At 33.6% G+C, this 57,671-nt stretch carries 27 protein-coding genes and 1 tRNA gene (2 of these 28 only partly in view); 21 read left to right on the plus strand and 7 right to left on the minus strand.

All coding sequences use genetic code 11. The features are described 5' to 3' along the window. The 16 genes from NNH57_RS21710 to NNH57_RS21785 form a co-directional block, all read left to right on the plus strand. On the plus strand, positions 1-4,766 hold the 3' portion of the coding sequence (locus NNH57_RS21710) for a hypothetical protein (protein ID WP_132065991.1). It extends 1,240 nt beyond the left edge of the window; only the last 4,766 of its 6,006 coding nucleotides appear in the window; its start codon lies beyond the left edge, outside the window; its stop codon occupies positions 4,764-4,766. 187 nt (positions 4,767-4,953) lie between these two features. Next, a complete protein-coding gene (locus NNH57_RS21715; RefSeq protein WP_254504240.1) occupies positions 4,954-7,341 on the plus strand; it encodes a hypothetical protein in 2,388 nt (795 codons plus the stop codon). A 476-nt stretch (positions 7,342-7,817) separates the two neighbouring features. After that, a complete protein-coding gene (locus NNH57_RS21720) occupies positions 7,818-12,695 on the plus strand; it encodes a hypothetical protein (RefSeq protein ID WP_108809301.1) in 4,878 nt (1,625 codons plus the stop codon). Further along, positions 12,695-14,761, plus strand: coding sequence for a fibronectin type III domain-containing protein (locus tag NNH57_RS21725; protein WP_234423451.1), 2,067 nt, complete (start codon positions 12,695-12,697; stop codon positions 14,759-14,761). Before NNH57_RS21720 ends, NNH57_RS21725 begins: the two co-directional genes overlap by 1 nt. A 3-nt stretch (positions 14,762-14,764) precedes the next feature. Then, entirely contained in the window at positions 14,765-18,736 is a 3,972-nt protein-coding gene (locus tag NNH57_RS21730) for a T9SS type A sorting domain-containing protein (protein WP_108809302.1), read from the plus strand. Between the two features lie 33 nt (positions 18,737-18,769). Beyond that, on the plus strand, positions 18,770-20,125 hold the full coding sequence (locus tag NNH57_RS21735; protein WP_132066147.1) for a PKD domain-containing protein: 1,356 nt from the start codon (positions 18,770-18,772) through the stop codon (positions 20,123-20,125). An 81-nt stretch (positions 20,126-20,206) separates the two neighbouring features. Then, the gene (locus tag NNH57_RS21740; RefSeq protein ID WP_132066145.1) at positions 20,207-22,372 is read left to right on the plus strand and encodes a fibronectin type III domain-containing protein; all 2,166 of its coding nucleotides are present in this window, start codon (positions 20,207-20,209) and stop codon (positions 22,370-22,372) included. Positions 22,373-22,499: 127 nt separating this feature from the next. Continuing rightward, positions 22,500-29,042, plus strand: coding sequence for a hypothetical protein (locus NNH57_RS21745; RefSeq protein ID WP_108809304.1), 6,543 nt, complete (start codon positions 22,500-22,502; stop codon positions 29,040-29,042). 50 nt (positions 29,043-29,092) lie between these two features. Next, a complete protein-coding gene (locus tag NNH57_RS21750) occupies positions 29,093-32,650 on the plus strand; it encodes a hypothetical protein (RefSeq protein ID WP_108809305.1) in 3,558 nt (1,185 codons plus the stop codon). 87 nt (positions 32,651-32,737) lie between these two features. Then, a complete protein-coding gene (locus NNH57_RS21755; RefSeq protein ID WP_132066143.1) occupies positions 32,738-35,707 on the plus strand; it encodes a hypothetical protein in 2,970 nt (989 codons plus the stop codon). 15 nt (positions 35,708-35,722) lie between these two features. Further along, positions 35,723-38,968 carry a hypothetical protein gene (locus tag NNH57_RS21760; RefSeq protein WP_132066141.1) on the plus strand — a complete coding sequence of 1,082 codons (3,246 nt, stop codon included), beginning with the start codon at positions 35,723-35,725 and terminating at the stop codon, positions 38,966-38,968. Between the two features lie 159 nt (positions 38,969-39,127). After that, positions 39,128-42,304 carry a hypothetical protein gene (locus tag NNH57_RS21765; protein WP_108809308.1) on the plus strand — a complete coding sequence of 1,059 codons (3,177 nt, stop codon included), beginning with the start codon at positions 39,128-39,130 and terminating at the stop codon, positions 42,302-42,304. A gap of 34 nt (positions 42,305-42,338) precedes the next feature. Beyond that, complete coding sequence (locus tag NNH57_RS21770; protein ID WP_108809309.1) at positions 42,339-43,364, plus strand: hypothetical protein; 1,026 nt, start codon at positions 42,339-42,341, stop codon at positions 43,362-43,364. Between the two features lie 49 nt (positions 43,365-43,413). Continuing rightward, a complete protein-coding gene (locus NNH57_RS21775) occupies positions 43,414-45,885 on the plus strand; it encodes a TonB-dependent receptor (RefSeq protein WP_254504242.1) in 2,472 nt (823 codons plus the stop codon). Positions 45,886-46,034: 149 nt separating this feature from the next. Beyond that, entirely contained in the window at positions 46,035-46,499 is a 465-nt protein-coding gene (locus NNH57_RS21780; RefSeq protein WP_074406672.1) for a DUF3291 domain-containing protein, read from the plus strand. 54 nt (positions 46,500-46,553) lie between these two features. Beyond that, a complete protein-coding gene (locus tag NNH57_RS21785; protein ID WP_108808792.1) occupies positions 46,554-47,444 on the plus strand; it encodes an AraC family transcriptional regulator in 891 nt (296 codons plus the stop codon). A gap of 77 nt (positions 47,445-47,521) precedes the next feature. Here the strand turns inward: NNH57_RS21785 and NNH57_RS21790 are convergent, their stop codons facing one another. Continuing rightward, positions 47,522-48,094 carry a hypothetical protein gene (locus NNH57_RS21790; RefSeq protein WP_074406670.1) on the minus strand — a complete coding sequence of 191 codons (573 nt, stop codon included), beginning with the start codon at positions 48,092-48,094 and terminating at the stop codon, positions 47,522-47,524. Positions 48,095-48,148: 54 nt separating this feature from the next. Continuing rightward, positions 48,149-48,222, minus strand: a tRNA-Met gene (locus NNH57_RS21795). 199 nt (positions 48,223-48,421) lie between these two features. On the opposite strand from NNH57_RS21795, the gene NNH57_RS21800 reads away from it, so the two are divergent. Together NNH57_RS21800 and NNH57_RS21805 are read left to right on the plus strand one after the other, a co-directional pair. Next, positions 48,422-48,814 carry an START-like domain-containing protein gene (locus NNH57_RS21800; RefSeq protein WP_074406618.1) on the plus strand — a complete coding sequence of 131 codons (393 nt, stop codon included), beginning with the start codon at positions 48,422-48,424 and terminating at the stop codon, positions 48,812-48,814. A 62-nt stretch (positions 48,815-48,876) separates the two neighbouring features. Continuing rightward, entirely contained in the window at positions 48,877-49,725 is an 849-nt protein-coding gene (locus tag NNH57_RS21805; RefSeq protein ID WP_074406617.1) for an aminotransferase class IV, read from the plus strand. Here the strand turns inward: NNH57_RS21805 and NNH57_RS21810 are convergent. The 5 genes from NNH57_RS21810 to NNH57_RS21830 form a co-directional block, all read right to left on the minus strand. Continuing rightward, positions 49,722-50,282, minus strand: a complete 561-nt coding sequence (locus tag NNH57_RS21810) for a YqgE/AlgH family protein (protein WP_074406616.1) — start codon at positions 50,280-50,282, stop codon at positions 49,722-49,724. The two genes, NNH57_RS21805 and NNH57_RS21810, sit on opposite strands and share 4 nt — an antisense overlap. A 133-nt stretch (positions 50,283-50,415) precedes the next feature. Beyond that, on the minus strand, positions 50,416-50,688 hold the full coding sequence (locus tag NNH57_RS21815; RefSeq protein WP_024769076.1) for an HU family DNA-binding protein: 273 nt from the start codon (positions 50,686-50,688) through the stop codon (positions 50,416-50,418). A gap of 187 nt (positions 50,689-50,875) precedes the next feature. Further along, positions 50,876-51,823 carry a methionyl-tRNA formyltransferase gene (fmt, locus tag NNH57_RS21820; protein ID WP_074406615.1) on the minus strand — a complete coding sequence of 316 codons (948 nt, stop codon included), beginning with the start codon at positions 51,821-51,823 and terminating at the stop codon, positions 50,876-50,878. Continuing rightward, on the minus strand, positions 51,823-53,730 hold the full coding sequence (locus tag NNH57_RS21825) for a RecQ family ATP-dependent DNA helicase (RefSeq protein ID WP_108808793.1): 1,908 nt from the start codon (positions 53,728-53,730) through the stop codon (positions 51,823-51,825). The genes fmt and NNH57_RS21825 overlap by 1 nt, the downstream gene beginning before the upstream one ends. Position 53,731: 1 nt before the next feature. Beyond that, the gene (locus NNH57_RS21830; protein ID WP_108808794.1) at positions 53,732-54,289 is read right to left on the minus strand and encodes an AAA family ATPase; all 558 of its coding nucleotides are present in this window, start codon (positions 54,287-54,289) and stop codon (positions 53,732-53,734) included. A 335-nt stretch (positions 54,290-54,624) separates the two neighbouring features. On the opposite strand from NNH57_RS21830, the gene NNH57_RS21835 reads away from it, so the two are divergent. The 3 genes from NNH57_RS21835 to NNH57_RS21845 all read left to right on the plus strand — a co-directional run. Further along, positions 54,625-55,917, plus strand: coding sequence for a PepSY-associated TM helix domain-containing protein (locus NNH57_RS21835; protein WP_074406612.1), 1,293 nt, complete (start codon positions 54,625-54,627; stop codon positions 55,915-55,917). 280 nt (positions 55,918-56,197) lie between these two features. Further along, positions 56,198-56,659 (plus strand): (2Fe-2S)-binding protein, encoded by a 462-nt coding sequence (locus NNH57_RS21840; protein ID WP_108808795.1) that lies wholly within the window; start codon positions 56,198-56,200, stop codon positions 56,657-56,659. Positions 56,660-56,679: 20 nt separating this feature from the next. Further along, positions 56,680-57,671 carry the start of a xanthine dehydrogenase family protein molybdopterin-binding subunit gene (locus tag NNH57_RS21845; protein WP_108808796.1) on the plus strand. 1,174 nt of this gene lie beyond the right edge of the window, so the window shows 992 of its 2,166 coding nt (coding positions 1-992); the start codon lies at positions 56,680-56,682; the stop codon falls past the right edge of the window.

Genomic DNA, 57,671 nt, shown 5'->3' on the forward strand with positions numbered 1-57,671 from the left:
TAACGGTAAAAGAGGTCAAAGGGACTAATGGATCTTTTTCAGGATGGGGATATATTGTTGTTCCGTATTTACAGGATACCAAGCTAAAAGTAAGCTTTGATAATATTAGTATTAATACAGATTATCAACTTTTAGAGGGGATTGTAGTTACAGATTATGATGAAAACTGGGAAGGAATAGAATCTGTTAATGATGTGACAGAGGTTTTTGAAGGAGATAATGATCTAGAAGCGGTACAGCTCGATTATGATATAACGATTAATGATATTAGAGTAAATGATGATGGTACCATAACCGTTACAGATCCCGTTACAGGGGCAATTTCTAAGTACCCTGGTGGAGATGATGTGGTTATTATTGACAGTAATGGCGATGTATACCATGTTGACGAAGATGGCAATATTAGACAGGGAGAACCATTGGCAGATGGTGGTGGTATTGATTCAGAAAACACTCCTGGAGTTGATGAAAATGGGGATGTCTCTCAACTTTCTGCAGAGGGTATCAAAGTAGAGTTTATAGCCGATAACAGTTATGCTTATGGGGTTGATGCAATACCAAATGGACAGGAAAAACAATTAGGAAAGTATTACGATCAAATAAAGGATGCAAAAGGTAAGCCATATGCTATTATCAATAAGGCAGTAGGAAATGGAGCTTCAGATAAGATAAAAGGAAAAGTGATTATTACCGATAGTAACGTATCGATTAAAGATCTTGTTATTAAAACAGCTAATGGTGAAAATGTTAAGTATGAAGTATCGGGAAGTAATGAGATTACGTTAGAACTTAATGGATATTATGCATTTGAACATGAAAATATATACGCTACTATACAGTCTAAGGATAATACAAAACAACAAACTATAGCGGGTGTGTTTTCTCTTTGGCATTTATCCAAAAAAGATATTAATGTAACCATCATACCAGTTGATGGAGTGTCATTACCAAGTAAATCAGAGCTTTCATCAAAAATCAATGCAATCTTTGGTAAAGCATCGGTTAATATTGACTTTACAATTGCTAGTGATTTTAAGGTAGATAAATCTCTTTACGGGGGTGATACAGTACAGATGGGTGATAGTGGTTTCTTTACCAACTATACAGAAGATCAAAATGCTATTATTAAGGCGTATAAATCAAGCATAACTACTTCTCGTAAATCCTATTATCTTTTTGTGTTTGGCAACAATATACAACCTAGCCGAAGTGGTGTTGCTGGCTTTATGCCGATTAAACGACAATTTGGATTTATATTTAATGGTAACCTTTCAAAAGAAGAGGAAGGCAAGGGTAATTTAGCAGGAACCATCTCTCATGAACTCGGCCATGGTGTTTTTGGATTAGAACATCCATTCACACAGTTGAAAACATCAAAAGGAGCTACCGATTGGCTTATGGATTATGGTAATGGAGTAAAATTATCACATTTAGATTGGGCACAAATTCATAACCCTGATTTTAAATTATATCCATTTCAGGATGATGAAGAGGGAGAGTTGTTTTCGGGATTTGATGGAGATGATGAATCTTTACATAAAATATTTCAAATTATAAGATATGCGTATGAGAATTCGAAAGAGGTTAATACACTAGACCCTTTTAGTACCTCTGTTTTTGGAAAAAAAGATAAAGTAGTTTATGGAAGATGGAAAGGAGATGGTATCTACGTATACATAGGAAATGGGGTTATGAAAGGAACAACACTTCAGGATCCAATAAAACGTACAGGAAAACTAATAACCGATAAAGTCAAAGAAGAACGATTTGCACTTCTTTTTAATAATGTAGAAATATATATTCCTAGAAGAACTTCTGGAGCTGATGGTAATGGTTTGAAAAGGTTAAAGGAATATCTTTTTCCAAAAGCTAAAACCGATATAAGCGATGATCTATCTGTAGTTTTAGAAATAGAAGAGCATCTTACTGGAGGAGTGTATTATGAATTAAACTTTAAAACCAAAGACGAAGACCATATTTTTAAATTTGAACATCATGATGAGGTAGAAAAGTTTTCTAATGCATTAAAAATTGAAAGAGATAAAGAGTATGTCGTTTCTAATAAGTCAGAGTATTCTAAACAAATAATTAAGTACCTCAATGATAATTTTAACTCAGAGGCCTATGGAGATCCTGATTGCGATAATATAGATACATATTTTTCTGAAATACCTTCAGATTATTTAACAGTAGCTAATAATACGACAAATTTTAATTATGAGCATTTATGGAGGGTTTTAGATTGGTTATTAAATTGCTCTGTAAACGATACAGGAGTCTCTGAAGAAGACGCAGTAATAGCGGTGGTAGAAGCCTTGGGAAGAGCTGATGGAGATAAGTTTCTTAAAGAAATACGATCGAGAAAAATTAATGGCAATAGTGCTTTTAGAGAACTTTATGATGATATAGATAATTGGGGAGGTAAGGACAATTTTACTAAGATTATTAATATTCTATATAATATTTGGAAAAAATCAGAATTTGCATTAAAACCTGTCCATGATGTACCATATACAAGCGATAAAGACGGTGTTTTTTTTAGTAGTCCTTATGAAGTTGATTTTGTAGATGAAACCTCAATTAAATTAGTGAAAAATAGTTTAGATATTGAAGCAACAGTACAAAATGAAGAAATAACGTATAAGCAAGAAGACATTGGAATATATCATATTTATACTCCCATACGATTGACAAAATATGATAAAATAGCAAAGCCAGGTTTTAGTATAAAATCGGTAGCTGTTCCAATGTTTATTCTTAAGGCTATCGATGAGAACTATAGTACTAATAATATTGATCAAGGTGTCAATCTCGCATTTGAAGTTGCTTTAACATTTTCTGGTATAGGAAATATCACCAAGCTAAGGCATCTTAAACAACTTGGTAAACTAGATAATTTGGTTGATGGGTTGCAAGGAGTAGATGCCATGGTAGGGGCATTGAATTTGATTCTAAAATATTCTGATGCGTGCGGCAAAGATCCTACAGCCAATAAACCTCCAAATAACAAAGATGAAATGAATTATTGCCAAATGTTAAGTGTTTTTGGTGATGTGTTGGGGCTAGGAAACGCGGCTATAGATCTGGGAAAAAGAAGTACAGAAATAGCTGATCTTGCACGAAAAATGAATAAGAAATTAGATGAAGATCCTAATTTTATACATAAGATTACCACAGCAGATAGAAATAAACTATTAGAATATTTAAGAAAAATTGCGGGTGATATTGGTGATAATGTTGACTTGAAATTATTAACAGATATTTATAATGATGGTACATTAAAAACTGTTCTAAACAATTTTGAAAATGTAAAATTAGGAATTTCTACAGTTGAAACTTTATTGAAATACTCAGAAGGTTGTAAATCGAGTGAAACTTGTAAAGAGGTATTAACATATCTTGGCTATGTGCAAACAGCGATAAAAGCAAAAACACTAACAAATGTAGTACGAACACGATTAAAAGAATCGTCGGCGGGGTTATCAAATAAAATAAAAAATGATCCTGAAATATATAAAGACGCCCCAGATAAGAGAAAGAAACTAATTGAATCTGCTGAGATTTCAGAAGGAATTAGAATTCCAACGTTAAAAACTGTTTTATCTGATTTACCTGAGAATAAACATCAAAATATTAAACGACTGTATGACAATGCATCACCTGATAAAAAGGCGAGCCTTGAGAAATCATGGGTAATATTAGAACCTTTTAGGAATGTTCGTTTTGCAAATGATGGTAAAAACCTGGAGATTCTTGCTAAAACTCATAATCGCTTTGTTTATAATAAAAAAGAATCATTTGAAGGGTTAAAGGCTCTTATGGTAGAAGGATCTACTGCTAATAAACAAAAATTAATTGATGGGCTCGAAGAAGCAAATAAGATATTTGATTCTAAATTAGAGTTACCAATTAAGTTTTCTGGAATCAAAAAAGGGGATGTAATAATTACCACTATAATAAACGGAAAAAATCAAGAAATAGCTCGTATTGATAAAAATGGAATCCTTGTTAAGAAAAAATTTCTAGATGAAGCAGATGGAGCAGAAGTTGCAGGCAAATATAAAGAGTATGTAATTTTAAGAAAAGGAAATGAAATTGGGTTTGAGAGATCTAGTAATGTACCAAATAATGCAAAATACAATGCATCAGTTATTAATTCTTTAAAAAATGGATTTTCTGATGATATAGCTTCAATTGTAAATAAACATGGGATAAGTGTAGAAAATTTTCAAAAAATCTATCAGAAAATGAAATTTCATCAATTAAAACCTAAGGATCAGGATTTAATAATGAAGATTAGGAATTCTATACCCATGCCAGATGAAAATACAATACTACAAAAAGTTATCCCTAAAGATGATTTGAATAAATATTTAAAGATAGGAGGTTATACCAAAGTAGGAGGTTTTATTACGAGAGCAAAAGATGCTAAACATCTAAAAACTTATGAAGATATTTTCCATGGGATGAGACTTGATTATGAAGGTTCGAAATTTAATCTCTCGGATGGTTATTGCATAATTATAAGATACAAAGCAAAAAAACCAAACATAGCAATACCTATAGGTGCTGGACAACCATACCCTTATACAGGAAATGGACTCACATCTGGAAACAATGGTAGATTAGGAGTTCCTGAATTAAAATCCTCTTTAGAGACGCCGGATGATGGTGCTGGAATGTTTAAACAAGACTCAGAAGGAGTAGAAACATTAATAGCTGTTTTTAACGCAAGTGAAAATAGATTTATTAAAGTAGAAGAATGATAATATGAAGTGGGAGTGTATTGAAATTATGAAGGATATTAATAAGAACATAAAAGATGAAAAAAGTACTAGCAATAGTTAAGTGTACTTAATAAAGAGAGAAAAATAATCTTATTTATGTTATAAGAGAATTGTGGGGAAATTTAATATAAAATCATTTTTGAGTACACCAAGTAAAATAAAGTTTTTGAATAAGCTGTTATTCGTGTTTTTGGTATTCCCTTTTTTATCTATTGCACAAACATTGGATTATGAAACGATCACTCAGAGTAAGCCACTAAAAGTAAGTGGCCAGGTTTCTGCCAGTGGTGTGTATTACAGTTCGAATCAAAATAATAGCAGAGAACCCTTTACTTATTTTTTGCAAGGAGCACTTAATATCAATATTTATAGTTTTTCATTACCAATATCCTATAGTTTTTCTAATCAGGGAGATAATTTAGGTTATCAATTACCCTTTGATTTTAATCGTATTAGCTTGCATCCTAAATACAAATGGGTTACCGGTCATATTGGTAATATAAGTATGACTTTTTCTCCCTATACTTTAAGTGGTCATCAGTTTACAGGTGGTGGTATAGATCTTACTCCCCCAGGAGCCTTCAAAATCAGTGCTATGAGTGGTCGTTTACTAAAAGCTGTAGAGGATAATGAAGATGCCAGAACTATTCCTTCATATAGCCGTATGGGATATGGATTAAAAACGAGTTTTGAAAAAGAACGTTATAAAATAGGCGTTATAGGTTTTTATGCCAAAGATGATCAAAATTCTATTGATTCTATCCCCGAAGCCAAAGGCGTATTACCCCAGGAAAACCTGGTAGTAAGTATAGAAGGAGAGGTTAAATTAGGTAGAAGTTTTAGTCTTCAGGCCGAATATGCTGCTACGGCAATCACCAAAGATACCCGAGCCGAAGAGGTTGATAATACTGAAATCTCTCCGATTGCTACTATTTTTAATAACCGTGCATCTACAGAATATTATACGGCTATAAAAACCCGTTTGGGGTATGGTGTAGGACGAGTAAATCTTGGTTTGGGATACGAACGTATCGAACCTGGATATGAAACTCTGGGAGCATATTATTTTAATAATGATTTTGAAAACATCACCTTAGATGCCTCTAATACGTTTTTTAAGGACAGATTAAGCTTAGCTCTTAATATTGGGTATCAAAGAGATGACCTGGATAACCTAAAAGCCAATAACACCAATCGTACGGTGGGTTCCTTAAATGCAACCCTTTCTGTATCAGATAGGTTGAATATTTCTGGTATGTACTCTAACTTTAGTACGTTTACCAATATCAAACCTAATCAGTTTGATGAGATTAATGATGCCGATCTTTTGGATGAACAGATAGAAGAGTTAGATTACAAGCAATTATCACAAACGGCTACTTTAACGATCAACTATGTGCTTTCAGGAAAAAAGACCTCTCGCCAGAATCTCACAATGAATTATGCACTTAATGATGTTTCAAATGAACAAGGAGGAGTAGTAAGACTTGGAGATGCTTCTACTTTTCATAATATGAATTTGGGTCATACGATAGATTTTTCAGAAAGGAACCTAAATATAAGTACATCGGTTAATGGTACTTATAACACCATTGGCAGAGAAGAAGCAACGACTTGGGGTCCTACGGTAAGTGTTGGTAAGCGATATTTTAAAAAAACATTGAACACCCGACTTTCTGCAGGATATAATAGTTCTAGTAGTCTTACATCTAAAACAAATGTTACGAATCTACGAGGAGCAGTGACGTATACTTTAAAAGAGAGACATAATTTTAATCTTAATGCCGTACAGTTATTTAGAAGTGGCGGTAATAATGGACAATTAAGTGAATTTACGGCTACCTTTAGTTATAATTATGCATTTGGATTAAAGAAGCCTAAAATTAATTTCAATAAGAAACCCAAGAAAGCTAAAAAGCCAAGAGAAACGAATGATTCTATCAAGATTCATTATAGGAAGTATCGTTATGAAGGACTCCCTATAGATATCACTCCAGAGCTATTAGCACTACCAGAGAAAGAAGGCTTTGCTCATCTTATCAAAGATAAACGAGGTAAGTTAAGTGATCTTGGGGAACAACTTGTAGAAACCGAACAAAAAGATAAACGAGTATACAAGGAGGTGGCTATCAGTTACCTTAAGGCGATGAATCTTTATTTTGATTTTGCAGCGTTTTACAATGAGAAAATATATGAATCCTATTTAAAACTGGTTGATGAAGCACAGGATATTGATCGCCAGATCCGAGATGAGTTTACGTTGCTAAGTGCAAGAATCAATAGTGCCGAAGAAAAAAACCAGGAAGACCTGGATAGACAGAAAGTATTAGAGAAGCGATATGAATCACATACCGAACTTTTACAATCTTTATTAAAATGGGATTTAAAACCAGAAGATATCGAATATCCAGAAGGAGATATTAAAGCACTAAAAAGACGCAATGCCTCAAAAGTGTTCTCTATGTATCAGAATGAGAAACCAGAAAGAGATATTGTAAAGTTTATCGAAATACGATTGGCAGATGTATTTCATAAACTATTAAAAGAAGAATAGTTTTCTTCTAGTCTTAATCTTATGTTGAAATTTCCTTGTACTTAGATAACAATTACTCATTTTTATAAAATATATTTAGAATATAACTGAAATACATTTCTAAGTTTAAAAAACCGTCACTAATTTAAAGGTATTCGTCACAAAATGTAAATTACTCTTCATTTTCTCTACGACTGAAGATAAGTTTGTACTCATAAACTATAATTAATTTACTGATAACACATAGTCAATTTACTGGTGATGTATAGTATTTTTTGTGAGATACTAATTTCTTTAATTAAAATATAATAGAGACTTTACCTCATGCATTGGAGTATTTTTAAATTACTAGTTCACAAATAATATACACCCAAGTATGTATTGTGAACTAGTATAATCAATGACAGTACTTAAATGTTTTTAAACTATAGTTTTTGCGTGAATTAGTTAATACTGATTTTTATTAGGAGTCAGATGACTCGCTTAAATTATATTTTATGAAATGCCCCTTGATCTTATTATTGTGGATTGCTCCAATACTATGTTATGCTCATGATCATGAAAAGGACTCATTACTGGTTAAAAAAGAAAGATCATCATTAGATAATCAGTTTGTTTCAAATTTTTATCAATTTCCTGAACTCGATAAAAACTTTCCTGTCAAAAAATCCATTACTATTTCTTCTGCACCAGAATTTACTACAGAAAGTATTCAAAGAGAATATGGGACTCCGGGTACTTGGGCTAATGATAACAGATTAAAAGCCAAGGCTAGTTTTGAGAAAATAGAGACAGAAGACAAGTGGATTTCTTCCTTTTCGAATACCCACTTGGATGCTTTACCAGTTGGAGTCAAGCATACAATAAGTGAAATAGAATACCAACTGGGGTTTGTAAAAGCAAAATTCTATAAAGAATATACAGAACTTACAGTATTTGTAAAGGTTGTTTTACCACAATCTGATGATAAAGGTGATCCTATAGAACTTTTTTTTGGAGCAGATAATGTAAAACTTTCTCATGAAGGAGGAATAATAGGGGACGCCAATTTGGTATTACTAGGAGATATATTTATTCCTTTTAATGGAGGGAATTGGATGCTTTTTTTAAAAGGAGGTTTAGATTTTAAAACAGGAAATGTTCAAAACAAAACTTTTGCCACAATTAATTGTGATGGAGTTAAGGAAATGGGAATCGAAGGAGGTATTGAGTTTTCGAGAAATCTTTTACTACCAGTAGGAGAGAATGGAGAAACTTTACCAAAAACAAGACCCTGGCCCAATGGTAATAAAACATCAATGGTACCTAATCGGGTACGAGGAGATTTTAAAGCAGTTGCTTCAAACTGGAATGATCTTGTTGTAGGAGTAGGAATTACCCCTTTTGTCTTGGCAAATCATGAAGATGGATTTATGTTTTCTGTTAGTAAAGCTATTCTTGATTTTAGTGATCTAAGAACTCCGGATGTTTCTTTTCCTGGATATTATCATGAAAATGGATTGTTATTGCCAAATCGAGAATCATGGAGAGGGGTATATATAGAATCTATAGAAGTAGGGATGCCAGAAGCATTTAAAACAACGAATAGTGTTTCTAAAAATAAGAGAGTGACTTTTGAGGCAGCTAATCTTATTATTGATAGCCATGGAGTTTCTGGAGAATTTTCGATAAAAAATATAATTCCGTTAGAAACCGGAATTACCTCTTCACAAAATGCCTGGGCATATTCTGTAGATGAATTGGGGGTAGTCTATGCAGCAAACAATTTCATGGGTGCCAAGTTTGCAGGAAGCATAAGACTACCCACTTCTGGTGTCAAAGACAAAGGATTGAAATACAAAGGTATTATTACTGATGAAGAGTATATGATGGCAGTATCTCCCGTAGAAACCGTTAGTTTTGATATTCTTCAAGCCAAAGTGCAGTTACTTCCAAATTCTGGAGTATTAATGAGAGTAAAAAACAGTGATGATCAAGGAAATGATACCGAAACAGAAGGAGCAACACCAAATAATAAGAAGGAATTTTTTATGCAGGCCAGACTTAATGGAAGAATGGCCATTTCTGCTAGTCAAAAACAATCCATACTGGATGAAGGAAAGAAAGTTGATGATGATATTGTGAAATTTAAGGGAATTACTTTTGAAAACTTGGTTTTGCAAACCGAAAGCCCGCTCATTAGTGTTAAATATTTTGGTTACGAAGATCAGGTTAAAGTAGCAGGGTTTCCCGTGTCTATAGACAGAATAGGGGTTGTAGCACAAGATCGGGAGATTGGGGTAAAGTTTGATATTGGCGTATCGCTAATGAAAGATGCATTTGCAGCAAAAGGAGGAGTAGGGATTTTTGCAAAGCAGAAACAAGTTCCTGCAGGTTCAGAGAATAGTAAAGAAGACAATCGATATAAGCAACGATGGCAATATGACCGCTTAGAATTATCCAGAATGATTGTAAAGGCTAATATGGGAGCCATAGCTTTTGAAGGCGCCCTTGATCTTATGGATAATGACCCCATATATGGTGATGGATTTAAGGCCAAAGTAAAAGCAACATTTTTTAAAAAAGAAGGTAGTGAAGGAAGTGATAAAGGAATCTCTTGCGCCGCGATTTTTGGTAAAACAAGAACCAAACAAAATGTAGAAGTTACTAATGAGGAAACAGAAACTAAAGAAACAGTTACTACAGAAGGATATAGGTATTGGTATATAGACGCAGCAGTTACAGGGTTGAAGATTCCCGTATTTCCAGGCCTTAATATAACAGGATTTGCAGGAGGGGCATTTTATAAAATGTCTAGAAAACCAGAAGGGAGTATTTCAGAATTCTCACCATCAGGACTTACCTATATCCCTGATAATAAAACACTTTTAGGAGTTAAAGCAATGGTGTTTGGTGCAATGCCTGATGAAAAAGCGATGAGTGTTAGTGCAGGGTTCGAAATTGATTTCAATAAGAATTATGGTGTTAATAGATTAGGGTTCTTTGGAGAAGTTCAGGCAATGAAAGCGTTTGATTTTCCAAATCCAATGGGTAAAATAACAGGGAAACTTCAGGGATTAGCAAACAGTGAATCTCTTGGAAACAAAGTTGTAAAAACGTTTTCTGAAAAAGCAGATTCTGAATACCCTTCTGAAATTACAGGACAAGCAGGAGTCAATGCCAAAGTAGGAATGCAATATGATTTTACCAATAATACTTTTCATGCAGACATGGATTTATATGTTAATGTAGCAGGAGGACTTGTTCAAGGAAGAGCTTCTAAAGGTCGTGCAGGATGGGGAGTAATTCATATCTCCCCAGATGAATGGTATGTACATATGGGAACACCTACTGATCGTTTGGGGCTAAAAATGGGAGTAGGTCCTGTTTCTGTTGAAAGTGGCGGGTATTTTATGATGGGTGATGGCTTGCCAGGAAGCCCACCGCCACCCTCAGAAGTCGCAACAATGTTAGGTGTGGATGTAGATAAATTAGATTATATGAGGGATGAAAACTCATTAAAATCAGGAAAAGGACTTGCTTTTGGATCAGATTTTAAAATTGATACCGGAGATATTAGCTTTTTATTGCTGTATGCACGTTTTCGGGCAGGTCTGGGGTTTGATATCATGCTTAAAGACTATCAGCAAGCTATGTGCGTAAATACAGGAGATCAGGTAGGAATTAATGGGTGGTATGCTAACGGGCAGGCCTATGCCTATCTACAGGGAGAATTAGGAATTAAGGTAAAACTATTTGCGGTTAGTAAAAAAGTGCCTATTATTCAAGGAGGCGCTGCTATTCTTATGCAAGCAAAAGGACCAAATCCATTCTGGATGCGCGGATACGCTGCCGGATATTATGACCTCTTGGGTGGGGCCGTAAAAGGAGCCTATAGATTTAAGGTAGAAGTGGGCGAGATGTGCGAATTTCAGGATGATACTCCTGTCGGAGATATCAAAATGATCAGTGATCTTACTCCAGCTGATAATGACCAAAATGTGGATGTATTTATGGCACCACAGGCAACGTTTGTAATGAAAGTAGGAGAACCCATTACCATTTCAGAAAATGGAGGAGATAAAACGTATAAGATACTACTGGATAAATTTATGGTGACCGATGAATCCGGGAAAGCAACACCTGGAAAACTTGAATGGGCACATACCAAGGATCGAGTAACTTTTATGCCAGATGATATTTTACCTCCGGAAACCAGATTAAAAGCAATAGTAGAAATCAGTTTTCAGGAAAAAATAAGTGGAGTATATCGTGATGTTATGCTAAATGGAAAAAAAGCGCTGGAAACTCTTGAAAGAAGCTTTACCACTGCGACTGCACCAGATTATATACCATTAAATAACATTAAGTATTCCTATCCTGTTGTGAACCAAAAGCAATTTTATAAAGGAGAATCTACCAGTGGGTATATACAATTACAAAAAGGGCAGGATTATCTTTTTGATAATTCACAATGGAAAAGTACAGTGAAATTTATAGATCAAAACGGAAAATTATCACTAGCAAAATTCAATTATAATACTGCCGAAAATAAGGTGATGTATACATTACCTAAAGTAGATAAAGAAGCTACATACACAATGTCTATTGTTAGTACTTCTTTAGCTTCAGGAAATTCTTCAGAGGGAGCCGAAGTCACAGAAACTACGAATTATGATGAAGACAATACAATGGAAATCAAGAAAAATTCGGCAGCAAATGTATTGAAAGAAGGAGAAATAGAAAGAATTACCTATGAATTCAAAACTAGTAAATATAAAAAATTCACAGATAAAATAAAGGCAATATCAGTAACAAAAACTAATGCTGGAAAAGTAAGCTCTGATGTAATCTATTTATATAATGATGTGAATACCAACGAAGGGTTTGACCTGGCAGAGTTGATTGGAAATTCATATACAGGGAATGTGCCACTAGTATCTTATGAAGCTACGTTGACAGATACCTATTTTAAGACTGATATCAATCCTTTGGTCTATATGAATTACCCTGTTGCAGGAGCATATGCTATGAAAAATAGAGATGCAATATTATTAGGAACACCTCCCAAAAGAGCATTGCCGATAGAAAGTAAGTATTTGACAAGTTTGGAGTATAATGTAAATAAGAACCTGATACAAACTCATTTTCCATTTAGATATGATCTGCCACGAATATATAAACAGGATTTTGTAGACCTGAGAACTCAGGCACTTAGAGATTATACTGATGGCAAAATAGACGCTAACCATCCGGCAATGCGAATAACAGAAGGCGAATATCTTTTTATGCGATATGGAAAATATGAAGTTATATTAAAATATATGCTCCCCGGAGGAATTCAAGGATCACAAGCTAAAATTGATTTCAAGAACCCATTAAAATATAGGATGTAATGCGCAAGATATCCATTCTTTTATTTCTTGGTATTGGTTTGATGAATACTTGGATGTATGCTCAGGATTCTATCCCTTCAGTAAAAGTGATCTCCCGTATTGATGATGATAAGATTATGCTAAGGTGGGCTGCCTCAAATCCTCAGACCTGGCAAAAAGCCAATGCATACGGGTATACCATAGAACGCTTTACCATAAAGAGAAATGGAGTGAAATTACCTCACCCAGAAAAAAAGATACTAACATCAACTCCTATATTGCCAAATCCTCTGGAAACCTGGGAAAGTTTTATAGAAACTAATGATTATGCTGCGATTATTGCACAGGCACTTTATGGAGAAGATTTTGAGGCAGGCAATATGCAGGAAGGAAATTTTGCACGCATTGTAAATAAAGCTAAAGAAATTGAACAACGTTTTGCTTTTGCTCTACTAGCTGCAGATATGGACTTTGAAATCGCTAAAAAAGCAGGTTTGGGTTTTGAAGATACTACAGTCAATGAAGGAGAAGTATATTTTTATAGTGTGAAAACTGCGATTCCTGAAGGAATACTTGTTGTTGAGTCAGGTACAGTATATGCAGATTTTTCAAAGAAAAGTGAATTGCCTACACCTATTGATCTTATCGCAGTTGGACAAGAGAAAAGTATTTTATTAACCTGGGAATATGAAATGTTTAAAACAGTATTCACTTCCTATTTTGTGGAACGGTCTGATGATGGAACCGATTTTGAAAGACTAGGGGATACTCCATTAGTAAATATGAATGGAAAGCCAGGAACTCCCAGGAGGATGTATTATGCGGATACTCTTTCTCAAAACAATAAAACCTATCACTATAGAGTAGTCGGGATTTCTCCTTTTGGAAAACACAGTCCTCCTTCAGAAATTGTTACTGGACAGGGAATCAAAAAACTAGAGGTAACCCCACATATCTCTAAAACAGAATTTGATGCTTCTGGAGCGATACAGGTATATTGGGATTTTGAAAAAGTAGCAGAATCCGAAATTACAGGATTTGAACTCAATTGGGCATCACAGGAAAAAGGACCATATACTGTAGTCAAAAAGAACATACAACCTCATGCCAGGCAAACTACTTTTAATGAAGTAGATCCATCTAACTACTTTACAGTATCGGCTATAGGTAAAAATAATCAAAAAACCACTTCTTTTGCTGCATTCGCGCAAACTATAGATAGTATTCCACCCCATAATCCTGTGGGATTAACAGGAACTGTAGATACGTTGGGGGTCGTAAAATTGCAATGGACAGCCAATACAGAACGAGATATATTAGGATATCGAATATTTAAAGGAAATCTTGAAAAAGAAGAATTGGTACAGATCACAGTATCTCCCGTCTTAAAAACAACATACACAGATACTGTACAGGTAAAATCTTTAAATAAAAAAGTGTTTTATCAGGTAGCTGCCGTAGATAGACGATATAATATGTCTAAGTATTCAGAAAAGATAACACTAAAGAAGCCAGACATAGTACCTCCTTCGTCCCCTATTTTTTCGACTTATGAAGTAAAAGAAGACGGTGTATATCTATACTGGATCAATAGCAGTAGTAATGATGTATCTGGTCATCGATTATATCGCAAGCATATCGCAGAAGCAAATAAGGGCTGGAAGTTGATTTTTAAAACCGATACCATAACCTCCTATACCGATGCTAATGCCAAATCAGGAGAACACTATCAATACGCCATATTTGCCATAGATGAATCAGGGTTACAATCATCCCCATCTACTCCATTAACGATAACTATGCAACGTAATGCTCCACAACAAGTGGTAAAAAATTTTAAGGGGGTAGTCGATAGATTGATAGAGAAGATCGATCTATCATGGAAAATTACAGGCGAACAAGTCTCTGAGGTCTGGATTTATAAAAATGTAAAAAGTAGTATGCCTGTTCTTTGGAAACAATTACCCACCAGTATCACCAGGATTACAGATACCCATGTGAGCCCCAATACAGAATATACATACTTGTTAAAAGCAATACTCAAAAAGGGATACAGTACCCTGGAAACTGTGAATATAACATATTAACTCATGAAAAACGTAATAGTAATACTTGCGATATTAATGACTTCGATGTCCTATGGACAAAAGCATATAGCTACCATAACAGGGCATTTGGGAGGGAATAATGATAATGTGGGACTATACTATAGAATTACTATGGGAGGTAAAACAATAGCTACCAATAGTATATCAGGAGGAATATCAATTGAGGTAGATGTACAAAACAAAGAAATAGAAGCGTCTGCAGATGAGATATACATTTTCCTTAGCTGGCAGGGAACTTTTGATGGTACAGGAAAACCTGGTTCTGCAGAAGGTACATTAAAAATTTCTAGTTGTTATCAGGCTAGTAATCTTACGATACCTCTAAAAGATTTAGGTAACGGAATTGGAGGATATGCTCGACTGGATATCAATATTCGTCCTGAAATCAAAATTCTTCCTCCAGATGATAATGAATATTTTTTACCTCTTGATCAGAAAGTAATCATAAAAGCACCAGAAGGGTTCTCTTCTGATGTATATAATTGGGAATATAAGTTGGAAGATAGTAACTGGGCTACTATTAAAACTACTCACAATGGGCGATATATTTTGGGTGAAGACGAAAATGGAGCTAGTGCATTAGATCTTTTTCCCAGTGCCCAGAATTTTCTGGGAGAAAATGTAAGATTCAGAATTAAATATTGTGGTGATAGATATACTCCCGAAGTTATTTATCGGGTAGTGCCCTCTGCACCAACTTTTACAACCAAAGTAGAGACTAAAGCGGTTTGTTATGATGGTAAAGGACAGGTAGAATTTATTTTTTCGAGACCCTTATATCTCAACGAGAAAATATCAATACTGAAAAAAGACCCTGATGCAGGAGAAGAAGAGTATACAGATAATCTTACAACGAGTTCGCAGACTGAAAACATAGTAGTTTTTCAAGGAGCAAATAAAAATAGCTATACATTGGAAGATGTTCCTGTCGGTAAATATAAAATAGGAGTTTTAGGCTTTTACGGTGATTATAATACGTATGCAGGGTCAAAGGCTCACGACATACTTTTTAGTATAGATCGTCCTGATCCTGTAGTGTTTGGAGAGGAAATAGCGGTTACTCATATCAAATGTTTTGATGATACCAGTAACGGTTCGGTTACATTGTTATTATCCGGAGGTTCTGGAAGTTATCAATTTCATTATAGGAATAAAGATGGTGGAGCCTGGAGTTCATGGTTAGATTATTCAAATGGAGTAGAAGACCTTGATGCAGGTACTTATGAGATTCAAATACGGGATAGTAATGGTTGTTTGGCACGAGAACAGATATTAGTTGGTGGAAAAATAGAATTAGGCGAAGTGATTACACGGGAAGCCACAATAACAAGACCTGAACCTATATCAGTGAATGTAGAGCTTTTGGAATCTCCTACTGCCAATGGTTTTAAAAATGCGAAGATCATGGCTACTATTAATGGAGGTACTCCTATTGATGGGAAACATTATACCTATACATGGATAGATAACTCAAACAACACAGAATTGACGACTTCTAGTGGTAGCTATAATGCAGGTCAAGGTTACCTTGTAAAACTACATAGTATTGGAGTAGGGAAATATACCATTACTGTTAGAGATGCTCATACCTGCGCACCTGTGACTGCAACTTTTGATATCACATATCAGCCAGATCCTTTGACAATCGTTTTTGAAGTTGAAGAAGCGATTTCCTGTTCGGGAGCTTCTGATGGTATTTTGAAAGCTACTGTTACCGGAGGAGTTCCTTTTAATACAGTTAGCCCTGATACGACTATATATCCAGAAGATGCAGAAGGTAATCTGTTACCCTACTTTTACTACTGGAAAGAAAAATTAGATGATAATACCTGGAAATCTTTTCCCAGTAATACAGGAAACACACTTAGAAGTTTGAAGAGTGGTACTTATTCCTTGAATGTTAAAGATAAGAATGGGATTTTTATAGCAGAATATGAAGCGATTCTTACACCGGTGACTACAAATTATATAATAAAGAATTTCAGAGATCAGGAGGTAGAATTATTAGAGCCAAAACCATTAGAACTAGCTATTGTTACAAAACCAATACGTTGTTTTGAAGGCACTGATGGTTCTGCCAGAGTAGAGAAAGTAACAGGAGGAACAGGAGGATATATTTATACATGGAAAAATAGTGATGGTATACCCATATCCAGCCAGGCTGCTGCCACAGGTTTATCTGCTGGAAACTATACAATAACTGTTACAGACGCAAATGGATGCACTATAGAAGACGTAGTAGATATCATACAACCCAAAGCATTATCAGTAACATTTGATACGACCAGAGCTACTTGTGGTGGATCAGATGGTTCTGCCACAGTACAGGTAAATGGCGGGACAGAAGGATATACCTATGTATGGAATACAGGAGAAACTACTCAAAAAATAGAAGGGCTAAAAGCAGATACATATACGGTAACGATTACAGACGCTAATGATTGTAAAATAACAGATACGATTGTTATACAAGAACCAGATCCAATTACTATAGAACGTATTGAAACCACCAGAACCAATTGCGGAGGCGCAATAGGTACTGCAGAAGTGGTCATGTCTGGGGACACAGCTCCATATACCTATCACTGGAGCACAGGAGCAATCACGCCAAAAATAGAGAATTTACCTTATGGAGAATATACTGTAACGGTAAAAGATAAAAACAATTGTATTGTAGAAGGTAGTACTATCATACAAGAACCCGATCCTATTGCTGTAGAACGTTTTGAAACCACATCAGGAACATGTGATGAACCCAATGGTGCAGCAAAAGTGATTATGTCTGGTGCCACAGGGCCATATACATATGAATGGAGTACGGGGGCAACTACTCAAGAGATTACCAATGTTCGGGCAGGTAAATATTTTGTGTTGGTTACAGATACCAATTATTGTACTACTACAGGAAAAGTGATCATTGAAGAAATTAGCGGGATTGAGATAGATGTTATTTCTCATGTAGACCCTCTATGTGCAACTAGTAAAGATGGTTCGATAACAGTATTACCCAAAGGGGGAACAGAACCATATACCTATATGTGGACCAAAAAAGGAACGTTTGAAGTCATTGCGACTTCAGCAGATATTAGTGGGTTACTATCAGGAACATATGTAGTAGAAGTAAATGATGCTATAGGATGCACAAAAGTGTACGAAGAGACATTGATTGCTCCCGAAGTTGTTGAGGTTGTCTTGGGTAATGACCTTTCAATTTGCAGGGGGCAATCTGTAGCATTTGATATCACTATCGATGATCCCAATGCAACCTATTCATGGGTTTCTGATACTGGGTATAGTAATAATACATCTACTGTAGAACTAATAGATTCGGGAACCTATACAGCTACTGTAACCACAGGAATAGGATGTGTAGGAACCGATGAGGTTGTAATTACAGTATCAGATAATCCAATAGATGCAGACTTTTTGTATTCTACGTATTCATTTTCAGACCAGCAGGTCGAAGTAATAAATACAAGTAATCCTATCGGAGAACGTATTGAGTGGACCGTTTCTGAAGGAGCAAATATTGTTGAAGAGACTAAAGAGAAAATCATTTTAAGTTTTGAAAAATCTGATATTCCTAAAACATACTATACCACATTAACTTCTTATAATAAAAATGAGGAGTGTTCTATATCCTTAACCAAACCTATCATAATAGAACCCGGAGAAGGCTTTTCTGAGGATCTCGGAAATGAAAAATTTATAGAAGAATTCTTAATATTCCCTAATGCAAATAATGGAAATTTTTCTATTAAAGTTAATCTGGCAGAACCATCAGATGTACGTGTGAAAATAATGAGCCTAATGTCTACAATGATAGATAAGCAAGAAGGGAAAGGAGCAGATAGTTATGAATTGAGGCACAACTTGAGCATAGCTCCAGGAATATATTTGGTTGTTTTAGAAACTTCTCATGGAGCAGAAACCAGAAAATTAGTGGTTGAGTAACAGATGATCTAACTCTAGCTCAAAATGATTGGTATGATAAAGAAAATACAACTATATAGTGTTGGATTAGTATTGATAAGCTGTGCTAAGGAAACCGCTATTCCTGTTACTGTCGACTTTGATTTTGAAGTAGCAAAAGATGATTATTCTGCGCCTGTAAAGATATTAATTAACAATAAGACAGAGGGAGCCGAAATGTATGAATGGCATTTTGAAGGAGGAGAACCATCTTCTTCAAATTCTCGTAATCCGGGAGTAATTAGTTATACTAATAAAGGAGAATATACCGTAGAGCTTATTGCCACTAATCAAGATGGCTCTAGTGATACCAAAAGCATCCCAATACAGGTAGATGAACCCATACATATTGGTTTTGAAATAACTAATACTGAAAATGATTTTTCACCGGCAGCATATACCTTTAAAAATCTCACTACCGGAGCAAGTCAATTTTATTGGACTTTTGAAGAAGGAGAACCCGAAATTTCTACAAAAAAAGATCCAGGAGAAATACTATTTAAAACACCAGGAGAACATAAGATTAGATTAGAAGCCAGTAGTGATCGGGAGAGTTATAATTTCGAAAAAACAATAACAGTATCCCCATATCTTGATGTTGATTTTACCTACACCGTAGCATATAACGATGATGATTATCAGGTACCAGTACATGTAAGTATAGAAAAAACAGCAATTAGTGCTACTACATATCGATGGGATTTCCCGGGAGCAATACCATCAATTTCTAATCAAGAAGATCCAGAGGAAATAGTATATACAATACCGGGAACATATACTATTGCAGTAACAGCTTCAAATGGTAAAGAAATTAAAACAATAACAAAAGAAATAGAAGTCTTTAAGAATACAAACCTTAGAACTTTTTCAGATGTTAAACTAGGAATTAATACAGCACACCTTAACCATACCATAGGTAGTTTTTATAGTATAGCAAATCGACGAGTATATACTGCCAATGAGATTGGTGATAAGGCAGCTACTACAATCGATTTAGTCTATTATGGGTTTAGTAATAGTTTTAGTACCAATCGATTTGCAAGCCCCGATGATCTTTCTGATACCACATTTCCTGATATCGAGAATGCAAAAAAAACAAAATTGATCAATTCACAAGAATCTTGTAATTGTAATGCATCACTTACAACGATACAATTTGATACTATGGAAGACGATATTTTATTTCAAAATTTAATAGTAGATGAAACCCCAGATGGATTAAAAGATTTTGATAACAGTAGTGTACCAAGGATTGTTTTGTTCCAAACAGAAGAAGGAAAGAAAGGGGCTATAAAAATCAAAAAATACGTAGAAGCAGGACAGGAATCTTACATTTTAGTTGATATAAAAGTACAGAAAGAAGCACAGTAATACTTAGATCAGTATAGAGAAAATTAGTTGAGGTTAAGAAAAAGAGGGATACAAAAGTTTATGAAAAAAATGATATCAAAAATGAGCAATGAATTTGGGTATTTACTGATATTTCTTGTAGTGTCATGGAATGCAGTTTCACAACAAAAACCTGTACAGGTTACATCTCAATTGATTCCTCCTTATAGTCTTAGGCTATCAGAATATGAAACGAATACTACAGAAAAACTAATTGTTAACTTATACCTTACTGATATTAATACATTTAACCGGCAGGTTCGTTTAAAGTTATATATAGAGAATAATGCGGGGTTATCGATCCAAAGTAGTGATGTCGTTATAGGAGCACCTTCTATTTTTTTAGATGGCGGTATCTCATTACGATTAAGTAATCTGGATTTACGTCCTTATTTTTCTCTTCAGAATCTAAGAGGGGTTACTCCACAACAATATAATACCCCTTTGCCAGAAGGTTTATACCGCTTCTGTTTTGAAGTATACGATATAAAATCAGGCCAACAACTTTCTCGCAAAAGTTGTGTTGCTGCATATCTGTTACTTAATGATCCTCCTTTTTTAAATCTCCCCAAACGAGACGAACAAGTAGTGATTCGGGATCCACAGAATATCATTTTTCAGTGGACTCCTCGTCATCTTAACGCTACTAATGTAGAGTATGAGTTTACGTTATCAGAATTATGGGATAATGGTATGAATCCCCAGGCTGCTTTTTTAGCAAGTCGTCCTATTTACCAAACAACTACCTATGCAACGACTTTACTATATGGTCCTGGTGAAACCATGCTATTACCCGATAAGAAATATGGATGGCGGGTTCGGGCTATTGTAAGTGATGGGATTACTAAAAGTGCAGTTTTTAAAAATGATGGCTATAGTGAGATTTTTCATTTCACTTATGCCGGGGATTGTGTAGACCCTCAATTTATAATGGCCAAAGGAGTTAGTCCAGTTCAGGAAAAAATTACCTGGCAGGGCGTACAACACAAGCAATATATTGTAGAATATCGTAAGAAAGATGTAGAAAATGCGGTATGGTTTGGTAGTGAGAGACCCATTTTAGAAGAAGCAACCACGATTTATAAACTAACCCCTGGTACTACGTATGAGTTTAGAGTAGGAGGGCAATGCCAGGAAAATGGCCCATACACCTATTCACAGATTTATGAATTTACAACCCAGATAGAAGATGGGGAGAGCACTTATAATTGCGGGATCACACCAGAGATCAAAATCGAAAACCAGAACCTCTTACCAGAGTTAGTATCAGGAGATACGTTTACGGCAGGAGATTTTCCTGTATTGGTTCATGAGGTCTCTGGTCGTAATGGAAATTTCACTGGGATGGGTTGGATTAAAATTCCTTATCTCAATGATATTAGTGTAGGTGTGGTTTTTAAAGGAATTGCTATCAATACCGATTATGAGTTAATCAAAGGAATGGTAGAGACTACCTACGATGTAACCTGGAGCAATGTTGACGATATTGGAGATGAGATAGAAATGATCAAAGAAATAACTTCAGTATTATCAGATAAACTGAATGCCTTGATTGATAAAATAAAAGATGGAAAACTTACAGGTAAAGACCTTGATGCACTGGTTGATAAATTAAAAGATGATTTACCCAACGATAAAATTAAAGAAGTTACAGATAAAATTAAAGAAATTAAAGACTTAGAAGAAGATTTGGCCAATGCAACAACAGAGAAAGAAAAAGAAAAAATAAAAGAACAAATTAAAGAATTGAATGAAGACTTGGCAGAGATTCTTGATGAAACTCAAAAAGAGGTAGAAGATTTAATTGTAAATGCCATAGGAAAATATTATAACCAGAACAAATCACAAGAAGAAGGTTTAGTTGCCGCTTATAACGTGATTTTTCCTCAGGAAATAACTGCAGTAGATACAGAGACTGCAAGTTTAGATTTTGAGTTCGAATTCGAGGGAGAAATAGTGATAGACCAAATTGCAGATGAAAAGAAAAAAGAATTCGGAGTTCAGGAAAAATACCATTTATATTTCCTTTCAAAAGTTTTATCAGAAAATAAAGACTTACTGCTAAGTTTTGTAAATAAAATAAAAGACAAGATAAACCTTCTTAATCTACTTAAACAATATCAGGATAATGGTGACTCTGATGTTGATATCGTTGATAAGCTAGCGGTTGAAGCAAAGAACGCTTTACAAACAGTTATAGATGAAGAAAAATATAAATACTTAAACTAAGTATTTATATGAGATAATGTAGGCATATGAAGATAGATGTTATAGGTTCAATATTTGGTTTTTACTATGAAAACAATAGGGTTTCAAAATACCAAAGCGTACAATTTTTAAAGAAATAAAAAACATTATGTTTTTAAGAGAAATACAAAAAAAGGTAATCCTTTTGGCAATACTAGTAGTAATAAGTATTCAAAGTACAGCTTATGCTATAGATAAAATTCCGCTTACGGAAGGTGTAACGTATAAAACACTCGAAGAAGTACAAACAGGAATTGCGAATCAATTAGAGTATTTGATTAGTTACAATAAGACAAATGTATTAGGGAAAAAGTGGTACGTGTATGTGGTAGGTGATGATACATTTAACCCTAAAACGATGTCAGGAGATGGTGATGCATTTGTAGAAAACCAGTTTGATCTTACTGATATCGGAATAGAGAATACCCCTATAGATAATATAGAAGAACTTAATGAAGCTCTGGAAGGATATAATACAAAATTAAGAGAAGCAGGGAAACCTTTGATTTATTATGGAGTTTCAAATAAAAAGACAGCAATCCTGGTACCTTACTTTCCTCCTAAAGGAAAAACAGAATCGGTAAAATCTTATTATGCTGATCTTATAGAAGAAAAAGAACCAGAGAAAGAAGCATTGCAACAAGTTCTTAAAAAACTAACTCATTTTTTTGATAAGGAAATAAGAGCTTCATTAACAACACTAATACAAAAAACAATAGCGAAAGCTTCTGATAACGGGGTGGTAGCTTTGTCAAAATACTATTTCGCGTTAAAGAAGGAATCTGGCATAAGTGGTCAAAGTGGGGCAATCAAATGGTATTCAGTTTCAAAATATGATCATAATGGTAGTTATTTTGAAACAAACCCTATAAATAAGAAAGAGCTAAATAACCAAATAAAAATGCTATCAAGTACTGTAGGGGATAAAAACCTGAAGCGTATTAATGGATGGTACAATTATCTGATGGGAGTATCATTACCAGACTCAAAACTGCTAAAAGAGATGTTAGTTGATCTGTTAAGCAAGAGTTCTTGCACAAGTATAGAAAGTGCCGAAGTAGCTCGACAGAAAGAAATTTTTATAAAATCAGTAACTACAGAAGATGCTCAACAAATCATCAAGGCAACAGAAAACCTGTGTTCTGATGTATTGCGTACTATAGACTATACCTATATAAGTAAAGCCATACACACTATAGCCAAAGGAGGTATCAAAGAAGCTGGCGAAGCGGTCATTTTATATTATTTGCATACCATCCCCAATACCCATTATGAAGCACTGTTTGACGATCTCAAAAATGATAATAATAAACTGCTACGTACTTTACTTACAGAAATGGATGATATGTCTATCAATCCTTTTGATGAAAAACATTACACCTCATTTCTGGGTGCCCTTTTGTACATAGGACATCAAAATGATGGAGAATACCTTAAGAAAGAACGGGCATACTTACTAAACACAGTCTTTGAAGCAGAAAAAGAATTCAATTGGGACAAAAACCCCATTGCCAAAGCAATTACTCAAATAGCATCATTCAATATAGCATCAGATGATGAATATTTTGAAAAATATCTTACCAATGATGAATATAACAACCTAAGAAATATCTTACGGTTTTTAACCTGGGATACAGTTTATAACGAAGAATATTTAAAAGAACTAGCAAATACTCTGGGATCATTTCTTAATAAAAGAGATAATCATGAAGTATTTATAGAACTCTTAGAAACAGCTTTCGGAAGCAAAAAACTTACATCAAACATAGATCCGCAAAGAGAAGAACGTGTAGCTCATTTTGTACTGGATATCTTCGCTTATGTACCTCAGGATGCAAGAATATATAATTATCTGATAGGTCAGGATCTTTTGGATATGAAAATCTTAAAAAAGATAATAACCTCTGGATATGTTCGTGATTCATACGCTACAAATTTTTATAAAGGATTAGATAAAATCATTAGTCTAAAAAAAGATCAGCAGGTATATCTGACTTTGATACGATGGGCATTACGTAATGATATTGTATTAGATAGTAGCCACGAATATTTAGTAGCCAATATTTTCAATAACATAGATGAAAAAACCAAAGAAGAAAAAGAAATTATTTATAATTTTTTGACGTATTCGAGAGGAGATGTAACATCAAAAATAAAAAGCTATCAATACTTAAAGAGCTGCCTAAAATTACTTAATTCTAATGAACTCGAAGGGCAGTTTATCACCAATTACACAAAATTATTAAACGATGGTATTGGCGATGTACAAGATCGTATAAATATACTAGAATATGCACTAGACAGAGGCGAAAGTATTTTCTTCAGCGATAGCGAAGGATTAATTTCTCATCTGTTTGATAATCTGAGTATAACAGATGCAGGGCTTATATCAAAAGAATTAAAAGCCAATAACAATCAACTTTTTGGCCGTATCTGGAATGTATTGCACGATTCAGGAATTACCGAGATATGGAATACCGATAATGAGTATGCCACCAATTTTGTAAAACAATTATCTGATATTATAAAAATGGTCAACCCCATTCCTGATACCAGGCATGTAGATCAATTTCTTATGGATAAGGTAGATTATCTTAAATCAGATATCAGTAAGATTGATAAGATCGATATGGAGGAATATCTATTTACACCCATGCTCAAAACCAATCTTCTCGGAAACTCGACAGGAGGAACATACAATTATAATTATTTCAAACTCGAATCCAATATCGATTTTACTACCGAATCAGCTTATGTGACAGTAAACCTGAGGATCAAGGATGGATATGGTCAAAATGAGAAAACTATTATCGATGCCAAGAAAATAGACCCTATGAGTTGGGTAACCGTTCAGTTTCTGGATGATACGAGTATTAGTGACCAAGTATCTTATAAAAAAGGAACCATTATTATGGTACCTGCTATGTATCTGGCATGGATGGATAATCTTATAGATGGAGCCAAAAATGAAAAATTGGCCGCTATCATAGGAGAAACAGCCGCTATAATTGTTGGAGGAGTGGTGATCGCATCCACAGGAGGGGCATTAGCTCCCCTATTAGGAGAAGGAGTCGAAATTGTTTTTGCATCCGTTAATCTGGTGGTCGAGATCGATGAAGAAGGGATGAAAAATGCTTTTGGAGCCGATTTTGTACAAGGAGTACAAACTATTATTTTGTTGTATGAACTCGCACAAATTCCGGCAGCATTGCCAGAGTTATTTACACTCGCTACAAAAGGAGGAAAAATCATTGCAAAATCAGGTACAGCCGGGTTCAAAATGGCTGTAGAGGGTATGAAATCCTTCAAAGGACACAAGATTACCTATAATGGAAATCTGTTACTACCCTCTCTAAGGGGGTTGAAAGCAGAATTTCCCGATCAATTTGCCCCTCGTTATGAACAAGCAAGAGAGCTACTGGCATCACAAGAAATGGCAATCGATAATCTGGCAGCAGCAGCAGTAGAGGCTCGCAAAGATGCCAAAAAGCTTCGTGATCAAACAAAGGCTATAGTGGATGCTTTCAAGCGAGTAGATGAAGAGGATATCCTTGATATGGCCCAATTACCTAGTGGTTTTAGGTCAAACTTGATAACCCTTCTTCAAAAAGGATATAGGGTTACCAAAGGCGGTCTCGTATACTGGGGAAATACCCTATTGATGCAAATCGATATCACAGCCAAAAAAATTATCCTGATCGGGAAAGAAATCTGGAAAGAAATAGACAATACCCTTGCTCCTGATGCTGTCGTAATTACTCCTGATGGATATCAGGTACGAGTAAAAATGGATGCAGGAGAAGAAAAACCATTAGGAGAGCGAATCTTTGATATCATGAAAAGTGATGATGGTACAGTGGGATGGAAAGCTGGCTCAGACAATCCAACCGACGATCTCTCTTATGATTTCCTTGCAGGCATCAAAAACTGGAACGACACCGATACCGATGGATTAAGACAAGCCCTAAAAGACGATCCGGAGATAGCAAAACTATTTGCAGATGCAGACAATGCAGAAAAAATGAAGTTGGCTCAATCCTGGAAGATGCTTAGCAAATTCCCAGATCAGGTGACACCAAATCATGTCACACTCCTATCCAGAGTTACCGATCAGGTCAAAACCAAGACAACAAAAGGAAGTGAAGCGCTTGAAGCAGCAATCAAAAAGGCTGGGAAATTAGAGATCGCAGAATTTTTAAAAAGTTTGAATACGGCCGATCAGATTTTTGGAAAGATAAAAGGAGCAGATGGTCAATTGATTGCTTTTTATGATGTATCAATGCCAAGCATACTAAAGGTTGTAGATATTACAAATGATACAAAAAATCCGGTTTGTAAAATTATGGATGGTGTGGTGCCTGATAGTTCTTTAAAAGAATTATATGATAAGGAGCTTGTTGTATTAGGAACATATAATGGATATAATATAGTACGAAATAACAAAAATGCACTTGGATTTAAAAAGTTGACTTGGACTGATTTTTTTGCAAATATGGAGAAAGCTCCTAGTTTTAAAGAAGGTTTTAAAGATGAGTTAAGAACATTTTTGGACGATAATAAAAAAATTAAAAAATTATTTGATAGAAACTTAAATAATTCTGATGATCTCAATAATGTATTAAGAATCTGGATCATGTTGAAGGAGAACCCTACAGCAGTTGGATCAGTAGATAATTTTAATACTATTATAAGAACCAAAGAACGATTCGTATATGATGGAGAAAAAGGAATCGCCGGATTTGAAAAAGCGTTTAAAAAGAGAAATATACTAGAGCAGTCAGGACTGTTTAAAGGGTTTGAACATGCCAATCAGTTTTTTGACCCTTCAAAATTAAAAGGAACTCAGGTAGAGTTTAGTATTACAGAAGTAGATTATGCATATTATCCTAATGTTATGGATCAGGCAGGGCAAATTTGTTATTATAAAGAAGGATTGCCTACTTATAAACGAGGGATGCGAGATGGAGAAGAATTGATAAAAACAGCAGATCATACAATCCTGAAAAATAATAATAGTATTGGATTCAAAAATGGAGATTTCTATCTAGAAGAAGGAAACAGTTTTGATAAGCTATTTGATCAGTTAGGAGAAGATTGGACAAATAAAGAGTTAAGAGAAAAAATTGGAAATTTTATCGCAGATCATAAAAGCCTAAACGAAATGTTTTCTGGATCTGTAGCGATAGACCTTCAAAAACAACGTGCCAATACCTTGAAGAAACTGATTATAGATCATGACTATCCCGATGTATGTATCAAAAATCCAATGATATTAGATATCAAAGGAGAGGATCTTACCCAACTCGTTGCAGACTTTGATGCTTCTGAAGAGCTAGTTAAGTTTTTTGAAACAGATGCCAGAGCAACACAGCTATGGCAAACCCTGAAAAAAGGAAACGAACGACTCAACAACAATAAGGAGTATACCGCCATTATCCATAAAATGGAGAAAGATGGATTAGACATAGATCAGGTGCAAAGAGCAATACAAGACCAGGGGTATGACACATGGATCAATGGAGGTCTTCTCATCACAGACAAACAGTTTAAAACATTTTTTGACGAATTAGGAAAACCATGGAAAGGCGATGAAGCATTACAAGATGAATTCCTGAAATTTAAAAAAGACAATCCAGATGTTGCAAATTTGTTTACTACAATTAAAACTACTGCGGATAAGAAAAACGCAAAAGAGTATCTCGAAGTTTGGGTAGCCCTCAAAGATAAGTATTCTCAAATATGTAAAAACAAAAGTGTATTACGTATTCTTGGAGGAGATGATGCTAGACTTGCTCGATTTATAAACGATTTGGATACCTCACAAAATTTGGTCAAAACTCTAAAATCAAACCCAAAATCTTTCTATAACGGATGGTACTTACTAGACATTTTGAACCAGCGTAAAGCATGCCTGAATCAAGATGGAGAGCTAGCATTTTTGCAAAAACGCTTCAATGAAATGGATGATGATATAAAGGAATCAAGAAAGTGGACAACTATAGAAAAAGAGATCAAAGAAGCTGGTAGTTTTGAAGCCTGGAGAGAAAACTTGAGCGGGATTATTATTGATGGTAAAAACTATATAGCCAGAGATATCGCAGGAGAAGAACTGTATATCCACACCTCAAAAGATGCGAATCAGATCATCTATGGTAAAAAAGCAGGAGATAAATTTACAGAAACCATACAATTTGATCGATTAGACAAAAATCTGGTAATTACCATCCAATCGGATCAAGGCATACAAAATATAGGCAAAGCCATCTATACCGATGCTATAAAACGACTGGGAGGTAGTGATACTGTCGATAAGATAAAATTTATAGATACAGATTCAGATATTGCCAAAACCTATGGAGACCAATGGGTTGATAACTATAACTATAAATATATAAAAGTGGGAAATGAGCATACCTGGGTAAAAATGGATGACGCTGCTATAGAAGCAAAATTTGTAGATATGTTAAAAAAATCCTCTAATAAAGAGTTATACAAAAAATACAATGAACTATCACCAGAACTAAAAAAGGTATTTAAAACAGATTTTGAAGAGTATGAAGGGGCTTTTGTTAACGTTAAAAGATTCTTTGACGAATGGAAAGAGTTTAGAGGCGAATTCCCTAAGGGAGACATTTGTAATATGTATAAATAGATTAAATCTATTTTAAAAAGAGGTAGCCTTCTTTCTGATCATAAAAAAGCATGACAAAACATAACATAAAACATATTTTTTTAGGACTGCTTGTATTTTTTACAATATGTATAGCTAGTGCTACCTCTTACACAAGAGTTGATTGTTTAGAGAATGATTGTGGATTAAAAAGGTTGAGCGAACTATTAGAATCAGATAATACTAACAAGAAGTTTAAAGATTTTATAGATGCCTCTAGCGAAAATATAAAGGTATTTAAAACCGCTCATAGAATTGATATGGCGAGAGATGATGCTTTTGTTACCAATATCGAAAACTTAAAACTCATTAAAGCCAACATAGGTGATGATACTATTGATGAGTTTATATTAGAACTTAAAAACGCCGGCGGTTGGGATGCCTGGAAAGCAACATTTAATGGTGACTCTATTGATGATATCTCATTAGATTTTCTTATAGGGATCAAAAACTGGGAGGATAAGGACACAAAAGGCTTCACAGAAGCACTCAGCGATCTAGACCTTGCAAAACTATTAGCAGATGCAGACGATGCAGAAAAGATAAAACTTGCCCTATCTTGGAAAATGCTTAGCAACCATCCAAATCATATAACGGCAGATCATATTGCATTAATCACCAGAGCAAAGACTAAGTTTGAAAACGGAGAGATAAATCTAGAAGAAACCCTTAAAGAAATATTCTTGAGACCTAATAAATTACATGTACAGGATTTCTTTTCAAGCTTAAAAAATGCAGATAAAATTTTTGGGTCAATAGATATAGCTTCTTATAGCTACAAAGGCATAGTTTTTAGGATACATGACGGGAAAAACGATATTGTATGTGAATTTTCGAAAAAAGGGGAATCGTTATCCAGTAAAAAACAACTACTTAATGGGGATGATGTAATAGGGGTTTATGAAAACTATAGTATAGTACGAACAGGAAAGGAACTTGGTTTTAGAGAACAGTCCTGGATCGATTTTATTACAGGTATAGAGAAGGCTCCTGACTGGAATACTACTTATGAAAAGGATTTGTATTCATTTTTAGAAGAGAATAAAAGAGTAAGAAAAGTATTCAATAAAGCAATAGAGAATAATGCCAATGATACTAATGATGTGCTAAAAATCTGGTTGATGCTAAAACCCTATCGTAAAATAATTACATCAGAAGGTAATTTTAATACGATGATGAATACAAAAAATCGTTTTGTGTATGATGGTATAAAAGGATTGGATGGATATAAACATGCTTTCAAAAATATAAAAATATCAAGAGACTTACTGGTAGAATTAAAAAGAGCGAATACTTTTTTTGATATTACAAAATTAAAAGGAGTTGATATCACCTTCAGCTTTACAAAAATAGAAGGAACATATCATACTAATGTTCTTTATAAACATGGGCAGATTTGTTACTCAAAAAAAGGAAAATTTCATGATAAAATAACACTCGAAGATGGAGAAGTAGTACTGGAAACTAAGAATGATAAAATCCTGAAAAAAGGAGACAGAATAGGTTTTGAAAAAGGAGATTATGACTGGGCAGAATTTGAGAATACTTTAGAAAATTGGACAAGAAAAGAAAAAAATAATTTTTTAACCGATCTCGAAGCATCAGAGAAATTAAAGGAGTGGTTTTTTACACGTGATATAGATAATGTACAACGGTATGAAATAGCAAAATTCTGGAGAATCTTAAAAAATGCAAAAGTTGATCCTGCTATACGAAAAGGCGAAAGTGAAGCATATACTCTATTAGAAACCTATCAGAAAAATAATCCCAAAATACTACCAAATGACATTGCAAATAGTATTAAAAAAGATGGATGGGATGTTTGGGTGAAAACTCAATTAAAAAACAAGTTAAATAAGTTTATAGGTGAAATAGCAGGGTGGGGTACTCCACTAGAACTACTCTTCAAAGATTTTATTAGCAAAAATCAACATATAGAAACCCTTTTGCTTGAATTGAACCCGCCTGAGCAAAAAAAGATTGCTTATGCTTGGCAAAGGCTAAATAGATTCCCTGGGTTATGCCAAAAAGAAGGGCTTTTGAAATCTTATGTTCTATTAAAAAGAAAAGGAAAATACATGAAAGGGGTGCATCCTGTAGAAGTGACTCAATTGGTAAGAGCCTATAATCCACGAGAATTAACAAATACCAATAGACTTCAGAAAATGGATGAGATCAAAAAAGCAGCAATATCCAATGGATATGATCTTAGTAAACCTGTGAGGGTGATTAAATTTGAAGATAAGTTACTTGTCAAAGATGATGAAAGTCATCATATATTTCATGTACTCACCACAGAATTCAAGCAAAGAATAATACCTGTAGCAATACATGATTTCAATACTTCATCAAAAGAGGATGTAAAAACAATTTTGATATCAAAATTGACAGGTAATTATACAGGTGAATTCACGGGGGTGTCAGCCGTGAATTTTTTAGAATATGACAAGATTAAGCGTGAAGCCATAGCATATATGGATGCTTATTTTCCGAATTGGAAAACACATACTTATATAGATGAATTGTTACCATTAGTAGGCGATAATGAAAAGTATAAATTAGAATTGACAATCGACTTGAAAGTAGACAAGGTATTTGCAGAAGCTCTAAAAAAAGATCAAGGTTTGATCGAACAATGGATAATATTTAAGAAACTTAATGTAGTACATGCGATCAGAAGAGGAAAAAATGGAGAATTGAAATTTTTGAAAGATTATATGCAGAAACTTCCTGAAAAAACCTCCGAACAAATTTACAAGGAAATCAAAGAAGATGGAGGCTGGGGCGCTTGGAAATCTATTGTCACAGGCAACTCTACCGATGATATCTCATTGGATTTTCTTGAAGATATCAAAAAATGGAGAGATATCGATATTATTGAGTTAAAAAAGACACTCAGGAATCCAGACCTTGTAAAACTATTTACAGGTGCAAATGATGCAGAAAAGATAAAACTGGTTCGTTTATGGAAAATGCTGAAGGAGAACAAAGTTAAGATTCCTATTAGATTGGCAAAATATCTTAAGATAATGCTGGTATCAAAAGACCGATTTGTTTATAGCGATATAAAAGGGTTAGATGGATTTCAGAAGGCTATACAAAACAAAAAAAATCAGGTGATTCCTTTATTGAAAAACTTAGAACAGGTTCACACTATTTTTGATCCTTCTCAATTTAAGGGAGTTGATATTACGTTTACATTCATCAGGAAAGGTAGTAACAAATATTATGTTAGTGTTCATGATCAGGCAGGACAGATTTGTTATATCGCCAATGGGAGATTTCTAGAAAAAAGAATAATAGAAGGAGGAACGATAGTAAAACAAACAGAAGACGGGGGTAACATTTTGCGAAAAGAAAATACAATAGGTTTTAATAGTGGAGTTACTGAAACAGAATTTATAAAACAGTTGGAGAATTATGAAGTATATAAAATATATAGTGAGTTACCAACAGATAAAATGAAGGAGAATTTTAAAAAAGGATGGATACGCTACAAACTTTATGAAGTCCCAAAAGAAGGTAAGAATATAAGAATACTACATTCTTTTATAGACTTTATAAAAAAAGGAGGAGAAGTTTGTGATTAGAGGTCATGTGAGAACCGGTATAACAGGTACCCATATTTTTTTCATAGAAAATTAAGATAAAATAATAAGAATAGTGATATATAAAAAATGAGTAAAATCATAAAGTACATTTTTACAAGGTTACTTTTTACAGTATTGAGGCGTCAAAAAAATACCCAATGCTGGTCTAATGATTTAGTGGCTAAATTAAAAAGAGAAGCAGAACCAGAAAGTCTTCTTAATTCTTTTCAGACCTACATAAAAAACAGAACAAATGGTTGGAATGCCTATAAAATAAGATGGGAAACCACTCCTGCCAATAAGCGAAACGATGATAGGGTGCTTATGGATATTAATGAACTCAACTTTATAGATGATTATGCTAACACTTATAGCAATAAAACCTCTAATCAAATTATTAGAGAGATTGTTGATATAGGAGGATATGATGTATGGAAAATACAATTTAAAGATAATGAAGGTACAGAATCTTTAGAGCAATCAAAATCGAAGGATGGAATGCAGAACAAAAAAAGAGAGGCAAAGGTTTTTTCGATCAAAAAGATAAAATATATAGTAACATGTATCATTTTTATAACAACTGTTTATACAAGTACCGCTCAGTGCTGGATTGAAGATCTATTTGCTAAATTAAAGACAGAAACAGCCTCGGGAAAACCCTTGGATCGTTTTCAGGACTATATGACAGCCAAAGAAACGAGTTGGGTTGCCTATCAAGTTCGATTTGAATCTATTCCTGTAGAAAATCATACCAATGCACAGCTTCTGGATATTGACGAATTACAATTTATAGAAAAATATGTAGATACGTACCCCAAAAAACCAGATCAGATTATTGCAGAAATCAAAGAAGCTGGAGGGTACGTTGCCTGGAAAAAAAATGTAACAGCAGTAGCAGACGGCGATCATAAAAATATCCTAAAATTAGGAGAAAATAATACCCCTATTATTATTGATGATTCTGCAAAAAATATAATTACATTTTCAATAGATTTTGAAAATGAGATTCATGAAATAGCCAGTTTCGAACTAAGAAATGGAAGACTTATTCAATTCGTAAATATTGAAGATAAATTTAAATTAAAAAATCAAGGAATTGGTAAAGGGATGTTTCACTATGCTTTTGACAGGCTGGGAGGAACCAATACGATTGATCGAATCCCTGATAAGTTTATTAATCGCAAACTTTCTGACAATTTTGATCATTTTCAAGAGGACTTGTCAGATAATTTAACACCAGAACAAGCAGCACTGGCAACCTATACAGGTAAATGGGTAAAAGATAAATACCCATTTGTGAAAATAGATCCTAGTATTGTTGATAAAATCAAGAATTCTTCATCTACCGATTTAATTGTTGTTAAACCAGAATTTGTGAAAACTGCTGTAGAATCAGTAAGACCAGAATATCTGGAATCACTAAGAAAAGATATAGAAAATTTCCCTGGTTATTTTGTTGATAACGAAGTGCTTGAAGGGTGGAAGGTGTTGCATGATTTAAAAATCGAATGTACCAAAGACAATCTGGATTTTCTACAAAATTATAGTCAACAAAATCCTGATAAAAGATGGATTACAATCAAAACCAATATTCATGAAAGTGGAGGATATGATCTTTGGAAGCAGTCAGTACAAGGAAACAGTGATGTAAACAATACCTGGGAATTTATAAAGGAATTAGGAGAAGATTGGAGTACTGCCGATAAAGAAATGCTAAAATCTGATCTGAAAGAGTCTTTAACCCTCGAAAACGCTATCAACGAAGATCTTGATGTATTAAAAATATGGAAAGCAGCATATGAAATTAATCTACCAAAAAAAATACGGCTTAATACCAAAGGAGAATTAGGGGTTATCGATATATATACGGCAGAGCAATCCTCAGGAAATGTTCTTTCTGTTGCCAGAAAAATAAAAAAAGAAGGCTGGCAACAATGGTTGATTTATGATGCAGGATATACCCTTAAAAAAATAGGGAAAAGAAACATTGAGGTTTATAGCAAATTGGATGGCGATATCTTATTCTATTATGTGAATGGAAATTTCTTTACCAAACATGAAACAACATTTTCGGTTGATAAGCAAGTGTTTTCAGGAAACCTGTTTGTAGCCAAACATCCTCAAAAAAGAGAAATAGAACTTGAGATTTTCAAAGATGCATTTGGCGAACTGGTAAAGAATACCCCTATCACTAAAATAGAAATGAATTGGGATAAAAGTGCATCAGAAATAGTGTATAGGGATTGTTTCGCTACGTTTAAAAAAAACCTCGTAATTATGAATCCCAATGAAGCAGCTCAGAAGACTTCTATAGGAAAATGGGCTATAGAACAAGGGTTTGAAGAAAGAGTGCCTCTAAAAGATGCAAAGGCGATACAACAAGGAGTTAAAAAGAACATTACCATACAATTTGCCAAAACAATTGATGGAAGTATAGATTATGAATTTGACACTTATGTTAAAAGACAACTAGAAGATTTTCGAGATTTTTCTAAAAACTCTGAAATCGATATATGTATTAAAAGAGTAGAAAAAGTTGCCAGAAGAAATGATATTAAACAATTAGCCAGAATATTTGGACTTGACAAGACAGTAAGAGGAGAAAAAATATGGAACTCAAAAAAATATTATATACCTGCTTATAGTAATACTTTAAAACTTGATGACAAAAACCTTCCTGACTTAATATTATTAAATGAGGAAACAAGAATCCCTTATGAAGTATATGTAAAAGATGGAAAGTTATATAATGATAAACTTGGATCCTTATCAGATTTTAAGGAATCTGAAGAATCTATTTTGATTTTTGTTATGGACTCAAAAGGAAATATATATGTAGGAATTAGTAAAGACAAAGTGTTTCATCATTCTAGTTTTATACCAGAAGCAAAGTTGTCAACCGCAGGGCAGTTTCATTATAAACAAGGAAGATGGATAATTGATGTAGTAAGCGGGCATTATGTGCCTGACTTGGAGTCTCTTAAAAGTGTTGTGGAAGAGTTGACTATACGAGGGGTTAGTATTTGGGATATAGAAATAGATAGCTTGATTGAGTAATTAAAAACAATTATATTGAAATTTATAGTTAAAATAAACCTCATAATAAAAGGAATACTCATACTCCTATCAATGTATTGTAGTTGGGGTAATATCAACAGTAATTCTGATTGCTGGTTTACAGATTTAAATACTAAGCTAGAGAATGAAGATATTAGTAGTGAGTTTAAAAGGTTTATAATTGAAGAAGAAGATAGCTTTGATCTATATGCCATTTTATATGATGCACTTCCGGTAGAAGAACGTACAGATGACATCCTTACCAATGTTGATAATCTAAAAATTATTCAAAAACATATAAAACATTATCCTGATAAATATTCTAAGACCATTGTTAAGGAAATCAAAGGTGAAGAAGGAGGATGGAAAAAATGGAAAAAAGTAAATTTTGAGGATGAATTGTATGGCGACTGGGATGAGATATTGATAAAAGAATTTAAAGATGAAATTAATAATAATAAAAAACTAAAAGATCTCTTTGATGCTGCAGACCGGGATAAGCGTGTCAAATTAGCATATGCATGGAAACTATTGTATGATTTTCCAGAGTTAAGGTTGAGGTCAGATGTTCTTGAATCTCACATAAAAGTAAAAAGAGTCTGGGGACCTTATAAAGATGTAGGAAAAGAACCTGTCTTATTGTCCAGCCTCACACTAGCTTACAAGGTTCCTGTAAAGGGAGGGAAAAATAACATTGAAGGACTCAAAAACATCTTTTTAAAAGATGGATACGATTTATCAGAAGGTGTTATAAATGTTATCGAATTACCAGATAAAACTTTATTAGTGATTAGTGGTCATGATCATTTAATGGCTTTAGAACAACTGGGACAATTAGTAATTCCTATTCAAAAAGTACATTTTAATAAGGTAGATAAATCTTTTTATAATCAAATTTACTTTTTTCTAGAAGTTTCTAAAAAAATGGGGATTTACACAGGTGATTTTAAGGTTAAACTATCACCACTCGATATCCATAAAGTGAATGATGAAATTATTGAGTTTATAACAGAAAAATTTGATAATAGTACTATTGGTCCTTTACATAAGGTAGCTAACATTATCGGAGAAGAGTATATGGAAGCTTTTAAGATAGATTTTTTGAGAGAAAATGAATTTACCGAAATTATTCTTGAAAATTATAGTTTGGCTTTATCCTGGAAAATTACTGAAATAGCAGGAATTGATAAAGCAATAGGTCTTGATAAAAAAACGTTGGTTTTTATCGATGAATTTATAAAAAAAAAATCAGGCACAGCTATAACTCCTGAAGACATTGCAGAACAAATAAAAATTGCAGGTGGATTTGATCAATGGAAAAAACAACAAACTAGAATAAAAATAATTAATGGAAAGGAATATATAGTAGAAGAACATGGAAGTAGTAATTCATTAATTTACAAACATACCTATAAGGAAAGTATTTCATATGCTGTTATGAATGCACAAGGATCGCCTGATACCCCTTTTATGGTATGTTATCTTGAAGAGAATACCATGATTACAGACTTTAAAAATATATCCGCAAACCTGCGCAAACATAAAGTAGATCAAAGTGTTTTTGAAGAAGCCTATAAAGAGTTACGTAATGAAGGGGTTATAGAAAAAATACAGTTTTTATGGACCAAAGAAACAGACCCGGATTACGATCTGTTTATAGAGATACTTGATCAACAACTAACTTTACAAGAAACACTACAAAAAACTCGTACAGGAAAATGGGACCCTATTTCAAAATTTCCTTTGGTACTGCTAAAAAAAATAGACGAAAAAACGATAGTGATTTCTGTTCAAAAAAATGGAGTCAGAGGGGAATTTTATGATGAGATGTTATACTGGGAACATCATCGAATTTTATTAAATGATGATCTAAACAATAGTAGTAAACTTCGTAGTTATATAGAAGATGATCCTAGGCTTGTATACATCTGGAAAATAATAGCGGATCTTAAAGAGCAAAATGTTGATGCCCGACAAGGAGAAAATAACTCCCTTATAGATGTACAACAATATTATTTAGAAAGCGGTAAAAGTACGAGTGAAATTACCAAAGAAATAGATAGAGCGGGCGGATGGGATAAATTTAGAAAAAGACTAAAAGAACAACTTGAGGAATCAGATGGAGGTATTATAAATGTAAATGGTAAGGATTATATCCGTAAAATCATTAATGAAAAAAAAGTGGACATACTAGATCAAAATAATGATATACGATTTCTTAGTTATTATCTAGATCAAAACTATGAATCGTCATATGCTACTTTCTATAATCAAGATGGCAATTTTGAATTTGACATATCAAGGATGAAAGGTAACGATCTTGATTTTTCAATTTTTAAAGATGGGTTAGCTAGATTAAATAAAACCGAAGAGGTTACTAACATTATATCGACGTTGCATAAAAATTATACACCCAGTACTATAGAAAACACAAATGAATTTATAAAACGCCTAAAAAAGCATAATGAATCTGCAAAAGAAGCTGCTTTTTCTTTGATAATAGGACAGTGGGCAAAAAAACTAGGATATACAGATGTCGAGATTAATCAAAAACATCTTGAGAATTTTTTAAAAGGAGGTGTAGACCAAAAACTTACTTTGAAATTCACAAAAAATAAACCAGGAAATGATGTGTTAAAACAAAAAACCGTAATGGATAGGTTAGAAAACTTTCGTCGTGAGAGTAAAGAATCCATATCAGAGAACAAAATCTGTATCAATCTGGCAGAACAAATAGCCGAAGAGAACAATACGGAAAAACTGGCAAGAATATTTGGATCAGACAAAACTATAGAAGGTAAGGAAATGTGGTCTTCGGGAAAAAAGTATATAACCAAATATTCAAACACTCTGGTAGAATCTGATTTTAATCACCTTAATTTAAAGTTATTGGATAAGAAAGCCCGAAAACCCTATGAAATACATGTAAAAGACGGAGAATTATATAACCAAGAAATAGGAAGGTTGTCTAGTTATACAGAATCGTATAGTGCACCTCTCATTTTTGTAATGGATGCAAATGGTAAAATTTATGCAGGAAAATATGAAAAGGGTATTTTACATCAGTCTAGTTTTTTACATAGTAAAGATGTGGTAACTGCAGGACAATTTGAGTATGATAATATAGGGGGGATGTTAATCATAAATGTAAAAGGAAAGCATTATGATTGTAGTATAGATTCTTTAAAAGATTTGGTAGAAGAAATTACTTTAAGAGGAGTTGATATATCTAAAATAGTAATAATGAATCCCAGACAATAACCGAGCATCGAGTATAGCAAGGTACGATTTAGTTGCGATTCTGAAACCAAGGAGAAAAAAGAACATTGTGTATACTGGGATGACAAAAAACAATGAATAAGGAATATAGTACTTAACACAAAAGAATAGTGATAAAGCTCAATGAAAAATAAGCTCATAATGAATTTTAGAGACCATCATCTGTTACACTTGTTTTTAGGAGTGTTACTATGTAATATAGTATACTCACAACAATTACCCGTAGAAGTTACTCCCCAATTGATTCCCCCTTATAATTTTAGATTATCAGACTATGAAGCGATTACTACAGAAAAACTAATAGTAAACCTACACCTTACCGATATTAACACATTTAATCGGCAGGTTCGTTTAAAATTATTTATAGAGAATAATGCGGGATTATCGATCCAAAGTAGTGATGTGGTACTAGGTGCAGCTCCTATTTTTTTGGATGGTGGGGTGTCATTACGATTAAGCAATCTAGATTTACGTCCTTATTTTTCTCTTCAGAATCTAAGAGGGGTTACTCCACAACAATATAATACCCCTTTGCCAGAAGGCTTATACCGTTTCTGTTTTGAAGTATACGATATAAAATCAGGCCAACAACTTTCTCGCAAAAGTTGTGTTGCTGCATATCTGTTACTTAATGATCCTCCTTTTTTAAATCTCCCTAAACGAGACGAACAGGTTGTTATTCGTGATCCGCAGAATATCATTTTTCAGTGGACTCCCCGTCATCTTAACGCTACCAATGTAGAGTATGAGTTTACGTTATCAGAATTATGGGATAATGGTATGAATCCGCAGGCTGCTTTTTTAGCAAGTCGCCCTATTTATCAAACCACTACCTATGCAACAACTACACTTTATGGTCCTGGTGAGACCATGCTACTACCCGATAAGAAATATGGATGGCGGGTTCGAGCTATTGTAAGTGATGGAATTACTAAAAGTGCAGTTTTTAAAAATGATGGGTATAGTGAGATTTTTCATTTTACTTATGCAGGTGATTGTGTAGCCCCTCAATTTATAATGGCCAAAGGAGTAAGCCCGGTTCAGGAAAAAATTACCTGGCAGGGTGTACAACACAAGCAATATATTGTAGAATATCGTAAGAAAGATGTAGAAAATGCGGTATGGTTTGGTAGTGAAAGACCCATTTTAGAAGAAGAAACGACGATTTATAAACTAACCCCTGGTACTACGTATGAGTTTAGAGTAGGAGGGCAATGCCAGGAAAATGGTCCATATACCTATTCACAGATTTATGAATTCACAACCCAGATAGAAGATGGGGAGAGTACTTATAATTGCGGGATCACGCCAGAGATCAAAATCGAAAATCAGAACCCCTTACCAGAGTTAGTACCAGGAGATACGTTTACGGCAGGAGATTTTCCTGTATTGGTTCATGAGGTCTCTAGTAGCAAAGGCAATTTTACGGGGATGGGTTGGATCAAAATCCCATATTTAAATGATATCAGTGTAGGTGTAGTTTTTAAAGGAATTGCTATCAATACCGATTATGAGTTAATCAAAGGAATGGTAGAGACTACCTACGATGTAACCTGGAGCAATGTTGACGATATTGGAGATGAGATAGGAGTGATCAAAGAAATAACCTCAGTATTATCAGATAAATTAAATGCCTTGATTGTGATGGTAAAAGAAGAAATAGATCTTGCCGTGCAAACGGGGTTAGCTCAAGAGATGATCCAGGGGTGGATTGATGAAATGGATCTGACCGATGAGCAACGAGAAGTAATGGGAATTTTTAAAGCCGATATAAAAGAAAATATTAAAAAAATAAGAGAAGATATAGCTAATGGAGTTTATGACGAAGAAATAAAAAACAATCTTATAGATACATTTATAGAAGAAGAAGTAGAAGTTAAAGAGACGCCTTATTATGTGGCAGAAGTAAAAAGTAGTACGAATAAGAGCAAAAGTTTTTTTCCTATCGTAGGTGATCCGAAGAGTGCTAAAAAATACAAATTTAATGAGACAGTTTTTTCAGTACGACAAAGAGAACCTATGCAACTCTCTATAAATACCATTGAAGATGCAGCTTCTTTCTCTGATCCGGTTTGGTTTATAGATAAAAAAGAAATAGGAGCAGGAGAAATAGTTTCATTAGATCGGAGAGAGTTAAAGAGAAACGCAAAAATTGTAATTAGAGATAGAAAAAATCCAGAAAACGAATTTCAATTTAGAATAACAATTTATGAAAAACCTATAGCTACTTTCGAGTTAGTGACGAATAAAGATGATTTTAAAGGAGAATTTTTATTTGATGATGCTAGTAAAAAAATATTGCAAAGAGCAGGAGACTATATGGAAATAGGAAAAGAAATTTTTCATAAAAAATATGCTTTGGGAAATAAAAAATATCATGTTCCTGTGCTAGGTGTCAAAAAAGATCAGACCGTTACTCTAAAGATAAAACTGACCAAAGTGAAAAAAAAAGGCCCAGATTTCAGGATAAAGCTGAAATCAACTAATCCTTCAAAAATAAAAATAAATGGTGATGATATGCATGAGATTACAAGTAATGCTGTAATAGATATTTCGGTAAAAGAGATTTTAAATGAAGATGAATATATCAATGTTTATGATCATAGTGAAGGGCTTATTGGTAAACTCAGAATTGTATGCAAACCAATAAAAAATGAGAATTTAAAAATTGTTTTTATAGAAGATAAGACAGGTCAAATTATAGCTGATATCTCTGAAGAAGAAATATTTTCTGCACTAAATATGAATGGACATAATCAATTATTTAGAAAATGGATTACAAGAGAAAGTGATACTATATCAATCAACACTCTGGTAGAAGAATATTTAAAGATAGATTTAAGAGAAGATAAACAGAAGGTAGAAAAGGAAATGATGGAAAATGTCAAATATATAGGTAAAGCCTATGGATGGTATAAAAAGATAGTGATAGGTTCTCAAGACTATTCTATTCTATTTGTATCAAACCATGAGCCATTAAAAAAGGAAACCATTAAAACAGGAAATGGAGTAAAAATTGAAAAGAAAGTGCAAGGGGTTAACATGTTAAGCAAAAAAATAACATTAGTACATAAACATTATACAACAAAGCATGTGATTCATGAGTTAGGGCATCAATTGGGATTACCCCATACATTTTGTCATGAAAAAGAAAGTTCTGATAAAAATTGTCAAGAATTGATAATTATTAAAAATAGAGAAATACCAAAGTATGACGCAAAATACAATTTCATGGATTATTTACGCAATGATATGGTTGTAGACACTCGAAATATGTTTTTTACATATCAGATGGAGGAAATTAATAGTAGAGATTAACGAAAAACGAAATAATAACACTTCACTTCTAGATATGATAAATAACTGTACAGATGAAGAAGCATATCGTTTTGTTTTTACAAAAAAAGTGGTATTTCTACTATTTGGTATGATGATACGTATCACTTCTATGGCTCAGACAGATATTTTTTCTTTAGTGAACCATCCTAATCCACCTTTAAAAAAGATACAAAAAGCTGTAGAATACAATTTGAAGAATAGTCGCTTTTATGATTTTTATGAAAAAGATGAATATATAAGAATTCCAAAGCCTTATCAATATAATTTTTTTACAGAACGAGCAAAATCAAGGATATTAGAATTGCTTAAAAATACCTGGACCAAAAAAGAAATTGAGTCACATCTAAATATAAAACTGGCTTATGAATTAGATACGTTAAACTCAAGAAACAGTTTTTATAAAAGAGTAAAAAGAATTGCAAAACGGGATAGTATTCCTATAGACAACGTATGGGGACAAATGCTTGATAAAAGGTCAAAAGCGTATAAAAAACTCATCACAGATCAAAAAGTACCTGGAGATATTGTTTTACTGGCTGGATATCTAAAAGATGAGCGTTTTATACCGTATTTAAAAACATTGGCAACCGATACAGCGTATTATTATAATTATGAAGCTCAACTAGCTTTGGCTCATTATACTATTGAACCTTATCATATCGAGATGGTCAAAAAAAATTCGTATTCAGAAAATTTGAATTTTAATAGCTTCAGAAATAGATTAGAAAACCTGGCTTATATCTGTTCCAAAGAGTCTTTACAACACTATTATAAATTTTGCATGAGTACCGATAAGGTATATAATTCTCATGAAAATGGATATGATTATATGGCAGAAAAAGCCATTATAGGGCTTTCTTTTCTATTAAAAAATAATGAAATGTATAAAGAGATAGAAAATATTAAAATGAAGTATATGAAATCAGGAATGTATGATGAAAATTATCTAAAAGAAATACAGGATGTTGCCAATAGATATTTTTCTAATATGGATATGAATAGTATGGATTGTGAATCCATACAATTAGATGTTTGGTAATGATATACAAAACGATTTTTTCAACCAAATTACTTTCTATTAAGGTCTCATGTTAAACTTTATTGATTATAAGAGGATTATGGGAAGGGGTAAGTCGAAATTGGTTTTGTATAATTTTAGTCATAGAAAGCGTTCATGGAGGGTGTTGGCTTTTTTAATGTTTCCTATATGGTGTTATAGCCAAACATTAGACTACGAAACAATTACCCAAAGTAAGCCATTAAAAGTAAGTGGCCAGATTTCTGCCAGTGGAGTGTATTATAGCTCTAACCAAAATAATAGCAGAGAACCCTTTACTTATTTTTTGCAAGGAGCGCTTAATATTAATATTTATAGTTTTTCTATTCCGATCTCGTATAGTTTTTCGAATCAGGGAGAGAATCTGGGGTATCAATTACCCTTTGATTTTAATCGTATTAGTTTACATCCCAAATACAAATGGGTTACCGGTCATATTGGTAATATAAGTATGACCTTTTCTCCCTATACTTTAAGTGGTCATCAGTTTACAGGTGGTGGTATAGATCTTACTCCCCCAGGAGCCTTTAAAATCAGTGCTATGAGTGGTCGTTTGCTAAAAGCAGTAGAGGATAATGCAGATGCAAGAACGGTTCCTTCCTATAACCGTATGGGGTATGGATTAAAAACAAGTTTAGAAAAGGAACGATATAAAATAGGTGTTATAGGTTTTTATGCCAAAGATGATCAAAATTCTATTGATTCTATCCCCGAAGCCAAAGGCGTATTACCGCAGGAGAACCTGGTGGTAAGTATAGAAGGAGAAGTTAAATTAGGTAGAAGTTTTAGTCTTCAGGCCGAATATGCTGCTACAGCGATTACCAAAGATACCCGAGCCGAGGAGGTTGATAATTCGGAAATATCTCCGATTGCTACTATTTTTAATAACCGTGCATCTACAGAATATTATACGGCTATAAAAACCCGTTTGGGGTATGGTGTAGGGCGAGTAAATCTTGGTTTGGGCTACGAACGTATTGATCCGGGATATGAAACTCTGGGTGCCTATTATTTTAATAATGATTTTGAAAACATCACCTTAGATGCCTCTAATACGTTTTTTAAGGACAGATTAAGCTTAGCTCTTAATATTGGGTATCAAAGAGATGACCTGGATAACCTAAAAGCCAATAACACCAATCGTACGGTGGGTTCCTTAAATGCAACCCTTTCTGTATCAGACCGGTTGAATATTTCTGGTATGTACTCTAACTTTAGTACGTTTACCAATATCAAACCTAATCAGTTTGATGAGATTAATGATGCCGATCTTTTGGATGAACAGATAGAAGAGTTAGATTACAAGCAATTATCACAAACGGCTACTTTAACGATCAACTATGTGCTTTCAGGAAAAAAGACCTCTCGCCAGAATCTCACAATGAATTATGCACTTAATGATGTTTCAAATGAACAAGGAGGAGTAGTAAGACTTGGAGATGCTTCTACATTTCATAATATGAATTTGGGTCATACGATAGATTTTTCAGAAAGGAACCTAAATATAAGTACATCGGTTAATGGGACTTATAACACCATTGGCAGAGAAGAAGCAACGACTTGGGGTCCTACGGTAAGTGTTGGTAAGCGATATTTTAAAAAAACATTGAACACCCGACTTTCTGCAGGATATAATAGTTCTAGTAGTCTTACATCTAAAACAAATGTTACGAATCTACGAGGAGCAGTGACGTATACTTTAAAAGAGAGACATAATTTTAATCTTAATGCCGTACAGTTATTTAGAAGTGGCGGTAATAATGGACAATTAAGTGAATTTACGGCTACCTTTAGTTATAATTATGCATTTGGACTAAAGAAGCCTAAAATTAATTTCAATAAGAAACCCAAGAAAGCTAAAAAGCCAAGAGAAACGAATGATTCTATCAAGATTCATTATAGGAAGTATCGTTATGAAGGACTCCCTATAGATATCACTCCAGAGCTATTAGCACTACCAGAGAAAGAAGGCTTTGCTCATCTTATCAAAGACAAAAGAGGTAAGTTAAGTGATCTTGGAAAGCAACTTGTAGAAACCGAGGATAAGGATAAAAGAGTATACAAGGAGGTGGCTATCAGTTACCTTAAGGCGATGAATCTTTATTTTGATTTTGCAGCGTTTTACAATGAGAAAATATATGAATCCTATTTAAAACTGGTTGATGAAGCACAGGATATTGATCGCCAGATCCGAGATGAGTTTACGTTGCTAAGTGCAAGAATCAATAGTGCCGAAGAAAAAAACCAGGAAGACCTGGATAGACAGAAAGTATTAGAGAAGCGATATGAATCACATACCGAACTTTTACAATCTTTATTAAAATGGGATTTAAAACCAGAAGATATCGAATATCCAGAAGGAGATATTAAAGCACTAAAAAGACGCAATGCCTCAAAAGTGTTCTCTATGTATCAGAATGAGAAACCAGAAAGAGATATTGTAAAGTTTATCGAAATACGATTGGCAGATGTATTTCATAAACTATTAAAAGAAGGAAATTAATGTATACCACTATTTAAGTTTCATTTTATAGTATAAAGAAAGAATTCTGGGAAAAGTACAGAAATAACCGTGATCTCTATATAAATACATAAACTACCTATCTCTAATTTTGAATATTGATACTGATAATACAGTAAAAAAATCAAATTATGAGTAAAAAGTATATTGCAGAAATTAATATTGCCAAAATGAAGGCCCCGCTGGATTCTCCTTTATTAAAAGAATTCGTAGATTTTCTAGAACCGATTAATAAACTAGCCGATGAAAGCTCAGGATTTGTGTGGAGATTAAAGGATGACGATGGTAGTTCTGCTGCAAATATAGAATCTCCTTTAGAAGATGATATGATGCTTATTAATATGTCTGTTTGGGAAAATCTTACATCTCTTAAAGATTTTGCCTATGGTACTGTACATAGCTATTTTGTGAGGGATGGTAGAAAATGGTTTGAAAGAATGAAGAGTCCACATATGGTACTATGGTGGGTAGATAGTGATCATATACCAACAACAGAAGAAGCTTTATCTAAATTGAAACATCTAGAAGAATATGGACCGACTCCTGACGCTTTTAATTTTAAAAAGATTTTTAATAGTTTAGGTGAAGAAATTTAAATTTATGATTTTATGTTTATATTGATGAGAGAATAAAGCAATGAATCAGAATATATGAGGCCTGTAAAATCAGTAGAAAAGATACCAAATTACCATTTGTATGGTAATACGATAGAAGGAGAAGTCGCCTCTTTTTTCAATATGAGACGCTTAGAAGAATTATCTGATGGCCTTAATAATGTAGTGCATCATCCTCATCGACATTTTAATCTCTTTCAAATCATATGGGTAACCCATGGCCGTGGAAACATTATGATAGACGAAAAAATGTATGAAATGGAGAAGGGAACACTATTTTATATTCACCCAGGGGTAGTTCATGCCTGTGAAAATTCTAACGACTTTAAAGGATTTGTACTACATTTCTCCCCAGATGTTTTGCTATCACAAATAGGAGCCAACACCAGTTTTGAAATTATAAATACAGCCATACATAATACATTTTTAGCAGTACGAATTAATGAAGAAGAAAAAGCAATTAGCAATAGTATTACAGAGCTATGGAAAGAATTTACTAATGACTATGTAGAGAAAGATCAAATTATTAAAAATCATCTTAATGTTTTGATGATCTATATCCAACGACAAATGCATAACGATCAGGGGTTTGGAGATGGGACATCTGGCAATATGATTGTGAAATCTTTTAGAACGTTAATCGAACAAGAGTATAAAAAAGAAAGAAGCGTTAGTTATTATGCTTCGTTACTACATATTACACCAACTTATCTAAACGATACAGTAAAAAAATCAACAGGAAAAACAGCAGGAACACTAATTAGAGAACGTGTCATTTTAGAGGCCAAACGACTTTTGATTTTTAGTAGACTAAGTATATCTGAGATTGCTTTTAAGTTACACTTTGAAGATTCGGCTTATTTCTGGAAGTTTTTCAAGAAATACGTGTCAATTTCTCCAAAATCATTTAGAGAACAACATAAATGACTAATAGTATGTGTTTTCTGAAATAAACAAAAAGGAATTAATTGGCAAGAAGAAGAAATTAGCTACTGTATATGCCATCAACTAACCATCATTACTGTAACCTGGAAGATTTCACCGATAACCCCGAACAAGGCTAGTATTAAACCGAATGCACCTAAAGCTCTGCCATGAGCATATCGATCTAAGTAATTTAAAATACGGGCAATAGCTTTTAAAATAATCAATAGAATTGTTATCACTATAAAAGAGCCAAACATTAAAACACCAATACTCGAAAATATGATACCGAGCCACCCAACAAACCAAGCGAAATAGTCAAAGTAATTAAAAAAATGATCTTTAGGACGTTCATATAGGATAGGGACATATTTCCAGCAAACCCAAAAACAGCCTAATAATGCTACTGCGATAGAAAGATGCATCAAAACAGCAAGAGGTAACGATGTGCCATCTTTGGGGCTACGTTTTTTAATGATATTGAATAACCAATCAATTAAAATATCGATCCCTTTCTCAATACGATCTGCTAGAGATGGCTTACGCACTTCAATAAATGCCAGAGCAAACCCGATTAACTCTAATGGAAGGCTTATGATCTGAACAAGATCTGCATTATGATCGGTAAATATCCCCACAATATAAAAATACATTTTCTGAATTAAATAAAAAAAGGTTGTCTTATATAAGACAACCTTTTTTTATTGTAGCGAGAGGGGGGCACGATCCCCCGACCTCCGGGTTATGAATCCGACGCTCTAACCAACTGAGCTACCTCGCCATTTTCCTTTATTTCTATACAATCAAACCATTAAAAAAGGTCTGATATATTAGAATACTTTTTACAGTACTGCTAAGGAGGGTGCAAATATAAAAACAAAATAGAATGACACAAACAATAATGCATAATTAATTTTTTTTTCAATGTACTTTTAAAGTCGATAATTAATCTATATATTGGCTTACCAACAATTAATGATATGTCTGAAAAAACTAAATATGAACTTGAATTTGTGGTACAGTCATCACCGCAACTATTATATCAATATATATCTACACCTTCGGGACTCTCAGAGTGGTTTGCAGATAATGTAAACTCAAGAGGAGAGTTGTTTACATTTATCTGGGATGATTCTGAAGAAGATGCAAAACTTTTAAGTAAAAAAAGTGGTGAACGGGTAAAGTTTAGATGGGTAGAAGATGAAGATGATGGAAAAGATTACTTCTTTGAAATGCGTATTCAGGTTGATGAAATAACCAAGGATGTTTCTCTTATGGTTACCGATTATTCTGAAGATGATGAAATGGATGAAAATAAAATGCTATGGGATAATATGATTGGAAATCTAAAACATGTATTAGGTTCGGCATAATTCTTCTTTTTATAATACAAATCTTTATACCCCATAAATATTAAAATTTATGGGAATTTTTTATGATTAATATCAACGGAAATTTACTAGAAGATCATAAAGCAGTATTGGCTATTGATAATAGAGGATATACATACGGAGATGCTTTATTTGAAACTATCAGAGTTAATTCTGGAACTATTTTATTTTGGGAAGATCATTATTTTCGGTTAATGGCCTCGATGCGTATTCTTAGAATGCAAATCCCTATGTCGTTTACCCCAGAATTTTTGGAAAAGGAAATCATAGATCTTATCACTGCAAATGAGTTAATGAATGCTTCGGTAAGGATAAAATTAATGGTACATAGGGTAGCGGGCGGGCTATATACGCCCGCTTCTAGTGATATAGAATATAATATATTGGTTTCTCAATTACAATCTAGCTTTTATACGATTTCTGATCAGAAGTATGAAGTTACTCTTTTTAAAGATCATTATGTAAGTACAGATATGCTGTCTACTCTAAAATCAACAAATAAACTAGTCAATGTTCTTGGTGGGATTTTTGCCAGAGAAAATGGTTTTGATAATTGTTTACTGATCAATTCTGACAAAATGATTATTGAAGCTTTAAATGGCAACTTATTTCTTGTAAAGGGCAATACGATAAAAACGCCTCCAATAACAGATGGGTGTCTAAAAGGTATATTAAGAACTCAATTGTTAAGAATTCTTGAAAAATTACCAGAATATCAATTAGAGGAAGCTTCTATTTCTCCTTTTGAGTTACAAAAAGCAGATGAATTATTTGTTACCAATGTAATTACAGGAATTTTACCAATTACCAAGTTTAGAAAAAAGGAGTATACTTCTAAGACAAGTAAGAGATTATTAGGAATATTAAATACCAGGATAAGGTTAGGAAATTAATTGTAAGTTGGATTCTCTGGAGCGTTAGACCAAAGGACGTATTCTCCTCCTAGTTCTATCATTTTTTCTTTCCAGAAAGTATCACAGGATTTTCCGAAAATATTCTTTTTGTAATTGTTTTCGACAATTACCCATGAGTTGGCTTCAAGTTCCTGGTTAAGTTGCTTAGAATCCCACCCAGAATATCCTAGGAAAAATCTAATTTCATTTGGAGTGATTTTATCTTCAACGATAAGTCTGGAGACAATAGAAAAATCTCCTCCCCAATAAATGCCACCAGATATTTCTACACTGTTAGGAATTAGATCAGGAATTTTATGTATAAAATACAGGTTATCTTGTTCAACTGGACCACCATTATAAATCTTAAATTCCATTTCAATTTCAGGAACCAGATCAGCGAGAAAATACTCAAGAGGTTTGTTCATTATAAAACCAATAGACCCTTGCTCACTATGATCCGCCAAAAGAACAACCGAACGATTAAAAGACACATCTCCTATAATAGATGGCTCAGCGATTAATAAATGTCCTTTTGATGGTTGTAGTGATATCATACTAACAATTTTACTTATCTTAAATCTAAATAATTATTTCTAATAATCAAAGTAGTTAGGTGTTTTTTGCCAAAAAATCATAAAAAAAACTCCCAATTTTGGGAGCTTTTAGATAATATCGAAAACGAACTGATTAGTTTACCGAACTTGATAAATCAGCACCAGCCTTAAACTTAACAACGTTTTTAGCAGCGATTTTAATAGTCTTACCAGTTTGTGGATTTCTACCTTCTCTTGCAGCTCTTCTAGAAACTGACCAAGATCCAAATCCTACTAAAGAAACACGTCCTCCTTTTTTAAGAGTACCTTCAACGTTTCCTAAGAAAGATTCTAAGGCTTTTTTAGCCGCTGCTTTAGTAATTCCAGCGTCAGCTGCCATTGCATCGATTAATTCTGTTTTGTTCATAATTCTGTTTTTAAATTAATTGTTGGTTAAACCAATCTATTATGTTAAACGCTTTACAAATTTATACGGATTTATGATTCATGCAAGGATTGGCCCAGTAAATACAGGGATTTGTTGATAACTCAATGCGATTGTTAATAACCAATGTTGTTTTAGATAGATTTTTAAACCCTATACTACATAGGGGCTAACACATTTTTGCATCTCTATAAAAAACGTAACCATTCAACAATGCTTTTGACTCCATTGCTTTTTTACCAGGGAGTTGAAGTTTTTTCAATATAATGTACCCGTTTTTTACAACTACTTTGATTGTAGAATCTTCAATAATAATTTTACCTATATCAAACGTATGAGCTTCTTCGATAGGTTGGGCATTGTATATCTTTATATTTTCAGACACTCCTTTATTATACAATTCACACCAGGCAGCAGGATAAGGGCTTAGTCCTCTAATCAGGTTATAAATAGTATATAGATCATCTTCCCAGTTAATTTTGGTGTTCTCACGATTTAGCTTATATGCTGTTTTAAAAGTACTGTCTTTGGGTTGGGGGTTTACCGTTACCGAATCATTTTCTATTGCTTTTATGGTATCTACTACCAAATCAGCACCTTTTTTCATTAGCTTATCATGTAATACCCCCGCAGTATCATCATTTTTTATTTCAACTTCTTTCTGAAAAATAAGATGACCAGTATCTATTTTTTCGTCAATAAAGAAAGTAGTGATTCCGGTTTTTTGCTCTCCATTAATAACAGCCCAATTAATTGGTGCTGCACCTCTATAATCCGGAAGCAGAGATGCATGTAAATTAAAAGTACCATACTCTGGCATATCCCAAACTACTTTTGGGAGCATTCTAAAAGCAACAACTATATTAAGATTAGCATCCAAAGCTCTTAACTCTTCAATAAAACCTTCATCTTTTAGATTAGTTGGCTGAAGAACTTTTAGATTTTTGGATAGTGCATATTCCTTAACAGCAGATGCTTTAAGTTTTCTACCTCTTCCCGCTGGCCTATCGGGAGCAGTAATAACACCAACGACATGATACTTGTTTTCTATTATGGTTTTTAGGGTTTCAACGGCAAAATCCGGTGTCCCCATAAACAGGATTCGTAAGTCTCTCATTATTTTTGTACTAATTGATAGTGATTATCGTGATTGATCCTTATAATTTGATGTTCGTTCATTTCCCGTAATACTTGTAAAGCTAATTTTTCGGGATATGCTAACTGCGCCAGTAAATCTCTTGAAGATAAGTTTTTTCTTTCTAAAAGCCTTATAATATCACCTTGTATTTTATTAAGATCTATTGGTGTAGTATTGTTTTTTTTAGTGATACAAAAACTACATATGCCACAATCTGTGGTTTCTTTTTCTCCAAAATAATGAAGTAACTGTCTGCTTTTGCATTTTGTATTATTTTCTGTAAATCTTAATATTGCTTCTACCTTCTTTATTTTTGAAGTATTTTGTTTGATAAGATGATGTTTAATACTATTAATGGTATGATCATCCTCACGTGGCAATAAGAAGATTATTTCTGCATCAGAAATTTTGTATATAAATTCTACTAATTCGGCTTCGTGTAGTTTATGTAATACAGTAACAACTTCTGTTTCAGGTTTTCCTACCTTAGAAGCAATTAAAGGCAGATTAATTGTTACTTTTTCGTCAAAAATACCGCCATATGTTCTTAGGATAGCCTTGGTAATTAGCTGGTATTCTTTATTGTTTTCCAGGAATTCTAAAAGATGATTTCCGGTTGTAAGAATATGAACACTACTTTTTTTGGTATATCGTTGCATAAATCTAATTACACCGCAACGATCTAAAAATTGTAATGTATTATAGGTAATGAGTGTATTTAACTCATACGTTTTACAAAATATATTGAATTCAAAATTATGAACGGTCTGTTCACCTTCACCATATGATATTTGAAAATAGTTACATAGTTTTCTATAGACTAGTTTTACTTCATCTATATCTGGCAATACTTTTATAAATTGATTGTGTAATCTCTGATTATCATTTGTGTTTTTTAAAAGATAGGCACAAGATGGTTCTCCATCACGACCGGCTCTGCCTGCTTCCTGAAAATAGCTTTCTATACTTTCTGGAATCGTATAATGAATTACCGTGCGTACATTAGGCTTATCGATTCCCATGCCAAAGGCATTTGTAGCAACCATTACTCTAATCTTTTCTTTTAACCATTGGTTAAATCGTTTGGTTTTTTCTTGAGCATCTACACCACCATGATAATATGTTGCCAAATAGCCACTTGCATTAAGAAAATCACTCAATTCAACTGCAGATTTTCTATTTCGAACATAAACGATCGAAGTTCCTGGGTATTTATCTAAAATCTGAGTAAGTTTATACTTTTTGTCGATTACATTTTCTACCCTATACCCCAGATTAGGCCTAAAAAAGGATTGTTTAAGTATTTTGGGTTGAAAAAGATCGAGTTCTATCACAATATCATCTACTACTTCTTTGGTGGCAGAAGCAGTTAGTGCAATAACAGGTACAGCAGGATGTATTTTTCTTAGCACTTCTATTTTTTTATAAGAGGGCCTAAAATCATTTCCCCATTGCGAAATGCAGTGTGCCTCATCTACTGCAATGAGATTAATATTCATTTGCTTTAACCGTTCCTGTACAATATCTTGTTGAAGACGTTCTGGAGAAAGATAAAGGAATTTATAATTACCATAAATACAATTATCGAGCAAAGTGTCTAATTCTGAATATCTAATGCCACTAGGCAGTGCAATTGCTTTTATGTTTTTTTGCTGAAGGTGTAGTACCTGGTCTTGCATTAATGCAATTAATGGAGAAATAACAATACAAATACCTTCCATTATTAGAGCTGGCACCTGAAAACAAATTGATTTTCCTCCACCAGTAGGGAGTAATGCAAAAGTATCTTCTCCTTCCAGTACCGAAGCTATAACCTCTTCCTGCAATGGCTTAAAGCTATTGTGTTTCCAATATTGTTGCAATATTTTAAGAGGAGATTTTAGCAAATTATTTTATGTTTTTGAGAATAAAATCATAACGTTCCTGCACAGATCCAAAAGGTACTTCGATACAATCATAGCCTAATTGACTATACGTTTCAAACAGATGATGATGAATTTCTTTTGCTTGTTCGAAGCTTTCATAACGCTCATTGTCTGATACATAGATGTCTTCCCATGGCGGTAGTAAAAAAACCTGATCATACGTATGATTCTTACAAGCATTTATAAAATTATCGTCGTAGGATTGGTTAAAATAGTTCATGTACGCCAAAACATCTGGGATACCTCTATCATAAAATGTAAGATCTTCTTTTTGGGATACAGCCTCTTTAAATTGATCAACCCTTCCGTTAAGGATTTGTGTATTAAATTGATAGGGGTCAGAGACAGAAATTATAGGATTAGAAACAATAGCCTTAGAGTCATTACTTTTTAATGCTTCCTGAGTCATACTTCGTATAATCTCATGAAAACAGAAAAATTCTGCTTCTTCAAGTTTATGGATAACTGAGGTCTTACCTGTTCCCGGTGCTCCGGTAATTACAATTCTTTTCTTTGTCAAAGGAATAATTTTGATGCAAATTTCGGAATTATAAAAGGATTTTGAAAAGAAGTTGTTTAAAGTTTTCTATTCTAACAAACCGAAACAGTTTGATGTATAGTAAGGAAATTAGAGAAATTAGATATAAAAAATTATATTTTTTATGTATTAGGGCAAAACGGATCATTATACGCTCTGAATAACATCTAAGTCTCGATGAAATACAAATATTCAGTTTTTCACGGGATATCGAGATAGATATTCAATTTGAAGAAGTAATCGAGTTATTCAGCAAAAAGATTTTATACAGAGAATATGATTGTCTTACTTTATGTTAAACATGTATATTATACAAAGTGAAAAAGAAGTTATTTTTAATACATGGATGGATTGGGACACAATTAGGCCTACTTTTTTTTGTAGTATGTTTTTCTGGAACAATCTCAACTGTTAGTCATGAGTTAGATTGGTTAATTCAATCAAACTATAGAGCCACACCACAATCGACTTACGTCTCGAGAAATATCATTTCAAGTAATTTTGCAAAGACATATCCAAAAGCTAAAATTACCTATTGGATACGACATGATGAGCCTTACCTATGTGATTTATTGTATAAAGAAGAGGGTGAAAAACTTTCGTTTGTATTCGCAAACCCTTATACAGGAGAAATTCAAGGAGAGACAAGTCTTACGGCTCAACTCTACCTAAGAGATTTACATTATTATCTCTTTATACCTTTTCAAATAGGAAATTACATTGTCTTACTTTTTGGATTTCTTATCCTTGTTTCTGTAATCTCTGCTCTTTATTTTTATAAATCCTGGTGGAAGAAATTTTTTGTGCTCGATGTGAAAAATGGAGGAAACAAGTTTAGTAGAAGCTTACATCGGTTAGTTGGTTTATGGACTATTCCTTTTATTTTTCTTATTGTGATCATTAGTAGCTGGTATTTTGCTGAACGTGCAAATGTTGCTGGTATTAAACCAATGGTAAATCCTAAGCATATAAAATTAGATATACTCAATTATCAAAATGAAAAGAAGAGTTTGTTCCCTTTTGATATAGATTATAATAAAGCAGTTAAGATTGCAGAAAAAGCTATTCCTCATTTTAAAGTAAAAAACATTTCTCCAGCTATTGATTCTACAGAAACAATATATGTAATGGGAAATAGTACTATTCCATTAGTTAGACAAAGGGCTAACCGCGTATATATTAATCCATATAACTATAAAATAGAACATATTCAAAGTGCAGCAAAGAGCAGTACTATTATGTGGATTAATGATATAGTAGATCCTTTGCACTTTGGGTATTGGGGTGGGATAACAACTAAAATAATTTGGTTCATTTTTGGGTTAATTGTCTCAACATTAATACTTTCTGGGATCTATATTTCTTTAAAGAGAAAGGCTCGATTAAAACAAAAAAGTAGGATTGAAAAGATATCTGTAAACGCTATAAATACGATAATTACTAGTTGTTTGTTTTACTTTATGCTAAAACGATTACAGACAAGATATGAAGCTACTATTTTGGCCCATTGTGTAATCTTTATTTTCTGGACAGCAGTATTTGCTTTGTTATATTATTTATTAGTTTTTAAAATAAGAAAGACGAGAAGTGTAGAAAATAAAATTAATTAGCTCGCTCCATATCGTGTTATAAAATACAGTTAGTAAATGCTAAATCGAAAATAGATGGATTTTAATACACTAAATTTTTTGTATAGAATGATATAGTATATATGCCATATTAATAAGAAGCGAATATTATGTATATAAATTGATTTTCAGGAATCATAATTATTTGTAATGATCTGTTAAAGTTGAATCAACAAAGTGAATTTTTAGTAACTTCAATAGCAATTGATACGTATTTGCTTTATTTAGACTAGTTAAACACAAATTTTAAAAATTAAAACTTATGCCTGTTTATAATTTAAAAATTAATGGTCAATCTCATAGTGTCGAGGCTGATCAGGATACTCCTCTTTTATGGATATTAAGAGATCACCTTGATATGGTTGGTACCAAATTTGGCTGTGGTATAGGTCAATGTGGTGCATGTACCATACATGTAGATGGTTCTGCTAACAGAAGCTGCTTACTTCAGGTTTCTATGGTAGAAAATGCAGAAATTACTACGATCGAAGGCTTATCTGAAGATGCTTCACATCCTGTTCAACAAGCCTGGAAAGAAGTAGATGTACCACAATGCGGATACTGCCAGGCGGGGCAAATGATGTCTGCCGCTGCTTTCTTAAAACAAAATGCAAACCCAAATAAATCAGAGATCAGGGATGCAATGAGCGGTAATATATGTAGATGCGCATCTTACAACAGAATAGAAGAAGCTGTAGAAGTTGCTGCCAGTAAAATGAGTTAACCCATTTAAATTTTAAACGTATGAAAAATAATGCATCACCTTCATTCGGTAGAAGGTCATTTATAAAAACATCGGCATTGGCTGGTGGCGGAATGTTAATTGGGTTTAATTTATTTCAGGCATGTAAACCTGAAGCAACACCACCTGTTGATATACCTATTGATATTTCTCAATTAAACTTTAATGATTTTAATGCCTTTATCAAAATAGCCGATAACGGTATGGTAACTATCTTCTCCCCAAATCCAGAAATAGGCCAGGGGGTTAAGACATCTATGCCTATGCTTATTGCAGAAGAACTTGATGTATCATGGGATAATGTTCATGTAGCACAAGGAGCATTGGATACCAAAAATTTTACACGACAAGTAGCCGGAGGAAGCCAATCGTTAAGGCAAGGGTGGGAACCACTACGCCAAACGGGAGCTACAGCCAGACAGATGTTAGTTAATGCAGCAGCAGCCAAATGGGGAGTAGATGCTTCAGAATGTAAAACGGAAAATGGAGTAATTATAAATGCCAATGGCGATAAACTTGGATACGGAGAAGTCGTTAAAGAAGCGGCAGCCCTTGAAGTACCAGAAAATATAACATTAAAAGATCCTAAAGATTTTAAAATCATAGGAAAAGATATTCCTAATGTAGATGTGGATAAGATTATTACCGGAAAGTCTCTTTACGGAATGGATTATAAAGAAGATGGAATGGTATATGCTTCGGTATTAAGACCTCCTGCTTTTGGTAAAATGTTGATTGATTTTGATGATACTGCTGTTAGAGCAATTTCGGGAGTTCATGATGTGGTCAAGTTTGGAAATAAAATTGCAGTCTTAGCAAAAGATACCTGGACCGCAATGAAAGGAAAAAAAGCATTGAAAGCGAATTGGACTTCAGGTTCAAAATTAGAAAACACAGAAGATCATGATAAAATATTGAAGGACCTTCTTAATGGTAAAGAATTTAATACGCTGCGTGCCGATGGAGATGTTAAAAAAGCATTTGCTCAGGCAGA

It is taken from the genome of Aquimarina spinulae, assembly GCF_943373825.1.
Lineage (GTDB): Bacteria > Bacteroidota > Bacteroidia > Flavobacteriales > Flavobacteriaceae > Aquimarina > Aquimarina spinulae.

What these genes read in the sequence shown, in the direction of transcription:
- fmt (WP_074406615.1), bottom strand. Translation starts at nt 51,823, where the DNA reads ATGAGAGACTTACGAATCCTGTTTATGGGGACACCGGATTTTGCCGTT.
- NNH57_RS21800 (WP_074406618.1), top strand. Translation starts at nt 48,422, where the DNA reads ATGTCTGAAAAAACTAAATATGAACTTGAATTTGTGGTACAGTCATCA.
- NNH57_RS21765 (WP_108809308.1), top strand. Translation starts at nt 39,128, where the DNA reads ATGAATTTTAGAGACCATCATCTGTTACACTTGTTTTTAGGAGTGTTA.
- NNH57_RS21840 (WP_108808795.1), top strand. Translation starts at nt 56,198, where the DNA reads ATGCCTGTTTATAATTTAAAAATTAATGGTCAATCTCATAGTGTCGAG.
- NNH57_RS21775 (WP_254504242.1), top strand. Translation starts at nt 43,414, where the DNA reads ATGTTAAACTTTATTGATTATAAGAGGATTATGGGAAGGGGTAAGTCG.
- NNH57_RS21730 (WP_108809302.1), top strand. Translation starts at nt 14,765, where the DNA reads ATGAAAAACGTAATAGTAATACTTGCGATATTAATGACTTCGATGTCC.
- NNH57_RS21750 (WP_108809305.1), top strand. Translation starts at nt 29,093, where the DNA reads ATGACAAAACATAACATAAAACATATTTTTTTAGGACTGCTTGTATTT.
- NNH57_RS21785 (WP_108808792.1), top strand. Translation starts at nt 46,554, where the DNA reads ATGAGGCCTGTAAAATCAGTAGAAAAGATACCAAATTACCATTTGTAT.
- NNH57_RS21815 (WP_024769076.1), bottom strand. Translation starts at nt 50,688, where the DNA reads ATGAACAAAACAGAATTAATCGATGCAATGGCAGCTGACGCTGGAATT.
- NNH57_RS21725 (WP_234423451.1), top strand. Translation starts at nt 12,695, where the DNA reads ATGCGCAAGATATCCATTCTTTTATTTCTTGGTATTGGTTTGATGAAT.
- NNH57_RS21735 (WP_132066147.1), top strand. Translation starts at nt 18,770, where the DNA reads ATGATAAAGAAAATACAACTATATAGTGTTGGATTAGTATTGATAAGC.
- NNH57_RS21805 (WP_074406617.1), top strand. Translation starts at nt 48,877, where the DNA reads ATGATTAATATCAACGGAAATTTACTAGAAGATCATAAAGCAGTATTG.
- NNH57_RS21810 (WP_074406616.1), bottom strand. Translation starts at nt 50,282, where the DNA reads ATGATATCACTACAACCATCAAAAGGACATTTATTAATCGCTGAGCCA.
- NNH57_RS21720 (WP_108809301.1), top strand. Translation starts at nt 7,818, where the DNA reads ATGAAATGCCCCTTGATCTTATTATTGTGGATTGCTCCAATACTATGT.
- NNH57_RS21780 (WP_074406672.1), top strand. Translation starts at nt 46,035, where the DNA reads ATGAGTAAAAAGTATATTGCAGAAATTAATATTGCCAAAATGAAGGCC.
- NNH57_RS21755 (WP_132066143.1), top strand. Translation starts at nt 32,738, where the DNA reads ATGAGTAAAATCATAAAGTACATTTTTACAAGGTTACTTTTTACAGTA.
- NNH57_RS21745 (WP_108809304.1), top strand. Translation starts at nt 22,500, where the DNA reads ATGTTTTTAAGAGAAATACAAAAAAAGGTAATCCTTTTGGCAATACTA.
- NNH57_RS21790 (WP_074406670.1), bottom strand. Translation starts at nt 48,094, where the DNA reads ATGTATTTTTATATTGTGGGGATATTTACCGATCATAATGCAGATCTT.
- NNH57_RS21770 (WP_108809309.1), top strand. Translation starts at nt 42,339, where the DNA reads ATGATAAATAACTGTACAGATGAAGAAGCATATCGTTTTGTTTTTACA.
- NNH57_RS21740 (WP_132066145.1), top strand. Translation starts at nt 20,207, where the DNA reads ATGAGCAATGAATTTGGGTATTTACTGATATTTCTTGTAGTGTCATGG.